Source organism: Staphylococcus sp. GDY8P131P, assembly GCF_017891975.1.
In the GTDB taxonomy this organism is placed as follows: Bacteria; Bacillota; Bacilli; order Staphylococcales; family Staphylococcaceae; genus Staphylococcus; species Staphylococcus nepalensis.
Genome location: NZ_JAESKF010000017.1, coordinates 57672 through 115342, shown reverse-complemented (window position 1 = coordinate 115342; position 57671 = coordinate 57672). Strand labels below are relative to the sequence as shown.

The 57671-nt window shown below is 33.7% G+C and carries 46 protein-coding genes and 2 pseudogenes (2 of these 48 cut by a window edge); 2 read left to right on the top strand and 46 right to left on the bottom strand.

Annotated features, from left to right (window positions below; all coding sequences use genetic code 11):
* The 19 genes from miaA to KA894_RS11885 form a co-directional block, all read right to left on the bottom strand.
* Nucleotides 1–207: the start of a tRNA (adenosine(37)-N6)-dimethylallyltransferase MiaA gene (miaA, locus tag KA894_RS11975; protein WP_210133986.1), read on the bottom strand. 741 nt of this gene lie to the left of the window's left edge; only the first 207 of its 948 coding nucleotides appear in the window; it begins with the start codon at nucleotides 205–207; its stop codon lies beyond the left edge, outside the window.
* Between the two features lie 5 nt (nucleotides 208–212).
* On the bottom strand, nucleotides 213–1145 hold the full coding sequence (locus KA894_RS11970) for an alpha/beta hydrolase (protein ID WP_096809997.1): 933 nt from the start codon (nucleotides 1143–1145) through the stop codon (nucleotides 213–215).
* 674 nt (nucleotides 1146–1819) lie between these two features.
* On the bottom strand, nucleotides 1820–3493 hold the full coding sequence (locus KA894_RS11965) for a glycerol-3-phosphate dehydrogenase/oxidase (protein ID WP_096809998.1): 1674 nt from the start codon (nucleotides 3491–3493) through the stop codon (nucleotides 1820–1822).
* A 146-nt stretch (nucleotides 3494–3639) separates the two neighbouring features.
* Nucleotides 3640–5142, bottom strand: a complete 1503-nt coding sequence (gene glpK / locus KA894_RS11960) for a glycerol kinase GlpK (protein ID WP_096810000.1) — start codon at nucleotides 5140–5142, stop codon at nucleotides 3640–3642.
* A 178-nt stretch (nucleotides 5143–5320) separates the two neighbouring features.
* A complete protein-coding gene (locus KA894_RS11955; protein ID WP_096810002.1) occupies nucleotides 5321–6139 on the bottom strand; it encodes an MIP/aquaporin family protein in 819 nt (272 codons plus the stop codon).
* A 172-nt stretch (nucleotides 6140–6311) separates the two neighbouring features.
* Nucleotides 6312–7346 (bottom strand): S66 family peptidase, encoded by a 1035-nt coding sequence (locus tag KA894_RS11950; protein ID WP_119487853.1) that lies wholly within the window; start codon nucleotides 7344–7346, stop codon nucleotides 6312–6314.
* A gap of 177 nt (nucleotides 7347–7523) precedes the next feature.
* Nucleotides 7524–8057, bottom strand: a complete 534-nt coding sequence (locus KA894_RS11945; RefSeq protein WP_096810004.1) for a glycerol-3-phosphate responsive antiterminator — start codon at nucleotides 8055–8057, stop codon at nucleotides 7524–7526.
* A gap of 13 nt (nucleotides 8058–8070) precedes the next feature.
* Nucleotides 8071–10032 (bottom strand): DNA mismatch repair endonuclease MutL, encoded by a 1962-nt coding sequence (mutL, locus tag KA894_RS11940; protein ID WP_119487852.1) that lies wholly within the window; start codon nucleotides 10030–10032, stop codon nucleotides 8071–8073.
* Nucleotides 10033–10047: 15 nt separating this feature from the next.
* Nucleotides 10048–12669, bottom strand: coding sequence for a DNA mismatch repair protein MutS (mutS, locus tag KA894_RS11935; RefSeq protein WP_421673554.1), 2622 nt, complete (start codon nucleotides 12667–12669; stop codon nucleotides 10048–10050).
* Between the two features lie 408 nt (nucleotides 12670–13077).
* On the bottom strand, nucleotides 13078–13566 hold the full coding sequence (gene thiW, locus KA894_RS11930) for an energy coupling factor transporter S component ThiW (protein WP_107644220.1): 489 nt from the start codon (nucleotides 13564–13566) through the stop codon (nucleotides 13078–13080).
* A 34-nt stretch (nucleotides 13567–13600) separates the two neighbouring features.
* Complete coding sequence (locus KA894_RS11925) at nucleotides 13601–13960, bottom strand: YlbF/YmcA family competence regulator (RefSeq protein ID WP_096823876.1); 360 nt, start codon at nucleotides 13958–13960, stop codon at nucleotides 13601–13603.
* Nucleotides 13960–15501 carry a tRNA (N6-isopentenyl adenosine(37)-C2)-methylthiotransferase MiaB gene (miaB, locus tag KA894_RS11920; RefSeq protein ID WP_096810014.1) on the bottom strand — a complete coding sequence of 514 codons (1542 nt, stop codon included), beginning with the start codon at nucleotides 15499–15501 and terminating at the stop codon, nucleotides 13960–13962. The genes KA894_RS11925 and miaB overlap by 1 nt, the downstream gene beginning before the upstream one ends.
* A gap of 225 nt (nucleotides 15502–15726) precedes the next feature.
* Nucleotides 15727–16023, bottom strand: a complete 297-nt coding sequence (locus KA894_RS11915) for a thiamine-binding protein (RefSeq protein WP_096810016.1) — start codon at nucleotides 16021–16023, stop codon at nucleotides 15727–15729.
* A gap of 108 nt (nucleotides 16024–16131) precedes the next feature.
* On the bottom strand, nucleotides 16132–17028 hold the full coding sequence (locus KA894_RS11910) for an NAD(P)/FAD-dependent oxidoreductase (RefSeq protein WP_107644221.1): 897 nt from the start codon (nucleotides 17026–17028) through the stop codon (nucleotides 16132–16134).
* 72 nt (nucleotides 17029–17100) lie between these two features.
* Nucleotides 17101–17484 (bottom strand): RrF2 family transcriptional regulator, encoded by a 384-nt coding sequence (locus KA894_RS11905; protein WP_096810020.1) that lies wholly within the window; start codon nucleotides 17482–17484, stop codon nucleotides 17101–17103.
* Nucleotides 17485–17588: 104 nt separating this feature from the next.
* Nucleotides 17589–18224, bottom strand: a complete 636-nt coding sequence (locus KA894_RS11900) for a poly-gamma-glutamate hydrolase family protein (protein WP_119487850.1) — start codon at nucleotides 18222–18224, stop codon at nucleotides 17589–17591.
* A gap of 206 nt (nucleotides 18225–18430) precedes the next feature.
* A complete protein-coding gene (locus KA894_RS11895; RefSeq protein ID WP_103373195.1) occupies nucleotides 18431–19297 on the bottom strand; it encodes a 2-oxoacid:ferredoxin oxidoreductase subunit beta in 867 nt (288 codons plus the stop codon).
* Nucleotides 19298–21058: a 2-oxoacid:acceptor oxidoreductase subunit alpha gene (locus KA894_RS11890; protein WP_103373196.1), complete on the bottom strand. Its 1761-nt coding sequence runs from the start codon at nucleotides 21056–21058 to the stop codon at nucleotides 19298–19300. It lies immediately after the preceding gene.
* Nucleotides 21059–21173: 115 nt separating this feature from the next.
* Nucleotides 21174–21962: a TIGR00282 family metallophosphoesterase gene (locus tag KA894_RS11885; RefSeq protein WP_096810028.1), complete on the bottom strand. Its 789-nt coding sequence runs from the start codon at nucleotides 21960–21962 to the stop codon at nucleotides 21174–21176.
* Nucleotides 21963–22127: 165 nt separating this feature from the next.
* Between KA894_RS11885 and KA894_RS11880 the strand changes: the two genes are divergently transcribed.
* Entirely contained in the window at nucleotides 22128–22343 is a 216-nt protein-coding gene (locus tag KA894_RS11880) for a hypothetical protein (RefSeq protein WP_096810030.1), read from the top strand.
* 509 nt (nucleotides 22344–22852) lie between these two features.
* Here KA894_RS11880 and rny read toward each other — a convergent pair.
* The 18 genes and pseudogenes from rny to rbfA form a co-directional block, all read right to left on the bottom strand.
* Nucleotides 22853–24412 carry a ribonuclease Y gene (rny, locus tag KA894_RS11875; protein WP_210133984.1) on the bottom strand — a complete coding sequence of 520 codons (1560 nt, stop codon included), beginning with the start codon at nucleotides 24410–24412 and terminating at the stop codon, nucleotides 22853–22855.
* A gap of 339 nt (nucleotides 24413–24751) precedes the next feature.
* Nucleotides 24752–25807, bottom strand: a complete 1056-nt coding sequence (gene recA, locus KA894_RS11870) for a recombinase RecA (protein ID WP_096810034.1) — start codon at nucleotides 25805–25807, stop codon at nucleotides 24752–24754.
* 171 nt (nucleotides 25808–25978) lie between these two features.
* On the bottom strand, nucleotides 25979–27124 hold the full coding sequence (locus KA894_RS11865; protein ID WP_119487848.1) for a CinA family nicotinamide mononucleotide deamidase-related protein: 1146 nt from the start codon (nucleotides 27122–27124) through the stop codon (nucleotides 25979–25981).
* Between the two features lie 230 nt (nucleotides 27125–27354).
* Entirely contained in the window at nucleotides 27355–27933 is a 579-nt protein-coding gene (gene pgsA / locus KA894_RS11860; protein ID WP_096810038.1) for a CDP-diacylglycerol--glycerol-3-phosphate 3-phosphatidyltransferase, read from the bottom strand.
* Nucleotides 27934–27981: 48 nt separating this feature from the next.
* Complete coding sequence (locus KA894_RS11855; protein ID WP_096810040.1) at nucleotides 27982–28374, bottom strand: helix-turn-helix domain-containing protein; 393 nt, start codon at nucleotides 28372–28374, stop codon at nucleotides 27982–27984.
* A gap of 30 nt (nucleotides 28375–28404) precedes the next feature.
* The gene (locus tag KA894_RS11850; RefSeq protein ID WP_096810042.1) at nucleotides 28405–29235 is read right to left on the bottom strand and encodes a DUF3388 domain-containing protein; all 831 of its coding nucleotides are present in this window, start codon (nucleotides 29233–29235) and stop codon (nucleotides 28405–28407) included.
* Nucleotides 29236–29376: 141 nt separating this feature from the next.
* Nucleotides 29377–30081: an elongation factor P 5-aminopentanone reductase gene (ymfI, locus tag KA894_RS11845; protein WP_096810044.1), complete on the bottom strand. Its 705-nt coding sequence runs from the start codon at nucleotides 30079–30081 to the stop codon at nucleotides 29377–29379.
* Between the two features lie 3 nt (nucleotides 30082–30084).
* Nucleotides 30085–31371 carry an EF-P 5-aminopentanol modification-associated protein YfmH gene (gene yfmH / locus KA894_RS11840; protein ID WP_096810046.1) on the bottom strand — a complete coding sequence of 429 codons (1287 nt, stop codon included), beginning with the start codon at nucleotides 31369–31371 and terminating at the stop codon, nucleotides 30085–30087.
* Nucleotides 31371–32660, bottom strand: coding sequence for an EF-P 5-aminopentanol modification-associated protein YfmF (yfmF, locus tag KA894_RS11835; RefSeq protein ID WP_096810048.1), 1290 nt, complete (start codon nucleotides 32658–32660; stop codon nucleotides 31371–31373). The genes yfmH and yfmF overlap by 1 nt, the downstream gene beginning before the upstream one ends.
* 10 nt (nucleotides 32661–32670) lie before the next feature.
* Complete coding sequence (locus KA894_RS11830) at nucleotides 32671–33384, bottom strand: GntR family transcriptional regulator (protein WP_096810050.1); 714 nt, start codon at nucleotides 33382–33384, stop codon at nucleotides 32671–32673.
* A gap of 2 nt (nucleotides 33385–33386) precedes the next feature.
* Nucleotides 33387–34841, bottom strand: a pseudogene (locus KA894_RS14950) (DNA translocase FtsK); the annotation flags it as partial.
* A gap of 104 nt (nucleotides 34842–34945) precedes the next feature.
* Nucleotides 34946–35834: pseudogene (locus tag KA894_RS14945) on the bottom strand (cell envelope integrity TolA family protein); the annotation flags it as partial.
* Nucleotides 35835–36319: 485 nt separating this feature from the next.
* Entirely contained in the window at nucleotides 36320–37993 is a 1674-nt protein-coding gene (gene rnjB / locus KA894_RS11820; protein WP_096810051.1) for a ribonuclease J2, read from the bottom strand.
* A gap of 361 nt (nucleotides 37994–38354) precedes the next feature.
* Entirely contained in the window at nucleotides 38355–40454 is a 2100-nt protein-coding gene (pnp, locus tag KA894_RS11815) for a polyribonucleotide nucleotidyltransferase (RefSeq protein WP_096810052.1), read from the bottom strand.
* A 154-nt stretch (nucleotides 40455–40608) separates the two neighbouring features.
* A complete protein-coding gene (gene rpsO / locus KA894_RS11810) occupies nucleotides 40609–40878 on the bottom strand; it encodes a 30S ribosomal protein S15 (protein ID WP_096810053.1) in 270 nt (89 codons plus the stop codon).
* Between the two features lie 105 nt (nucleotides 40879–40983).
* Nucleotides 40984–41955 carry a bifunctional riboflavin kinase/FAD synthetase gene (locus KA894_RS11805; RefSeq protein ID WP_119487902.1) on the bottom strand — a complete coding sequence of 324 codons (972 nt, stop codon included), beginning with the start codon at nucleotides 41953–41955 and terminating at the stop codon, nucleotides 40984–40986.
* A 13-nt stretch (nucleotides 41956–41968) separates the two neighbouring features.
* On the bottom strand, nucleotides 41969–42886 hold the full coding sequence (gene truB, locus KA894_RS11800; RefSeq protein ID WP_119487903.1) for a tRNA pseudouridine(55) synthase TruB: 918 nt from the start codon (nucleotides 42884–42886) through the stop codon (nucleotides 41969–41971).
* Between the two features lie 126 nt (nucleotides 42887–43012).
* Nucleotides 43013–43357 carry a 30S ribosome-binding factor RbfA gene (rbfA, locus tag KA894_RS11795; RefSeq protein ID WP_096810056.1) on the bottom strand — a complete coding sequence of 115 codons (345 nt, stop codon included), beginning with the start codon at nucleotides 43355–43357 and terminating at the stop codon, nucleotides 43013–43015.
* Between the two features lie 673 nt (nucleotides 43358–44030).
* On the opposite strand from rbfA, the gene KA894_RS11790 reads away from it, so the two are divergent.
* On the top strand, nucleotides 44031–44903 hold the full coding sequence (locus KA894_RS11790; RefSeq protein ID WP_107644043.1) for an HTH domain-containing protein: 873 nt from the start codon (nucleotides 44031–44033) through the stop codon (nucleotides 44901–44903).
* 73 nt (nucleotides 44904–44976) lie between these two features.
* Here KA894_RS11790 and KA894_RS11785 read toward each other — a convergent pair whose 3' ends face one another.
* From KA894_RS11785 to rseP, 9 genes are all read right to left on the bottom strand, one after another.
* Nucleotides 44977–45972: a hypothetical protein gene (locus tag KA894_RS11785; protein WP_103372850.1), complete on the bottom strand. Its 996-nt coding sequence runs from the start codon at nucleotides 45970–45972 to the stop codon at nucleotides 44977–44979.
* Nucleotides 45973–46315: 343 nt separating this feature from the next.
* Nucleotides 46316–48418: a translation initiation factor IF-2 gene (gene infB, locus KA894_RS11780; protein ID WP_096810060.1), complete on the bottom strand. Its 2103-nt coding sequence runs from the start codon at nucleotides 48416–48418 to the stop codon at nucleotides 46316–46318.
* A gap of 4 nt (nucleotides 48419–48422) precedes the next feature.
* Nucleotides 48423–48740, bottom strand: coding sequence for a L7Ae/L30e/S12e/Gadd45 family ribosomal protein (locus KA894_RS11775; RefSeq protein ID WP_096810062.1), 318 nt, complete (start codon nucleotides 48738–48740; stop codon nucleotides 48423–48425).
* On the bottom strand, nucleotides 48737–49021 hold the full coding sequence (gene rnpM, locus KA894_RS11770; RefSeq protein WP_096810063.1) for an RNase P modulator RnpM: 285 nt from the start codon (nucleotides 49019–49021) through the stop codon (nucleotides 48737–48739). The genes KA894_RS11775 and rnpM overlap by 4 nt, the downstream gene beginning before the upstream one ends.
* 15 nt (nucleotides 49022–49036) lie before the next feature.
* Entirely contained in the window at nucleotides 49037–50257 is a 1221-nt protein-coding gene (gene nusA, locus KA894_RS11765; RefSeq protein WP_096810065.1) for a transcription termination factor NusA, read from the bottom strand.
* A 23-nt stretch (nucleotides 50258–50280) separates the two neighbouring features.
* Entirely contained in the window at nucleotides 50281–50748 is a 468-nt protein-coding gene (rimP, locus tag KA894_RS11760; protein WP_096810067.1) for a ribosome maturation factor RimP, read from the bottom strand.
* Between the two features lie 211 nt (nucleotides 50749–50959).
* A complete protein-coding gene (locus tag KA894_RS11755; protein WP_103372851.1) occupies nucleotides 50960–55270 on the bottom strand; it encodes a PolC-type DNA polymerase III in 4311 nt (1436 codons plus the stop codon).
* Nucleotides 55271–55695: 425 nt separating this feature from the next.
* Nucleotides 55696–57396, bottom strand: a complete 1701-nt coding sequence (locus tag KA894_RS11750; protein WP_119487905.1) for a proline--tRNA ligase — start codon at nucleotides 57394–57396, stop codon at nucleotides 55696–55698.
* Between the two features lie 15 nt (nucleotides 57397–57411).
* On the bottom strand, nucleotides 57412–57671 hold the final stretch of the coding sequence (gene rseP, locus KA894_RS11745; protein WP_115342205.1) for an RIP metalloprotease RseP. 1027 nt of this gene lie beyond the right edge of the window; only the last 260 of its 1287 coding nucleotides appear in the window; the start codon falls outside the window, past its right edge; it ends in the stop codon at nucleotides 57412–57414.

Sequence of the window (57671 nt, the reverse complement as noted above, 5' to 3'; positions counted from 1 at the left end):
GAGCATATCTATCATATGATGCGGTATGCCCTCCATCTCACCTTCTGTTATTTTTGCTGTTCCGATATCCATATGTTTATAGACCTGCATTGAATCTCCGCTAATAATCTCACCGTTGAATTTTTTGGCTAGTTCAATACTTAATTCTGTTTTACCTACAGCCGTAGGACCCACCAACGCAACTATAAAAGGCTTGTCGCTATGCACTTGTATCAACTCTCTCTATTCTTTTTTAAAATTTGTTTCTCTATCCAATCATACATATGATGCCAAGTCGTTATGCTATCTCTTTCAAAAAGTACTTCATGCCTTTTATTTTTATATAAGTGAACTGTAATATGTTGAATATTACCCTTCTTATATAGTCTACCTAAATGTCTAATCCCTTTTCCATAATTACCTATGGCATCTTCTTTTCCTGAAATAAGTAAAATAGGCATTTCTGATTGCATTTTTTTTATATTTTTTAAACGGCTTGTCAGCAACATATGTTTGACAGTTTCATAAATTAATTGGTTTGAGACTAAAAATCCAGTATAAGGGTCTTTTTCAAATTTTTTAACTTCTTCAACATCGCTGGATAACCAATCATTATTAGATTTGTTGTTTTTAATATTTTTATTAAAGGATTTGTACATGATTTGATTTAACCATTTTAAACGACGTCGTTTCCCTGTTATTAAAGTGACTATTTTCAAACATATTTGTATTAACTTTCCTAAAAATTTTGGGTATTGCATTGTCCCAGATAAAATCATACCTTGTGCAACATCTGGATATTTCTGTGTAAATATTCTACTAACAATAGACCCCATAGAATGACCTAAAATAATATAAGGCGTATTTGTATCATTTGAATACAATGTTTGAGCAATTTCATAAGTATCGTCAGCTATATGCTCCATATTATCTATATGACCACGTTCAAACACTTCAATATCCTTACCATGACCTCTATGATTATGGCGTAACACATCATAACCTTGCTGATTCAGTGACTCAATAAGTGAATCATACCTGTCCATATGTTCTGCCATACCATGAAGTAGGTGGACGATGCCTACCCTTTCTTTTTTAGCTTTATTCAATTTAACTTCCAATGTTGTCCCATCTGCAACTGTGATTTTAAATTCATTTACACCCATGTTATAGCCTCCAAATCACACTTCGATTCACTCATCATATATTATACAATATACCTTCAAAATGTATTGTTTTCAAATACAATGCTAGTATGTATTTGAAAATGTGTAACCTTAAATTTTCTAGTTTTAATATCGGACTAGAACAGAAACCGTATTTTTTCAAACGATTTCGCAGTCCGACGCAGACAAAAATAACTAAAAAATACAAATTATTATAGTTCAACCATAAATCGTATTAAAGTTAAAATGGTTACATCGACTAAAGCTCATTGCGAAAAGGCCGCTAACTCAATTAGTTCAGAAATAACACTTTACATTTTATGGTAATCATGCACTATCAATCTCATATTTAAAACCCAAGGCGTTTATCTATGTTCTAACTTAACTCATAAAAAGCACCATGCTTTTTGTAGCATAAAACGGTGATGAAATAAACACTTTTTTAACTGCGGCATATCTGAAAGAATAACATGGTCTTGAAACTTAATGTTCAAGACACACTCGCAGCAATAATACAAAGTATCATTATAAAATAAACCCCAAAAAGATTTCGTTAACTAGAAATCCTTTTGGGGCTAAATTTTGGGATTTATATCCCAGACAGTTTTATTTTGAGTGTAGGCATTTATACTCCTTAACTGGCTCTCATATCAGTCGTTTAAATATTATATTTCTTATTCTTTTACTGCGGGTTGATTGTTGCCTGTTTGTGCTTCGTCAATGGCAGTTTGAAGTTCTTTTGTAAATAGTTCTTTTTGAACGTCTGTGTAGCCAAGTAACTCAGCCATTACATTAATAACTTGATCTTTATAATTTAATACATCGTCAATTTTGAAATATAGTTTGCCTGTACGGCGAATAAAGAAATCTGTTGGACGGTGAACCATTTCATTTTGAATAGAATAAATCAATTCAGTATAAATATCTAATGGCAAACCAGAATCTTGATATTGTGCTGTTTGTGCAATTTTGAATAATTCTTCTGCATTTGAACCATATTTAGTAGCAAAATGACGTGCAGTTGCGTCATCAATTTGATAAGCTTTTGCATCTTCTACTTTTTTATCTATGAAGTCGCTAAAGTTAGCACTGCCACCAACATCTCCACCTGAAATAGGTAAATGTTTGGTAGCACATTTATCAAATTTCATACCATATTCTGTTTTTAAGCGTTTAGATAATAAATCTACAATTTCTAACGCCATATGACGATAGCCTGTTAATTTACCACCGGCGATAGTTAATAGTCCTGATTTACCTTCCCAAACTTCGTCTTTACGAGAAATTTCTGAAGGGTCTTTTCCTTGTTCTAAAATCAATGGTCTTACGCCAGCCCATGAAGATTCAATATCTTCATCAGCTACATTTACATCTGGGAACATATAATTAATTGCCTCAATTAAATAATCTCTATCTTCTTGTGTAGCTAATGGCGATGTTTTATCATTATCATAGAAAGTATCTGTTGTGCCTACATAAGCTTTGCCTTCACGAGGAATAGCAAAAATCATACGTCCATCTTTTTCAGTGTCAAAATACACTGCTTGACCTAATGGGAATTTAGATTGATCAATAACAATATGCACACCTTTGGTTAAACGTAATTGTTTATTATTACGTGCATAATCGCCACTACGTACTTCATCTACCCATGGCCCACTTGCGTTGATTACTTTTTTAGCTTTAATTGGGTAAGTTTCTCCGCTAATTTGATCTTCGGCGTGAATACCATTTACCTGTTCGTTTGAATCATACGTGAAGTGTATTGATTTAGTATGGTTAATTACGGTTGCACCTTTTTCAGCTGCACGCTTCATTACTTCAATTGTTAAACGAGCGTCATCAGTACGGTATTCCACGTATGAGCCGCCACCTTTTAAGCCTGATTTTTTAACAAGCGGTTCTTTTGCTAATGTTTCTTTAGCATTTAACATTGTTTTACGTTCTGATTTTTTTACACCTGCTAATCTATCATATAAAGCTAGGCCAATAGAAGTAGTGAATTTGCCCATTGAACCGCCCTTATGCATTGGTAATAGCATGCGTTCTGGTGTTGTTACATGAGGACCATTTTCGTATACAATCGCACGTTCTCGACCAGTTTCAGCTACCACACCAACTTGTAGTTGTTTTAAATAACGTAAACCACCATGAACTAATTTTGTTGAACGTGAACTAGTGCCTTGTGCAAAATCTTGCATTTCAACTAATGCAACCTTCATACCTCTTTGTGTTGCATCTAAAGCGATGCCTGCACCTGTAATTCCGCCACCAATAATCACAACGTCAAATGTATCATTTTTTAACTCTTTCTTAATCTGTTCTCTTTTCAAAGTTGATAAACTCATAAATCTAGCGCCTCCTAGTAATAATAAAAAAAGAGAGACCTATCCCATACATATATTATTGTACGAACAGAGTCTCTCATTTCTCATCTCGGTATTATTAACTTACCCTTATTATAGCATAAAAAACTAAATAAAGTCTAATTCTTTTATGCTTCATCTAATTTAAAGACTTGTGTTGCTTCTACAGCTTTTTTCCAGCCTTTATATAATTTATTTCTTTCTTCTTCTTCCATATCTGGATTAAACTCTTTCTCAAGTTTCCAACGATTAGCAATTTCATCTTTGCTATCCCAGAAGTCGACAGCTAAACCTGCTAAATAAGCTGCACCTAGAGCTGTGGTTTCGTTGATTTCAGGTCGTTCAACGCTCACATTTAACAAATCTGATTGGAATTGCATGATAAAGTTGTTTTTTACAGCACCTCCGTCAACGCGCAGATTGTTGACAGTAATATCAGAATCTTTTTCCATTGCTTCAAGTACATCACGTGTTTGATAGCATAATGATTCTAATGTAGCACGGATAAAATGTTCTTTTTCTGTACCACGAGTTAAACCAAAGATAGCACCTCGCGCGTCAGCATCCCAGTATGGCGTTCCTAATCCAACGAAAGCAGGCACAACATAAACACCTTCAGTTGATTCTACACGTTCTGCGTAGTTCTCTGATTGTGGTGCAGAGTTAATCATTCGCAAGCCATCTCTTAACCATTGGATGGCTGAACCTGAAACAAAAATAGAACCTTCCAGTGCATAGTTAACCTTACCATCTAGGCCATATGCAATGGTTGTTAATAGTCCACTTTTAGATGCTACGGCTTCTTCGCCTGTATTCATCAACATGAAGCCACCTGTGCCATATGTGTTTTTAACATCGCCTCGTTCAAAACACGCTTGACCAAATAATGCTGCTTGTTGGTCGCCTGCGATACCAGCAATTGGGACTTCTTGGCCAAAGAAATGATAGTCAATTGTATTTGCATAAACTTCGCTAGATTCTTTAACTTCAGGTAACATAGAGTTTGGAATTTCTAAAATGTCTAGTAATTCTTGATCCCATTCTAAATCATGGATGTTATAAATTAATGTACGGCTTGCATTCGTGTAATCAGTAATATGTGCATTACCACCTGATAATTTCCAAACTAACCATGAATCGATGGTACCGAATAATAAATCTCCATTATCAGCTTTTTCTCTTGCTCCATCCACGTTATCTAGTATCCATTTAACTTTTGTTCCTGCAAAATAAGGATCTAATAAAAGGCCTGTTTTTTCACGGAATTTGTCTTCTAAACCTTGTTCTTTTAAATCTTGACAGATGCTTTGTGTTTGGCGTGATTGCCACACAATTGCATGGTAAATGGGTCTAGATGTTTTTTTGTCCCACACGACTGTAGTTTCACGTTGGTTTGTAATACCGATGCCTGCAATCTGCTCTGCGCCCACGTTTTCTTCATTTAAAACTTCAGCCATAACTGCTAAAACTGATGTCCATATTTCGTTTGCATCATGTTCTACCCATCCTGATTTAGGAAAATATTGTTTAAATTCGCGTTGTGCGACTCCTTTTATTTTACCTTCTTGGTCAAAAAGAATGGCTCTTGAACTCGTAGTGCCTTGATCGATTGACAAAATATATTTTTCCATAATTATTATCTCCCTCTTCTAATGTTAGTAAAACGAATTACTTATGTAATCCAAATTTACATGCATACTTTCACTGTACCCATTTTTAACTGATTCACACAACAAACATCTAATGGTAAACCAACTAAAATATTATCTGTTAACAGTTTAACGTATATTCTATATAGATTAAATATAATTAATATATAGATTCAATGCCTTTTGCATTTTTTGCTTTATTTAAAGTGACACCTAACACAAGTGTAATAATCAATAATACAATTGCAATTACTGATAACGTATCAAATGCACCTTTATAGAATAATCTATAAATTACAGCACCAATCATACCACCAGTTATTGGTCCTAATACTGGCACGATTGCATATGACCAATTAGAACCACCCTTACCTGAAATCGGTAAAATCGCATGAGCAATACGAGGCCCCAAATCACGGGCAGGATTGATCGCATAACCAGTTGGTCCACCCAAACTTAACCCAATTGCGACGATTAAGCTACCAACGATTAATGGATTTAATCCATCAGCTATTTTATTCATACCAATGAATAATAGACCCATAGTTAAAACGCCAGTACCAATAATTTCACTCATAAAATTGGCGAAATAGTTTTTAATTGCAGGCGCTGTAGAAAACACAGCCAACTTAGTATCTTGGTCTTCTGTTGCTTTCCATTGCGCTAAATACATTAACCAAACTAAAACGCCACCAACAACGCCGCCAAGTATTTGACAAATAATATAACCAGGTACCATTCCCCAACTAATTGCTCCGTCCATCGCAAAAGCCAAGGTGACAGCGGGATTCAAATGGGCGCCAGAAATTTCTCCTACTGCATAAACGCCCATCGTTACGCCTAGACCCCATCCTGTAGCGATAACAATCCAATCTGCACCATTACCATTACTTCTTTTCAAATTGACATTGGCAACAACGCCGCCGCCTAATAACACAAGTATTGCTGTTCCCAAAAATTCAGCAAAATATACACTCATAAAGACTCCTCCTAAAATAAGACAGGGAGATCCCTACAATTATACCCAGTTTCGAACCACCGGCTTAATGACTGTAGAAATCTCCCATCTCTGTTCTAAATATTAACTTGAGTTCATCTTACACCGATGTTGTAAGCGTTGTCAAATCTTTTCGTGAAAAACTTGTCACAATTTAATTTGATTGTACGCCGCTATCATTGATACTAAATTGGCCTGTTAAAGCGTTTATTTCTGCCGTTAAGCCATAAGGTATCATATGTTTAGGCTCATTGTGGCCAAATGATAAATTATAAAAAACTGTCATTTTAGGATTATTACATTTTGAGATAATTTCTAAAATTTCTTTTTTGTAACTTTCATAGTATATATTGTTAAAAGGTTTCCCAAAGAGCATACCATTTATGCGTTCTAAAATTCCTTTCTTCAACAATTGCTCTAAATATGCTGAGAACACTTTTGGTGTCGGTGTATCTTCTGATGTTTCTAAAAATAATATGGCGTTATTAAAATTTTCTAAATCAGGAAAAAACGAGGTGCTCATTAAATCCACAAACGTTTCTAAATTACCTCCCACAAGTTTGCCACTAACCTTTTGATTACCATTTAATACTTCAAGGCCTTTTTGCTTTAAAATGGGTCTTGAAATAGCTTTGTTTTTAATATCCCATTCTAACCCGTAAGGCCTAATATAGTTTGCTGTTTTTATTTCACCTATTTCATTTGAAGTAAACCAACATTTTCTAATATTCTCTACCGTATAAGAATCCATTTCGACATTTTCTGCAAAATCAGTTAATAATGCCTGGCCATAGAAACTGACTACGTTCATTTTATAAAACATTAAATGTATCGTTGTAGTATCTGAATAGCCACTAAATATTTTAGGATTTGCAGCAATAGTTTTTAAATCGACGTAAGGTGAAATTCGTCTAGCATCCTCTCCACCAATACAAGAAATAATGGCTTTGACCTCTTGGTCTTTGAGCGCTTCATTTAGATCTTCAGCGCGACATTCTGGATGCTCACGGACATATGCTAAGCCCTTAAGCGCATGCGGCATCACTTTTACATTTAATCCAAATTCATTTTCTAAGCGTTGGCCCCCTTGATTAGTCCTCCATAAAATTTCAGCTTCGCCAGCTAAACCAGAAGATAAAGAAACAATCGCTACAGTATCGCCTTTCTTTAATTTACTAGGTTTTATTATGATGATCATCTCCTTAATAGGTAGTTATCATTATTTAGACCGAAAATAGATTCTTATAAAAAACTCCCTCGCCATCATTTTGATACGTTTCAATATCTCATGGAGAGGAAGCAGCACGATTAATGAATTTTATAATCTATACACTTTGTTTTTATTTAAGCACATTCATATCTTTATTTACCATAATAAGCGGTCGCTCGTGGTGATATGTTTAGCGCCATTCTCAATTGCAATATCGACTTCTTCTTTACTATTAATCAATCCACCAGCGATCACTGAAGTATTCGTTTCTTCGTTAATAATCCTAATCGCTTTTGTAGCGACACCTGGTAACACTTCAACAAAATCAGGCTCCACACGTTTAATTAATTCTATACTTCTAGACAGCGCATGGCTATCTAATACAAATACTCTAAAAACAGTTATAGTATTTAATGATTTCGCTTTATTAATCACTTTAGTTTTCGTTGAAACAATCCCTTTCGGGTGGTAATTTTGGATAATATATTCACAAGCATACTCATCATGGCTCATGCCTTTTATTAAATCGATATGCATATAAGTTTCTATATGATGTTTATTTAATAAATCCATAATGCTTTTGACATGCCCAATATGTGCATCCAACATCACACATTCTTTATAATCAGTCTTCGTCAATTTTTCTAGATCTTTCATTGACCTTACTGCTGGTAAAATATGTGGTTTCAATACGACGCCCTCCTTAAATAATGCGTTTAAACAAGCGCTCTAATTCATAATTTGAAAAATTAATGATAATGGGTCTTCCATGCGGACAAGTAAACGGGTCTTCTGTTTCTCTTAATTGATTAACTAAATCAGCCATTTCATTATTTTTTAAATAATGATTTGCTTTAATAGATTTTTTGCAACTCATCATAATTGCAGCTTCTTCACGAATTTTCTTAACATCTACTTTTTTATGCTCTAGTACGTATTCGATCATATCTTTTATAATTTCTTCCGCTTCTTGTTTTGGAAACCAAACTGGATAGCTATCAACAATGTAGTCATGCCCACCAAATGGTTCTAAATGTACGCCTACTTTATCCAATTCTCCTTTATATTGGTTGATAATCATCAGCTCATCTTTTGAAAAATGGAAGGTCAATGGAATCAATAGGTTTTGGCTTTCATTTGCAACATCACCAATTTTCTCTCTGAAATATTCATACTTTATGCGTTCTTGAGCGGCGTGTTGATCAATCATAAACATGCCATTTTCATTTTGCGCTATAATATAAGTCCCATGTACTTGGCCAACAATTTCCATATAAGGTACTCTACGAGACGACGTACCCCCCACAGGCTCTTTGATATCCTTATTGATATTGCTTTCTGAAAAATGATTTCCATGCGTCGTTGTTTCTTCATTATTACTTACGCCTTTTGTCTCCATATCATCAAGTATTTCGTTTTGTGCTTTTTTGTATTCATCATAATCATTTGCGGATTCTTGAATACTATCAGGAAAGGTATCCGTTAAATTGGAATAGTTCAATTGATGTTCATCGTTTAAAACGTTATTGTTTTCAGATGATACGTTATGGTGCTCTAGTGTGTTAGGGTTCGGGGTATTGTGTTGTTGACGTTTTTCAAATTCCATTTTCTGTTGTTCAAATTTATCTAACACTTTATGCTTCTTCGTCATTTTATCCATATCATTTTGAGGGATTAAAATTCTATTTTTAAAAGCTTCATGAATTTTTTCAACAATGAGTTCATAAAGTTGATCCTCTTTTGATAATCTAACTTCTAGCTTGGTCGGATGAACGTTTACATCTACAAGTATAGGGTCCATTTCAATGTTGATATAACATATTGGGTACCTACCAATCATCAACAAAGTATGATACCCCTCTAAAATCGCTTTATTTAATAAAAAGTTTTTAATATATCTCCCGTTAATAAAAATAGAAATATAGTGTTTATTACTTCTAGAATGCTCTGGTCTAGCGAAATAAGCATCTATATGATAATCACTTGTATCTCCAGTAACATGGACTAAGTCTTTCGCAACTTTCATACCATAAATTTCTGCCATAACTTCATTGGTTCTACCAGATCCATTTGTTTTTATAATAGTCTTGCCATCTGAAACCAACGAAATACGAATATCTGGATGACTCATCGCCATTCGATTAACAATATCTGTTATTTTACCGAGTTCGGTATATAGACTTTTAATATATTTTAAGCGTGCTGGCGTGTTATAAAATAAAGATTCCACTAAAATATCTGTGCCGCGCTTGGCTTTTGCTGGCTTTTGGTTTAAAACCTCGCCATTTTCTACATAAACTTCTTGTCCTTCTTGGTTATCTGTACAAGTTTTTAAAGTCACTTTAGAAACTGACGAAATACTGGCCAATGCCTCACCACGAAAGCCTAACGTACGAATATGAAACAAATCGTCGTCTACATCTAATTTGCTTGTTGCATGTCGATGAAATACTAAATCTAAATCGTCGATTTCTATACCAGTTCCATTATCAACCACACGAATAGAAGCTACACCAGATTGTTCTACTTCTATATTAATTTCAGTCGCTTGTGCATCTATGGCGTTTTCTAATAATTCTTTCACGACAGAACCAGGTCGTTCAACCACTTCTCCAGCTGCGATTTTATTTGCTAATGATGTCTGTAACTCTTTTATTTTACCCATTGGATGACTTCACCTCTACTTTAACTGATTTTGCAATTCACTTAGTTTTACTAGGGCTTCTATTGGCGTCATAGTTGATAAATTTAATTGTTTAATTTCACTTTCTACTTCACTTTGTTTCACAGGGGTTTCAAACAAATCAAATGCAGCTTGTTCAAATTGAGATTGAGTGTCATCCTGTACTTTTTCTTTATAAGTCATTGCACTTTCTTCTACTGAATCATCTTCTAGAGGTTGTGCATCTATCCCATTTTTAATGAGATTTACTTCTTCATTCGTCGCTTGTTTTTGCGTATTATGCTCTTCAAAAGCATCTAAAATAACCTGTGCACGTGAAATCACTTCGTCAGGTAAATCAGCTAATTTAGCTACTTGTATACCATAACTATCATCTACAGCGCCATCTTTAACTTTATGCAAGAAGATAAGTTCACCTTTATATTCATTTGCAGCCACGTGTACATTTTTTAAACATGATAATGACTGATCTAACGCTGTTAATTCATGATAATGCGTTGAAAACAAAGTCTTAGCATGTGAAGTATGTGCAACATATTCAATCATTGCTTGTGCTAACGCTAAACCGTCATAAGTAGATGTACCTCTTCCGATTTCATCAAAGATAATCAAGCTATTTTCTGTGGCATTTGCAAGTGCTTTTTGTGCTTCAAGCATCTCTACCATAAATGTACTTTTACCGGAAACAAGGTCATCGGCTGCACCAATTCTCGTAAATATTTGGTCAAATACTGGTAGCGTAGCTGATTCACATGGTACATAAGCACCCATCTGTGCCATGATGCTTATGATAGCTACTTGTCTCATGTAAGTAGATTTACCAGACATGTTAGGGCCAGTAATTAAGTAAATAAAGGTGTCTTGATCTAATTTACAATCATTTGGTACATAATCATTGTGGTCCATTACACGTTCTACAACTGGATGTCTAGAATTTGTCAATTCTAACGTTTTATTTTCACTAAATGAAGGTCTAGCATAATTGTATTTTTGTGCTATTTCAGCAAAACTTTGTAAACAGTCAAGTTCAGAAATAACTTTCGCTTGTTTTTGTAAACGTTCGGTGTAGGTCTTGATTTGTTCACGTAATTGGACAAACAGTTGATATTCTAATTCTATTGCTTTATCTTCAGCGCCTAATATCATGTCTTCTTTTTCTTTTAATTCATCAGTAATAAAGCGCTCCGCATTTGATAATGTCTGTTTACGATGATAACCATATGCCGCAGGGTCAAAGCCATGTAAATTGGCTCTTGTGATTTCAATAAAATATCCAAAGACTTTATTAAAACTAATTTTCAGCGATTTAATTCCTGTTCGTTGACGCTCCTTAGTCTGTAGTTCAGCTAACCAAGACTTACCATTTTTAGATGCTTCCAAGTATTCATCAAGTGTCTCGTTAAATCCTTGCTTGAATAATCCACCTTCTTTCACAGAAATTGATGGTTCTTCTTTGAGACTGTTTTCTAATAGTGCTAGTAATTCATCTAAAGGCTCTAATGCATTAAATTGTGCTGTCGTTTTGGTATCTAAGCTGTCTAATAACTGTTTAATATTGGGTATTTCAGAAATGGAATGTTTAAGTTGAATTAAATCTCTCGCATTTACATTGCCATAACTTACACGACCAACCAAACGTTCAATATCATAAACTTGATTTAAATGTTCTCTTAAGGTATCTCTCTCTATAAAATAATCAATAAACTGTGTCACTGTATCTAGTCGTGATTCAATTTGGTTTTTGTGAATTAATGGTCTATCAATCCATTGTTTTAATCTTCTAGCGCCCATTGGCGTTTTAGTTTCATCCATCAACCATAGCAGTGTACCTTTTTTACTTTTAAGCCGTATACTTTCTGTTAATTCTAAATTACGCTTTGCATAAAAATCCATTTTCATAAAATCGACAGCTTCATATTGAACTACGCTTTCAATATGGGATAAATCTCGTTTTTGCGTATGGAAAACATAATCAAGTAATAGTTGCGTAGCGTTAAATAGTGGTAGGTCATTATTTGTATTAATGTTATATTGTGCATCAGATATTTCAGATAAAACCGTAATTGTTTCTGTTGTTAAACTAATTTGTCTTTTTAATACCTCACTAATCGGTGCGTTTACAACTATTTCATTTGGGTTAATTGTTGTAATTTCATTGATTAATGTAGCATTATCATCAAATGATGTAACTTTTAATTCACCAGTGGATACGTCACAATAACTTAGCGCATAAACTCCATTAATTTGGACAAAGCTCAAAATATAATTGTTCTGTTTTTCGTCAACGCCGCCTTGATCCATGACTGTCCCTGGTGTAACAATTCTTACGACTTCACGCTTTACCATACCTTTAGTTTGTCTAGGGTCTTCCATTTGTTCACAAATAGCAACTTTATATCCATTATTGATTAATGTTTCAATATAACCATCTGCAGAATGATACGGCACCCCACACATAGGAATCGGATTTTCTTTTTTAGCATCACGTTTTGTTAAAGTTATTTCAAGTACTCTTGAAGCTTCTTTGGCATCTTCATAAAACATTTCATAAAAATCGCCTAACCTAAAAAATAATAAACAATCTTGATATTGTGACTTTATTTTTAAGTATTGTTGCATCATTGGAGTTTGATTCGTCATTTAATATTTCACAATCCTTCTATTAGTTTCTTACTTTGATTTATACTTATTGCAAACTATCAATTTCTTATGTACGATTCGTGATTACGTTATTTTAAAAGTTTATTACTTTTATATGGCTTATTTCTATATCTTTTACACGCTACGTTTTTGTAGGAACACAATTATGATTAACATTTTACAGCTCATTTAACTCTTAAATTTTAACATAACTTTAGCTTTTACGCCTATGCTTACAAGTTATATAAGTTTCTAAGCTATTATCAATTTGATATAACAAACAAACGAGATTAAGCCTCATAGTCATATAAAAGTATTTAATTACAACATTGCATTATAATTAATACTTTTATATGTCCAAAGTAATGAAACTTAATCTCGTCATATTTATAAGAAACGTTTTAAAATACCTTTTCTTTTCATAGTCATCAATATGATATAACTGATGATGGCACCAATGACACTTGATGCGATAAATGCTACCATGAGTGGCTTAACAGCAAAATTCGTAAAGCCAAGTATCCACGCTAACGGTATACACATGATACTGCCAATAATACCTGTCCCTATTACCTCGCCAATCGCTGCCATAAAGAGATGTTTTCGATAATAATAAAATCCACTTGCTAATAATACGCCAACCATACTACCAGGAAATGCAAAGAAACTACCTGTTCCGAAAAGCATTCGGAGTATCGACGATATAAACGCCTGTGCCAAACCAAACCAAGGTCCAACAAATACTGCACATAAAACATTGATTAAATGTTGTATAGGTGCTGCTTTTATGGGCCCTAATGGAATGACTATAATACTACTTAGAACTATATTAATAGCTATAAATATGGCAGTTAATGTTAATTTTCTAGTCTTCATAGCGTTCATTTCCTTTCTACAAGCAGATTACGTATTAATCTTCGCCTTGTTGATTCTGATTTAAACGGTTTGACATCGTGCTGATCATCATTTGTAATAATTCATTTGCTTCAGATTGTGATTCTCTAAATTCTTCTACGATAGGTATAACATTGATGTCTTGCTCAATGTCTTCAATCTTACCTTCAGATTGGCGTAATGCTTCATGTTTGCCATAGTTCTGTAGGTTAACAGATTGTTTTTGGGTTCTTTTTAAATCTTTCATACGCGTTTCAATATTTTTATTGTGATGGATTTGTTGTTCTATAGCTTGATAATCTTTTACTGTATCTAATGACTTAATGCGTTGGCTTAGTAACTCCGCTTCAGCTAATATTTCATCTTTTTCATACATTATTGTGTCACCACTGCTTTGTCACTAACACTTAAAAATGTGCCATTTAATGAAAATTGTTTAGCTTCATCAATTTTGACATCCACAATTTTTCCAATCATATCTTTGGGTGCTTTAAAATTAACAAGTTTATTTTTATTTGTATAGCCTGCTAGTACAGTGTCATCTTTTTTACTAGCACCTTCACAAAGCACTTGTACAGTTTGACCTTCATATTGGTTCATAGCTTGTTCTGAATATTGAGCTACTTTTTGATTTAATTGTTGTAAGCGTTCTTTTTTCACATCTAAAGGAACGTTATCTTTCATTTTAGCTGCTGGTGTACCATCTCTTTGTGAATAAATATAAGTATATGCATGTTCAAACTCAACTTCGTCATATAGCGTTAATGTTTCTGCAAATTGCTCATCTGTCTCATTTGGATAGCCGACAATAATATCTGTAGTTAACGCAACGTTAGGTATTCTAGTTTTTATTCTATCTACTAAATCTAAATAGCTTTCTCTAGTATATTTACGACCCATTATTTTAAGTACAGCATTATTTCCTGATTGTACTGGTAAATGAACATGTGGCACGATATTTCCACCATTAGCGATAACTTCGATCATGCGGTCAGTAAAGTCCCACGGGTGACTTGTTGTAAATCGAACTCTTGGTATATCAATTTTTGAAATATCTTCCAATAGATCACCCAGTCCATATGTTAAATCATCGATATCTTTACCGTATGAGTTTACGTTTTGACCTAATAATGTAATTTCTTGATATCCTTGGCGGGCCAAATCTCTGACTTCGTCAATAATATCTCCAGGTCTTCTACTACGTTCTTTCCCTCTAGTAAATGGAACGATACAATATGTACAGAATTTGTCACAACCATACATGATATTTACCCAAGCTTTAATATTACCTTTTCTAACTTTTGGTAAATTTTCTATGACATCGCCTTCTTTAGACCAAACTTCGACAACCATTGCTTTTGATAAATAAGCTTCTTCAAGAATTTCAGGTAATCGGTGTATATTATGTGTACCAAAAATCATATCTACATTTTGATATGATTTTAATATTTTATTAACTACAGATTCTTCTTGTGACATACAACCACAAACACCGATAACTGTCTCAGGTTTCTCTTTTTTTAAATGTTTTAAATTTCCTATTTCACTAAAAACTTTGTTTTCTGCATTTTCTCGGATAGCACACGTATTGATTAAAATAACGTCCGCTTCATTTATCTCCTCTGTTGGTTGATAACCTAAAGCCCCCAAAATACCTGCCATAACTTCTGTATCATGCGCATTCATTTGGCAACCATATGTTTTGATTAAAAAGGTTTTACCTTTCCCCATATTACGGTATTTTTCATCTATTTGGAAATCACGATTATAGTGTACTTCTTCTTTACCACGTTTACGTGCTTCTTTTAAACTTGGTGGTTGGTAAACATGTTCAAAATACTTACTATAATCTTTTGTCTTCTTATCGCGTTCGGCTAAAACATCTATAGAAGTACGCTTTCTTTGTTCTTCATTCACGCTAACAAAACCCTTTCTATATCATAAAAACTATGAACAAACGTCTAAACATATGCCTTATTTCCGTATATTGCAGCCGAGTTGTTCAAAGTTCCATAACTTTATCTATAATCATTACTTCATTATATTAAATTTAACTCTAAAGTGCAAAAAGTCTTATAAATAAATAAAAACCGATTCAACAGCTTTTGTGTGTCGAATCGGTTGAATTTGTATTGTATATTCTTAAATTTCGTCATATTTCCCAGTGAGTGTCTCAATCGTAATACCTTCAGGGACATGGTAAAACTTAACTTGACTTATTGTACTTGGCACTTCTAATTCAACCATACGTTCGTTTAATTTTTGAATTAAGATTAAACATTCATTCATCTCGCCTTGTACTGTTGTTTCCAATGGTCCAACTCTATAGGATAGACCAGAATCATCAATGACTTTGATTGCTTCATCTACGTAAGGCACAACGTCTGCACCATTAGCAGTTTTAGGAATAATTTGAACACTCATTAAAGTATCATGCATACCGCTTCAGCCCCTTTTAATCATTTGTTTATATTTCAGTTTATCAAATAAGAGGATAAAGGTATACATATTAACTACCAAACTGTTTTATATTTATCTCTACATTCATTAAAAATCTTCATTTATTTGTGTCATCATCATCATTTTAGCAACCATACCGCCATTTGATGCAGCATCTATTAATTGGCCTGCAAAGTTATCTTTTGTTTCTCCAGCTATATATATACCTTCAACAGATGTTTCTCCAAAAGGTGAAATTTCAATTTTGTCATTTTCATCACGCTTTATACTTAAGTTTTCTAAAAAACTGAAATGTGTATCCCAATCCATCTTAGTAAATGCGCCCTCAACTTTGACGGTTTTCTCATTAGCTAACTTAATAGCGTCTAAGTCGCCATTATCTCCAATAAATTGAGTAATAGGTTCCGTATATAAATCGATGCCTTTTTTATCAAGGATGACTTTGTCTTCTAAAGCAATGTTATTTTCACCATTTGTAAAAACGATCAGTTTTTTTGAAAAATTGCTTAACAGTTTAACCATATGAATCATCATTTCATCCGCATAAATAATGGCCAATGTTCTATTGCGCATTTCATAACCATCGCACCAAGGACAATAAAATATAGATTGCCCATAAAACTCATTAAAGCCTGAGATATTAGGTCCTTTTTCCCTTAATCCCGTAGCAATTAATACTTGTTTTGCTTTAAAGGAACGGCGTTGCGTAACAACTTCAAAGCCTGTTGCACATTGCTGAATATCTAATACACTATCTTCTAAAAATGACACATCTTCATATTTGGCAACATCTCGCTTAGCCTTTTGCTTAAACTCAATTGGTGAAATGCCATCCTGTGTTAAGTAACTGTGCGACTCATTAGTCACTCTATTCCGTGGTTTGTCTTCATCTATCACTAATGTACGTTTCATACCTCTACCAAAGTTTAATGCTGCGCTTAAACCAGCTGGTCCTCCACCGATAACGATTACTTCATAATCCATTTCATTTCCTCCTTTAAGCCTTTTATAGATTCTTAATATCTACAAAATATCTAATAATATAAGAACTTAGTATTACACTAAGTTCTTTAAAGTTTTTCGTTCTAAATTATTTATTAAAGTACTTTCGGCTTCGTCCATTATTGTTTTAATTGGGCAACCATCGCCATGACTAAAACTATCTTCTAACAAACTTTGTTTACCATCTATTGTTACGATAATTTCATAAATTGAAACGTTTTGCCAACCCTCTTTCAGTTGGTAGCCACCCTTAGCACCACTATTGGCTGAAATAATATTTGCTTTTACTAGACGTGTTAATATTTTAGATAAATAAGTAGTAGACACTTTTAATGCTGAAGCTAAATCTTGGACAGGAATTCTTTTTGAATCTCCATTACTTTTTATCATAAATAATAATGCATGTAATGCATAATCTGTTGCTTTTGAACATTTCATGAGTGATCAACTTCCTATTATAGATATTATAAGTCTATAATATCTTATGAAGATGTCTTTTGCAATAATTATTTACGATGTGCATTAAAATTAGCTGTTAAAATTTAGTTGAATCCTTGTTGATAAAAATTCATGGCTAAAATAATTGCTTCAGTAAATTCACTCATGGTTGAAGACCAGTTGTCTCGATTTTCCCTATCATAAAGGTTGTACTTCTTATTTTTAAAGAAACTTTTTCTAAGCTTAGCTGTAAGTTCTAATTGTACGCCAGCTTTGTTTTGGTTACAATTAACAAAATTATCATCATGCATACCAGAAATATGAGCTGGCGCATCTTTAACAATAATGTCGATTTCAGATAGTCGCTTTTTAATGTGTTTTATTAAACTTTTATCTTTCCCTCCAATATATACTTCTGGTGTGTCACCCATACAACCATGCACAGAGATAGTGTATCGATGATTTTTAATCATTTCCAACAGTTTAGGTTCATCAAAATGCCTAGACGTGACATGAAGTTTATTATTTTTATTTTTTCGTACGCCTTTAAATGTGTAAAAACTATAGTTCCCTTTTTCGCTAATAGATTGAGCAATTTCAGTAGTACCACGTTCAATAGCGCCGCCATGGACTGCAGTTATTATGACTGGATGTTTCATTTGTCTTGTACTAATTTCCCAATCTATACCTTCAGTTGTATGAGACAATAATCCACTCATTGAATTAAATTGGTCTATCATGTCGTTCCCTCCAAAATATCTAACGCTACTTAACTCATATGATACTATAAACTTTACTATTATATAAATTAATTTCATTAAAAAAGCTGATCCTATACGATATTGGAAAACTTCTTAATCCATTAACGTAAGTAATCAGCTTACATATACATATTATTATTTATTTATCTGTTTCAACTCTAATCATGGCGCTTATTTTCTCCGATTTAAACAAATTGTTTTGTTAATTCCTTAAACTGGTTCTCATCAAGATGTATGTCTTTTTTAGCTAATGCTGTACCTTCTATCGCTTCTATTTGTGATTCATATGAAGGTGTTTCTGTATCTTGGTATACAATCCCTTTAAGTAATGAATCATATTCAAGCACTTTTTGAGTGACTTTATTTTTATCTGTCATATCGTAATCTTCTAAATCTTCAATACTAGTAAGATTTTCTTTAAACCAATCATAAGTATTTACTTTATTATATGTTACGCATGGTGAAAAGACGTTAACAAACGAAAAGCCGTCATGGTTAATCGCATCTTCTAACATTTTAGTCAATCCTTTAATATCACTAGAAAATCCTTGTGCTACAAACGTTGCACCTGAAGACAAAGCAAGTTCTAATGGCGCAACGTTTTTCTCAATATTACCTTTTGGTGTTGATTTAGTGACAAATCCTTGTGCGGATGAAGGAGATGTTTGGCCTTTAGTTAAACCATAAATTTGATTATCCATGACAATATACGTCATATTCATATTTCTACGTAAGGCGTGAATCGTATGACCCATACCTATGGCATAGCCATCCCCATCGCCACCAGACGCGATAACAGTTAGATCTTTATTGGCCATTTTCACACCTTGAGCTAATGGTAATGAGCGACCGTGAATGCCATGTACGCCGTAAGAATTAACATAGCCAGACAAGCGACCTGAACAACCGATGCCTGTTATAATAGCAACTTCTTCAGGCTCTAAACCCACATTGGCAGCTGCCTTTTGAATGGCTGCTTGAACAGAGAAATCCCCACAACCAGGGCACCAATTGGGCTTCACGTTATTTCTAAAATCTTTAAATGTTGCCACTTATACCAACTCCTTCAAATTTTTAGCAATTTCTAATCCTTTAGTTTCAATTTCTTTTGGTAAGAACGGCGTACCGTCATATTTAGTTTGATTAACTAATTTGTTCCCAACATTCACATTCATTTTTAATATATTAGAAAGTTGTCCTTGATAATTATGCTCAACCACTATCACTTTGGAAGCTTTATCAACTGCTGCTTGTATTGTTTTGCTTGGGAAAGGATGTAATTGTCTAATTTGTAAATGGTTTACATTTAAACCTTGTTGTTCTAATCTTTCCTTACCTTCTTGTATCGCACCTTTAGTTGAAATAAAGCCTAGATAAAGAATATCTGCTGATTCATGCGGCGCGTCGCTTTCTACTGGATCGTTTATTAACAAATGTTCTGTTTTGCGCATCCGTTTTTCCATTTGTTGTTGTCTATTCTCTGCTGCTTCGCTTGTCTTGCCTTCTTCGTTATGTTCGACGCCCGTAACATGATGAATACCACCTTTGACACCAGGTAGTGGTCTTGGCGATATCCCGCTCTCAGTTAATGCATAACGCTTAAAGTATGTTTTGTCATCTTCGTCGCGTTCTATATCGGACTGAATGGTTTCGCCACGATTTATTTCAATTTGGTTATAATCTAAAGCATCTACTGTTTGTTTACCTAATGACAATTGTAAATCGCTTAATACAATAACTGGACATTGATATATTTCAGCAAGGTTGAAAGCTTCTATTGTTAGATAAAATGCATCTTCAGCATCTGTAGGTGCTACAACAATTTTAGGTATATCACCGTGTGTGCCATAAATCATTTGCATAAGATCTGATTGTTCTTGTTTAGTTGGTAATCCTGTAGATGGGCCACCTCTTTGTGTATTGATAATTACAAATGGCGTTTCTGTCATACCAGACAGTCCAATCGCTTCCATCATTAGAGAAAGCCCCGGACCAGCACTTGCAGTAAAAGCACGCACGCCAGCATAGTTAGAGCCAATGGCCATATTTGCAGCAGCAATTTCATCTTCAGTTTGTACGACTGTGCCGCCTACTTTAGGTAAGTTTGCAATCATATATTCCATAATTTCAGAGGCAGGTGTAATTGGATAAGCAGCCATAAATCTTGAACCTGCTGATAATGCCCCTAATCCAATTGCATCATTACCAATCATGTAAAGATGTGGTGAATGATTTGTTTCTTCTAATACGAAATCGCCTTTAACTTCATTTAATTGTTCTGTCATTAAGCGGTGACCTTCATTCAACGCTTCTATATTCATCTCAACGACTTTGTCGCCTTTTTTATTAAACATATTTGTGACTAGTGTTTCAAACGCGCGAATATCTAAATTCATTAATGCACAAGTCGCGCCTACAGCAACCATATTTTTCATCAAAGTAGTACCTAATTCTTTTGCAGTTGCCGTAAAAGGTAAATCAACGAGTTGCGCACGACAGTTTTCTGGCTTTTCTGGTTTAGCCTTACTATCAGCAATAATAACACTATCTTCGCGCATTTCATGATGATTTAATTCAATCGTTTCTTGGTCAAATGCTATTAATATATCTAAATCATCACTAATCGCGTGTACAGGTGATGTAGATACTCTAATTTTATTATTAGTATGTCCGCCTTTGATTCTACTTGAAAAATGACGGTATCCGTATAAATAATATCCTTTACGGTTCATAGCAGTGGCGAAGATTTCTCCAGTGGATTCGATGCCTTCACCTTGTTGACCGCCCACTTTCCATGATACTTGAGCTTTCATATCATCTAGCCTCCTAGTGGTTATAATAATTCATATTTCATCATACCAAAAAAAACCACCCTTTTACTACGAAAAGCGCGGTTTATTTAAAAATTCATACTAATGGACGATTATTTTAAAATGGGTGATCGTCATTAATAAGGATACGTTCTATGTGCGTTGTTTTGCCTTCTTTATTCAAATCTATAATCACACCAGACAAGACACTACGTCCTTCATCAGGCACTACATGCCGTTGAGGTAAACTGGTAATAAAGCGCGTGATGACTTCATCACGATTAATACCGAGAATGCCATCATAATAACCTGTCATGCCAACATCTGTGATATACCCTGTTCCCCCAGGTAAAATTCTTTCATCTGACGTTTGGATATGTGTATGCGTACCAACGACCGCACTGACTCTATGATCTAGATACCACCCCATTGCATTTTTCTCTGAAGTTGTTTCTGCATGAAAATCAACAAATATATAATCAGTTTCTTTTTGCGCTTCAGCTATCAATGCATCCGCCTTTTTAAAAGGGTCATCAATATCTTGCATAAATGCCCGACCCTGTAAATTTATAATCGCTAATTTAATTTCATTAATTTGAATAAAACGCATGCCAACACCTGGCGCTTCGTCCGGAAAATTGGCAGGACGCACCATACGATTAGCATTTTCTATAAAATCATAAATTTGACGTTGTCCATAAGTGTGGTTACCCATAGTTATAAAATCAACGCCTTCTCTTAATAATGACTTATATAATTTTTCAGTCAAACCTTTGCCATGTGCAGCATTTTCTGCGTTTACAATTGTAACGGTAGGACGGTATGTTTGCTTTAGTTTGGGTAAATAATTAGTAATAGCCTCTCTACCTATTTTACCAACAATATCACCAATAAATAATATTCTCATTTACGTGTCATCCTCTCTTAATGCTAGTTTAATTGAATTTATGAGTGATGAAAAGGTGCTTTCAAAAATATTTATAAAAATTCATTTGTTTTAAAAGGTTCGTTAGTGGTAATAATGATAGTAGTTAAGTATCATTTCAAAAAAATTAGGAGTTGTAAGTAAGATATGTCAATCAATATTGATCCACAGCATTTTGCTGATTTAGTTGTTTCAGCTAACCCTGCCAATAGCGAAAAACCAGAAGATATCGCAAAAGAAAGTTTAGAATTATATATCAATGCGTATAGACTCGCCGAACGCTACGCAAATATTTCCACTAATTGTTACGACACCGCTGAAGTAATTAAAGAAGTAAATAACGCAGATCTAGAACTAAAATAATTATATTATTTTAAATGAAAACACTTAGGTCATAAATATGCTAAAAATCAGTAGAAATTCATTTTGAAAATTGAATTTTTACTGATTTTTAGATTAAAGAGGAAGTGCCGTGGGGGACACTATATTTTTAGTTGTCTCGCCTCAGTAAAGATGATAATAAAATAAATGGGCCAAGTTCACACACAAATGCTGTTATGCTACTCACTTAATAAATTAAGAAGTAGCACTTCAGGAAAATTAGCATGGGCGAAAGACTAAAGGGTTGAAAAGTGCCCCAAATGAGAATATATGTTCAAAATCGTAGGATTTTAAATACAGAAATACACCTTCATTCAAAATGAAGGCGTATTTTATTTTGAATACGGGAATTGATCCCCTCAATTTTTTTATGATATCTTTATTTTTTTAATGTTATTGTGTTACGGATAACAATTAAATTAAAAAACTGCCAACAAAGCGATATAACTCTGCTGACAGTCAATGACTAACTTGGTTAAGTTAATCATCCATTATTTTGCGTATTCAATTGCTCTAGTCTCACGAACAACTGTCACTTTTATATGTCCAGGATATTGAAGTTCATCTTCAATTTGGCTCTTAATATCTCTTGCTAAGCGATGTGACTTTAAGTCGTCGATAGTATCAGGCGATACAATAACTCGAATTTCTCTACCTGCTTGGATTGCGAACGCTTTTTCAACACCTTCATAGCTTTCAGAAAGTGTTTCTAGTCTTTCTAATCTTCTAATATAATTCTCTAATGTTTCTTTACGAGCACCTGGTCTTGCAGCCGACAATGCATCTGCCGCAGCGACCAAGATAGAAATAATAGAAGTTGGTTCTACATCTCCATGGTGAGAATGTATAGCATTAATGACTGTATCATTTTCAGCATATTTTTTAGCTAATTCTACACCAATTTCAACATGGCTTCCTTCAACTTCATGATCGATAGCTTTACCAACGTCATGAAGTAAACCAGCACGTTTAGCTAATGTAACATCTTCTCCTAATTCAGCTGCTAACATACCACTTAAGTGAGCAACTTCTATAGAATGTTTCAGTACATTTTGTCCATAGCTTGTACGATATTGTAAGCGACCTAAGATTTTAACTAAATCTGGATGCATGTTGTGTACGTTAATTTCAAATGTGGCTTGTTCACCAGCATCTCTAATAATGTCGTCTACTTCTTTTCGAGCTTTTTCAACCATATCTTCAATTCTTCCAGGATGGATACGTCCATCTGAAACAAGATTTACTAATGCAGTTCTTGCAATTTCGCGTCTAATTGGGTCAAAACCTGAGAGAATGACTGCTTCTGGTGTATCGTCTATGATTAAATCAATACCAGTTAACGTTTCTAGCGTTCTAATGTTTCTTCCTTCTCTACCAATGATTCGACCTTTCATTTCGTCATTTGGTAAATTAACAACAGATACTGTAGATTCTGAAGTATGTTCTCCAGCTAATCTTTGAACAGTAGTTGCTAATAGTTCTTTTGCATTTTTATCGACTGTTTCTTTTGCTTCTTTCTCTTTTTCCTTAACAAGTATTGCAATATCATGTGACAATTCTTCCTCAACTCTTTGAAGTTGCTCATTAGCAGCTTCTTCTTGAGAGAGACCAGAGATGCGTTCTAATTCTTGTTCATGCTTATTTATTAATGACTGAACACTACTCTCTTTTGCATCTACTTGTTGTTGTCGTTCTTCAAGTTTAGACTCTTTTTGCTCTAAAATCTCATCTTTTTTATCTAGTAGATCAGATTTTCGCTCTAAGTTTTCTTCTTTTTGAAGAAGTCGTGCTTCTTGCTTTTGAAGATCACCACGTCTTTCACGAAGCTCATTTTCACTTTGTTCTTTTAAGATTTGATTCTCTTCTTTAGCTTCAAGGAGCTTTTCCTTCTTAACATTCTCTGCTTCTTTATTACCTTGTTCGATAATATCTTCTGCAGTTTGTCTTGCTTGTAATTGCTTTTGATGCAATACTTTTCGGGCAACAACGTACCCTACAACAACTCCGAGAATAATACCTAGCAAAATGAGTAGGAGGTTTAATAAATTCACACAAACACCCCCTTTTTTTCTAGGATTTTGCTCTGTATATCAAATTTAATTCAATATGATTATATGAAGTTATATAAGAATCATACAATGTAATTGTACGGTCTTAAACTAAGAAGTGTCAAGGTGTGCAACTACATTAATTCAATATTTGAATAAGTCCCTAAACACTAAACTTGTTTTAGTTATTGCTGTTACTTATTTCATCTCGTTTTTATATCGTAAATTTTTTTATTTAATTTTTTTCAAAGCTATATATAATCATAAAAAATAAGCGTATATTTAAATATACACGCTTATTTTATCAAGAAAATTTATTATATTTAAAATTTTAAATATAATTTACTCTTCTTTTTCATCAAGCAGAGTACCTTGTGTTTCTTCTTGCTCTTTTTCTTCTACATCTCCATCAAAAATACCTAATGTTTCGCGTAATTTTTGATCAATTTCCTCTTTGATTTTAGGATTTTCTTTTAAATAAAGTTTAACATTTTCTTTACCTTGTCCCATACGTTCACCATTATATGAGTACCAAGCGCCAGATTTATTCACAATTTCATTTTCAACGCCAAGATCGATTAGCTCTCCTTCTTTAGAGATACCTTTACCGTACATCATGTCTACTTCTGCCACTCTAAATGGGGGTGCGACTTTATTTTTAACTACTTTAATTTTTGTTCTATTACCAACAATTTCTTGCCCTTGTTTTAGTTGTTCAGCACGACGTACTTCTAAACGCACTGAACTATAGAATTTCAATGCACGTCCGCCTGGCGTCGTTTCTGGATTACCAAACATAACACCGACTTTTTCACGGATTTGATTGATAAATACGGCTGTTGTATTTGATTTAGAGATGGCACCGGATAATTTACGAAGCGCTTGTGACATTAAACGTGCTTGCAAACCAACATGCGTATCTCCCATTTCACCTTCAATTTCGGCTTTTGGTGTTAAAGCTGCTACGGAGTCAACAACCACAATATCTACTGCGCCACTTCTAACAAATGCTTCTGCAATTTCTAAACCTTGTTCACCGTGATCTGGTTGAGATAAATATAAGTTTTTTATGTCGACACCTAATGCTTCTGCATAAACTGGGTCTAACGCGTGTTCCGCATCAATAAATGCTGCAATACCACCATTTTTTTGTACTTCGGCGATTGCGTGTAAAGCTACAGTAGTTTTACCAGAACTTTCTGGACCGTAAATTTCAATTATTCTACCTTTAGGGTAGCCGCCCACGCCGAGCGCATTATCTAGAGTTACTGAACCACTTGATACACTTGAAACTTTACGTGCTTCGTTATCACCAAGTTTCATTACTGCACCTTTACCAAATGATTTTTCCATATTTTTAATTACTGTATCTAAAGCTTTTTGACGATCATTATCCAAAACGCTGGACCTCCTAAATGAGATTTATCTCTGTAAAATATCTTAACCATACTATACATTGATTTTAATCTTTCTGCAAGTATTTTGCGAATATTTGTTCGCTTATTATAGTACGCATTCTCTTAAATAGAGAACATACGTACTAAAATTCAAAGTTTTCATTTTCACATTTTATTGTTTAAAATAATTCAATAATCTTATTAACACATGATTTTGAGTCCTATTTTTAATTAAATTCCTTTTTTGAGGCATTTTAAACGACTCAATCGCAATATGCTCTTTTTCTAAAATACCTAAATATACTGTGCCATTTTTTTGGATAACTGAAATGCCTGTTTCAACATCATACAATGATTTGACTATCCCCGCTGTAATTGAAAGTTGATGCCCAATATCTTCAGTAGTATTAACAAACTGTTCGTGATGCGGCAACATACCTACTAGTTTGTTAGATTCATCATAATCCTTCATTCTAGAATACAATATCCCATCTGTCACTCCATCGTATATGGCAAACGATTGCGTCATATTATCCATAAATGATGCTTCTAATGTAATATCATCTGAGCCATAATAATATTTACCGATACGTGACAATATTTCTTGTTTGACTGGAGCGATGCGTTTCTCACATGCTTGTTTTGTATCACCGTTCGCTGTTAATCGAATATTCACCTCATGTGTTCCTGCTAATGGCGCAATTGTCGGATTAGTTTGTTTATCAATTAAATCGATTAATATGGTTTCAACTTTAGATTCACCTATACCTGCAAAACGTAATAACTCTGAGAAAATAGTACTTTCTCCGTTTAAGAAGTGAGGTAGTAATTCATTTTTAGCCATCGGTTGCATTTCTTTAGGTGGGCCAGGTAATAAAGCGATGCGTTTATCATTTTGTTCAATAAGCATCCCTGGCGCCATACCCACTTTATTATCTAGCACTTGAGCTCCATCTATCACTAATGCTTGTTGTTTATTGTTAGGCGTCATTTCAATATTTTGTTCTTGGAAATATTGTTCTATATATTCAAGTGATTTTGCATCAGTAATTAACTTTCTATCTAATATTTCAGCCACAGTATGTTTTGTTAAATCATCTTTTGTTGGGCCTAACCCTCCCGTAAGAATAACAGCATCATATTGATTTAAAGCTGCTTGCACAGCCTTTTTTAATCTTTCTGGATTATCCCCAACCACGGTGTGTTCGACGACATTATGACCGATATCGTTTAATTGTTTTGATAAATACTGGCCATTTGTATTTGCAATTTGGCCGAGTAATAGTTCAGACCCAACTGCTATAATTGATATGTTCACAATTTTGCCTCCTCGATAGCAAGTAACCTTTTCTTCAATACGCTTTTTAACCCTTTATATTAATTATAAATCTAAATTAGTTCAAAACCTAAGATTTCGTTTTTATATACATCAATGCTTTCGCTTTTGTTTATATTTTTAGAATAACAAGCATTTTCAGCATCAAAAAACTGGAAATGTGTTGATAAATACACTTTCCAGTTAAAATTCATTTTACAATTTAAATTACTTTATTTGGCTTTAAATACATCTCTACCTTTATAAAAATATTCAATCCCAGAAAGGATAGTGAAGAGCACACCAATGTATAACAGCACTTGTCCTATAGGGAAGCCAATCCAAGTGGCTAGTGGATCACCTAGCAAAATCCAAACAAGCGCTACCATTGTAACAGCTGTTTTTATTTTACCTAATTGCCCAGCTGCACTTACAAATCCTTGTTCAATTTGTAACAATCGTAAACCTGTTACTGCAAATTCGCGGGCAATAATGATAATAGCTACCCATGAATTTGTTAAGCCTATTTCTACAAGCGCAATAAGTGCGCTTGAGACTAATAACTTATCTGCTAAGGGGTCTAAAAATTTTCCCATATTTGTAACAAGCTGCCACTTTCTTGCTAAATAACCGTCTGCAAAGTCACTTAATGACGCAATGATAAAGATAATACCACTAATTAACAATTCAATTCTTATTTCATATCCGCCAACAAATGTCACGTTACCAAAACCAAAATCTAATAACGCAAATAATAGAAATACTGGAATTAATATAACTCTAAAAACAGTTATCCAATTCGGTATATTCATATGTAGTGTCCTCATTTCTATATATAACTTAATACTGCGCTGCTGTTTTTACAAAAATAATACTGCTAATATCCATAGTATCGCAGTAATAATAATAACAAGACTTATAATAACTGCTAATTGTAAGGGTTCTTTATTTTTACTACGATACGTCGGCTGATTACCAGAAGAAAAAGCTTCCATCGTTTGTTTTAAATTATTGTCATGATTGGGAATTTCATCTCTGTGTGCATGAATAAGCTGTTCTGAATCAATATTCACAGCTTTTGCATATTTTCGTATGAATCCTTCAGCATAATCTGCATTTTTAAGTGAATCAAAATCATTATTTTCAATTAATGTTAATGTTTGACGCTTTATTTCTGTTCGATTTTCTAATTCAGTTAACGTCATACCTAGTCTTTCACGACGCCCTTTTAAAGTTTGACCAACTAAACTCACGATGTTAGTCCTCCTCAGTATTATCCATCACTATTCAAAAAATCCAAAACCACCGCCAAAAACATCATCTCCGAAATCAAGGTTGTTTTTACTTTTTACAGTTTGTTTTTTCATTTCTTCATAATGGATTTCTTGATTTTTGTTTTCTCTTAATTCAATAATATAATCAAAATCGCTCATTTCATAATCACTAGTTTCTACAAATAAATCCGGGTGTTCTACTACTTTAATTGCCGGTAAACTCATCACTTCTTTAACTAACTCTTGATGTTTTTGGTTAGATTCTCTTCCTGTGACTGCACCATCAATGATATATACATGATCAGAGTCATATTCCCCTTTTATCAACGAGCTACGTACTGTTTGTTTAATTAAAGTGGAACTAATAAACAGCCAACGTTTGTGCGCACAAACACTACCTGCAACAATGGATTCTGTTTTACCAACTCTAGGCATACCTCTTATACCTATTAATTTATGCCCCTTTTCCTTAAATAGTTCTGCCATAAAATCTACTAATAAACCTAAATCTTCTCTTTCAAAACGAAACGTTTTTTTATCATCAGCATCTTGTTCTATGTATCTACCATGTCGTACTGCTAAACGGTCTCTCAATTCAGGCTTACGTAATTTAGTAATAGAGATATCATCAATTTCAGTAACAATATTTTCAAACCTGCTAACCTTTTCCAGATTATCAGATTTAATTAATAAACCTCTACGGCCTTCATCTATGCCATTAATCGTAACAATACTGATACCCATCATACCTAGCAAACTAGAAACATCACCTAATAAACCAGCTCTGTTCATTGTTATTTCATATTCTAGATACCATTCTTTTTTTGTAGCAACTGTCATGGAATACGCACCCCTTAGTTTATAAATAACAGCGATTGGTTTAAATTAATATCAATCAAGTTTATTACATTTAATGTATGATATTAATATTATATCATTGAATGTTTCATAGGTGGTTTATTTTTTCTATTATATTTAAATTTATAAATACCAAGCACCATTCACTTTTTGTACAGTGCCAGTAACGCTTTTAGCTAATGGATTACAAAGGTAACTACATGTATGTGCTACCTCTTCAGGTTGGATAAATCTTTGTTGAGGTAAATCTTGAGTTAACGTTTCAAGTTCGTCTTCTCCCCAAACTTTAAGCATATTACCACTTACAAAACCAGGCGCAACCGCATTCACAGTTATTGAAGTCATCGATAACTCTTGGCTTAACGCTTTTACAAAACCGATTTGAGCCGCTTTCATCGCTGAATATATTGTTTCCATGCTTGCACCTGTCTCTCCCCATATGGAGGAAATAACTATAATTCTACCATTGTGACTTTGTCTTAATTGATCTATAAAGTATCTACAAATCCTAATAAATTGTCGAACGTGTATTTGATAATGTTCGTCAATCATTGTATCTGTCATCTCTTGTAATTGGCCGTAAAGCGCAGTCCCACTTGCATATATAAGACAATCTAAGTTTTTAATAAAATTGAAATAGCTGTCAAAGTTAACTACTTGACGTAAATCACATTGTACAAATTGTACTGGGCTATATTCAAATTGGAATTTCAGTTGTTCAATATTTGCAGCGTTATAATGCACAATAACCTCATAACCATCCTCTAATAAACGATTAACAATCGCAGACCCTATCGATCCGGACCCACCTATGACTAATGCTTTCATTATTTATTTCATCTCCAAACGACTATCTACAACTTGAGATAAATTTAAGCATAATTTAGAAGTTTCATTTACGCTTTCTAATGTAATACTTTCGACGATATCTAATAAGTCAAATAAACTAACGCCTTCAAAATAAAGTTTAGTATATTGATTAGCAATATATTCAGGAGAATTCAAACCGGATATAAACTCACCAATAAACTGCTTTTTCAATAAATTAAATGCTTCTTCATCTGTTAATTTGCCTTGTTTCTCTTCTAATTCATGCAATAATAATGCTTTTAATTTATCAGGATATTGGGTTGCGCTGGTGATTAACGAAAAACTGTATGTGGGTTCTAGTAAGAATTGATAACCGAATGTTTCGTCAATCAATTCGTCATTAAGTAAAGATTGATAAAAATCAGTTTCTTCACCAAAGAGCATTTCAAAGAATAAGCTCATTTCTAAATCTTTTTTAACAAACAGTTCGTCAGGCACATCCAATAACGGCTTGTTTTTAAAACCAAGCATGATTCTAGGTGATTGCAATTTCATCGTTTCAGATACTGCTGTTTCATTCACATTATCTTGTTCTATTAAAGGATCCCTTACTATTTGAGGCTGATTTATTTTATCTCTCTGCGCTTCGTGATCTACAACAACATTATAAATATGTTCCACATCAACATCACCTACCACAAATAAAACCATATTAGAAGGATGATAAAATGTTTCATAACATAAATACAAATCTTCTTTAGTTATCTCGTAAATGCTTTCTACACTGCCAGCAATATCAGTTCTAATCGGATGTGAATCATACATTGCTTTTAAAGTATTAAACATTAGTTTATAACCAGGTTGTTCTTGATACATTTTAATTTCTTCAGCAATAATACCTTTTTCTTTGTCTACTGTGTCTTTTGTAAAGTATGGGGTTTCAACCATTGTTAGTAAACGTTTAATATTACTTTCAATATGATCTGTCGCGCTAAATAAGTAACTTGTGCGGTCAAAACTAGTAAAAGCATTCACTTGGGCATTGTCTTCGGCAAAAGCTGTAAACAAGTCTTCTTCTTCATTTTCAAATAATTTATGTTCTAAGAAGTGCGCCACACCATCTGGGACTGTAACATAATCATCGCTTTCATGTGGCTTAAATTTGCGATCTAACGACCCAAATTGGGTGGTATAAGTAACAAATGTTTTCTGGAAATCTTTTTTAGGTATAATAAACATTTTCAAGCCATTATTTAACTCAGCTTCGTAGACTGTTTCATCGATTTGTTCATAATATGTACTTTGCATTAATCATTACCTCCTTTCGTTAACACATAGATTGTATTTAACTCTATATGTTTTGTTAAATCTATAATTTCTGCTTTAGTAACATTTTGAATACGTTTAATATAATCTGATTCTGACAAATCATTTTCTAGTAAAATATTATTATTCAATATTTCAATCATACGTTTAGGTCTGTCGTACGATTCTTGACGTTGTGACACAATGACCTTTTTAGCAAGTTCAAGTTTCTCTTCGTTAAATTGCCCTCGTTGAAATTTTTCAAATTCAGCAATAATTGTGTCTTTAGCCACCTCGTATTTATCAATAGAAACGCCACTAAGTACAAACATAAACCCGTTTTTTGCGTCAATTTGTGAATGTATAGAATAAGCTAAACTTTGCTTTTCACGTACTTCATTAAATAATACGGAAGATGGGTCGCCGCCAAACATTGTATTAAACACAACACTAGCAAAATACTGTCTGTCGCCAAATTGTACTGGTAGTTTAAACCCCATATTTAATTTAGCTTGGTCTACTTCATCTGTCTCAACAATTTCTTGCGGCACTTTATCCCTTTGTGGCACAGGCGTCGCATGTGATAATTTGAATTGGAAAGGTTTGATATCGAAATAAGATTTAATTTGTGATTTTACTTTTTGTTCTTCTACGTTACCAACAACATAAACAGCACAATAATCATTAAGTAACATAGATTGGTATGTATCGTATAAAGTTTCAGGTGTTATATCTGCTATGTATTCTACTTGCCCTGATGCAAGATGGCGATAAGGTTGCTCGTTAAACATAAGCTTTAAAAGATTTAAAAAAGATATTTGAGACTTATTATCTATCATTGCTTCTAATTTTTTAGTTAGCAACGCTTTTTCTTGAGCAACAAAATTATTATCAAAACTTTGGTTAGAAATTAACGGATTCCAAACAATTTCTTTTAACAAATTTAATCCCTTTTCAAATAATGGCGTTTGATCTGAAAGATAACGCTCGTTGACTAACTCTAATGTAATAGTGATTACATGTTTATCTTTGAATTTTGAGACAAAGCTATTAACATATGCGCCATATAATTCTGAGAGGTGACGATTAAAAGCCTTATCTGTTGGCCATTGTTGGGTAGCACGCACTAATAACTTACTTAGTATAGAGCGTGCTGTCATTGTTTTGCTATCTAATGGCGCCATAAATTTCAATGTAATCGTCGTTGTTTTGAATTTAGTAGTTGGTAGTACTTTAATATGCAAATCGTTTTGCTTTTGATTTATGTTCAAATTCTCATACCCCGCTTTCATAATTTTATTATTATATACTATTTCTAACCGTTTTAAACTTTACTAAACTACTTTTGAAATAATTAAAAGAATAAAGTATTGGTTGATCATCCATATCGTAGTGAATTAATTTCAAGAGCATAAGTCCCTCATGTGGTGAGGCGTCTAAAACATCTGAAATATGTGGTTCATAACTAATAGCTTCAATTTCTGTTTCCGCATATGCTACTTTTTTAGAAGCGTAAAATTCAATTGCATTTAATAAAGATTCATCACTATTTTGATATTGCGCACATGTTAAATCTGTCGCAGGCAGTTTATCTAAACAATAAACAACTGGCATTCGGTCAGCCATTCTAACGCGTTCAATGATTGTGACTTGTGCTTTGTCAGGTACATTTAACCTTTTTGCATCTAAAGATGTAGCTGGCTTTTCGTCTAAATTAAGATATTCTGTACTAGCACGATATCCTTGATTTTCAATCATCTTGCTAATACTTACTAACTCATCTAATGGGTAGAAGAATGGGTGTAGCGGTTTAACACTAGCCCCTTCTTCTAAATTATTTGATAATACTTGTTCGGTAATAAGTTCGTCGACTGCGTCATATACATCGTCTGTTTTCACATTTAACTTTCTTGCTATATATAGGTTGCTCGGCAAATGATCACCTGGTTTTAATGCGCCAGAATTTATTTCTTGAATCATCCATTCTTTTACTTTATAAACAGAAGTTAATTCCATATTTACACCTCATCACTATCTAAATCCACAAGTATTTGTCTAGGTTTACTCCCTTTTTGTGGTCCAATAATTTGATTATGTTCTAAATCATCCATCAATCTTGAAGCACGATTGTAACCTATTCTAAATTGTCTTTGTAGTAACGATGTACTTGCTTTTTGTTGTTCGATTACAAATAAATATGCTTCATCGTACAGTGCATCTTCACTCTTCATTTCAGACTTTTCAACTGGCGCATCTGGCTCCATTTCTTTCACATAATTTGCTTTTTGCTGCTCTACGACATAATTCACGATATCTTGAACTTCTTGGTCACTTAAAAATGCGCCTTGGACACGTGTTCTTGTCGAACCGCCATTAGCCACATATAACATATCACCTTTACCAAGTAATTTATCTGCACCGCCACTATCAATAATTGTTCTGGAATCCGTTTGAGAACTTACAGCAAATGCGATTCTCGATGGTATGTTATTTTTGATCAGACCGGTAATCACATCTACCGACGGGCGTTGTGTTGCAATAATCAAATGAATTCCTGCAGCACGTGCCATTTGAGTAATACGTTGTATTGCATTTTCCACTTCTTTACCTGCAACCATCATCAAATCAGCTAATTCATCTACTATGACTACAATATAAGGTAGTTCAGATTGTTTTTCATCTAATTCTTCATTTTGTTTTCTAATCGCTTCGTTATAACCTTCAATATTTCTTGTAGAAGAATGCTGAAATAAATCATACCGTCTTTCCATTTCTGCTACTATTTTTTCTAAAGCTTGTGAAGCTTTATGAGGGTTAGTCACAACCGGTATGAGTAAGTGAGGAATGCCATTATATATGTTTAATTCCACCATTTTTGGATCAATTAACATCAGTTTAACCTCGTGTGGTTTAGCATTCAACAGAATGCTTGTGATGATACCATTAATACAAACGGATTTCCCGCTTCCTGTAGAACCTGCTACAAGTAAATGGGGCATTTTATTTAGCTCAACTGTAATAGGATCTCCTGAAATATCTCTACCTAACCCCACCTCTAATTTATTAGAAGCAGGGAATTTTTCATCTAAAACTTCTTTAAGTGAGACAAGCGATATCTTATCATTTGGAACTTCAATCCCTACCGCAGAACGACCTGGAATTGGAGCTTCTATACGTATATCTTTGGCAGCTAAAGCCAAAGCAATATCGCTGTGCAAATTGACAATTTTACTCACTTTAACCCCCTGTGCAGGTTGTATTTCGTATTGCGTAACTGCAGGACCTATTTTGATTTGTGTGACTTTAGCATCTACACCAAAGTTTTTCAAAGTATTCTCTAGCAGTTGACCTTTCTTTTGTACTTCTGCTTTAGATGTTGTTTTTTGTTTAGCTGGTTGTTTTAACAAAGTTAATGGTGGAATCTTATAGGCTTCATTTTCAACTTCCCCTGCTTCAGATATAGAGTTTGAAGCGTCTTCGTCAAGCTGTGATTCTTCTTGATCTGATTCAATTGATGATGGCTTGGTTACGCTTTGACTTTGATGATCAATAGGCTTTTGAGCCACGTGATTATCTTGGTCGTACACACGCTTTATGCTCTTATTTTTTTGTGCTTGGTCTTGTTGTGTAGACTCATTTTCATTATCACTATGCCCATATATCGGAATGACTTGTTGTTCAGACGTAGCATTACTGATTTCAGGTAAATCACTCACATCTTTCACAGTATTTTGTGCTTGCATCTGTTTTTCTTGCTCAGCTTGTTTTTCTGCTTTTTTCTCAGCTTTAATACGTGCTTTAGCATCTTTTTTAATTTTATTTTCTTTACGGCGCTCTTTAAGCTGTTCAGAAGCATCTTGACTTTTAACTTTCATTTTTTCAAATGCCACTTTAGATACGTCCCTATGTCTATTTTTTGTTAATAAAATAAAACTAGAAACCATTAATAATAAAGTAACTATCATAACTCCAACAATAGAAATCAATGGTACAAGCAACGTTAATAAATAATGTCCTAGTAAGCCCCCGCCAAAATTAGGAAATATAGTTTGTTTATAAGCATTATAAACATAAGACAAAACTGGCTCTCTAAGTGATTGCGCTTTATGGCTAAAATAATACACTACTTGCGTAACAAGTAATAAGGCTATTTGCAAAACAAATGCACCTGTTGTCCGACGCGTTTTGGGCAACGCCTTGTAGTAAGTGATAAATACTGTAGCAATTAATATTAATATATATGTCAGATATCTACTTGTACCAAACAAATAATTAAAGAAACTATCTATCATTGTACCTATAATACCTAATTGGAAAATACCAAGAATGATAGCGATAAAAACTACAATTGCTATAATATATCTTAAAGGACTTTCGCCCTGTTTCTTTTTATTGTTTGTTGATTTTTTTCTAGTATTCGATGTTTTTTTCTTTGCTGTTGATCTCTTTTTGGTTTGTGCCAACATTCACACCTTCTTTTCAAATCTAATTTATATTTGTTTATAATTAAATCATTTTATGTATTGTAATCATAGAAACCAGACAGCAAACTCATTTTCAATAAAATTGATTTGTCCCTCTGGTAGTAATATCCAAGGAAAGCGCACACAAAATCGGGAACTTTTGCATAAAAACTATTAAACTTCATAGACAGATTAATAAACTAAAATACATGTATCCTGGGATTTTAAAGTATTTAACGCCCCTACATTTTCGCTTTAGCTATTTTTATTGGAACGAAATCACGCAGTCATTTTTAGAAACATATGATTACTGTTCTCTCATTTCATTACATACTTATAATAACATAAAAGAGGTAAGACATTATTCGCTCTAAGTCTATTTAAAGGTTGTATGTACATTATATCTAGATATAACATACATATAATCTACTTTTAAATATTTTTCCTTAAGCGTTTGTCTAAACCTCTTTGTTTTAGAATAGAAATTATTAAATTTCAGATATTACTGGGATAATCATTGGACGGCGTTTTGTATTTTCAAAAAGCAACTTGCTGATTTGGTCACGCATACTTTGTTTGATTTCTGACCATTCAATTCGTTTTTCTTGTAGGCCCAATTCAACAATTTCACGCACTTTCTCTTCTGCTTCACTTAATAAAGCTTCACTTTCTCTAACGTAGACAAAGCCTCGCGACTGAATTTCAGGCCCAGCAGCTATTCGACGATTTTTTGGATCTAAAGTTACAACTGCAATAAAGATGCCATCTTCTGCAAGTAAATGACGATCGCGTAATACAATATTACCTACATCACCTACGCCAATACCATCAATAAGCACATTCCCAGAGTTTACTTTTTCATTTAAAATCATTTCTTCCCCATCATAATTAACGACATCGCCTTTTTCAACTAGGAATATTTTTTCAGGTTGCACACCTGCTTCATTAGCCAACTTAGCATGCGCAATTTGCATTTTAAATTCTCCATTTACTGGGATGAAGTACTCTGGCTTCATGATATTTATCATCATTTTTAATTCTTCCATACACCCGTGACTAGAGGTATGGATTTTCTTGCTATTTGGAATGATTTCTGCGCCTGCTCTGACAAGTTCATTTAATGTATTACCTACAATAACTTCCATGTTAGCAGATGCAGTAATTGCTAAGAAGACGGAATCTCCCTCTTCTATATTCATGATTTTGTGTTTCTTTTGCGCCATTTGACTTAAAGCTTCAACTGGTTCTCCTTGCATACCGGTAGCGATAATAATAACTTCATTTTTAGGATAATTATCAACTTCATTAATTGGTATAAGTAAATCTTTAGATATATCGAAATAACCTAATTTTCTAGCAATATTAAATGAACTTTCTAATGAACGTCCTAAGAATGATACTTTTCTATTAAGTCTTTGTGCAATGTTTAAAACTTGTTGAATACGAATAAAGTTAGAAGCATAACATGAAACAATTAATCTACCTCTGACTTTTGTAAATGCATCATACATATGTGATTCAATCACGTTTTCTGGTGTATTATAGCCTGGTTTCTCAGCTTCTGTTGAGTCACTAATCAAAGCAAATACGCCATCTTCACCTATCTCCGTCATTTTTTTCAAATCAGGTGCATAATGTCCTTGTAAACTTTGGTCAAATTTAAATTCCCCTGTGTATACAATTGCACCATATGATGTGTGTATACAAATGCCTAGGCTATCTGGGATGCTGTGTGTTGTATTAAAGAACGTGACATTCACGCCTTTAAAACGCATGATAGATTCATTATTAACTGTATAATATCTCACTTTTTTATTAATGTTACGGGCTTTCATATTTTCTTTAATTAATGCGATTGTTAACTTAGAACCATAAACTGGTGCGTCAACTTGTTCAAGCACATAAGTTACAGCCCCTATAGCATGCTCGTGCCCGTGCGTAAGAAAAATGCCTTTTAATCTATCCTTGTTTTCTATTACGTATTGAATATCAGGAATGACAATATCGACGCCCAGCATTTCATCTTCTGGGAACATCAATCCTGCATCTAACATAAACATTTCGTCGTCTACTTCAACGATATACATATTTTTCGCAATCTCTCCAACTCCTCCGAGCGGGATAATGCGAATATTTTTATTTTTTTTCTTAATTAAACTCAAAATGTTACCTCCTATTTAAATTACCCGTCCATATGTAAACTCATAGTTTATTATAAGTTAAAATAGGCCTTATGTACACTATTAAAGTAGCTACCCTATTTATCATAAATGATACAGGTTATTCGCTTTTATGATTGGGAAAGTAACTCACAATAACGCTAGATAGATTGGATTCAGTTTTTATGTAAATGATTTAGTATTTAAAACGGAATTGCATTGATAAAAAACACAACTGTAACTCATAAATAGTGGGAAATAAAAAAAGAAACCAGTTTTTCTGATTGGAACATTTTTACAATAGAATCTCGAAAATTCTATTGTAAGAAGTTCTCATCATTTTACTAGTCTCTACGCATACATGCTATTTAGATAACAATGCTTTATGTGAGGCATTTACTCTACCTTGTTTATCAATTTCTGTAACTTTAATTTTAAATGTGTCTCCTACTTTCAACACATCTTCTACTTTATTGATACGTTCATTCGCAATTTGAGAAATGTGTACAAGCGCATCTTTACCTGGGAATAGTTCAACGAAAGCACCATACTTTTCAATACGTTTTACTTTGCCGTCGTATACTTCTCCCACTTCTGCTTCACGCGTAATTTCTTCAATGATACTGCGCGCTTTTTCAATTGCTTCTTTATCAACTGCACCAATAAATATTGTACCGTCTTGTTCAATATCTAATTTAACACCAGTTTCGTCAATAATTTCATTGATTTTTTTACCGCCAGGTCCAATAACATCTCTAATTTTTTCCGGTTTGATTGTCATTGTTACAACTTTTGGTGCGAAAGCACTTAATTCGCTACGTGGTGTATCAATCGTTTGAAGCATGTGATCTAATATATCTAGGCGACCTGCTCTAGCTTGCTCTAGCGCTTCTTTGATAATTTCTTTAGTTAACCCGTCAATTTTAATATCCATTTGAATAGCAGTAATACCTTCAGATGTACCTGCTACTTTAAAGTCCATATCGCCAAGCGCATCTTCCATACCTTGGATATCAGTCAATATAGTATAACTATCGTCTCGTGTAACTAATCCCATAGCGATACCAGCAACTGGTGCTTTAATTGGCACACCTGCATCCATTAACGCTAATGTTGAACCACAGATAGAAGCTTGAGAAGATGAACCATTTGATTCTAATACTTCACTTACAATTCTTACTGTATATGGAAAATCTTTAACATCTGGAATAATATGGCTTAACGCACGTTCTCCTAGTGCACCATGTCCAATTTCACGACGACCTGGTGAACGAACTGGACCTGTCTCGCCAACTGAGTAATTAGGGAAATTGTAGTGATGCATAAAGCGTTTTTGCTCTTCTTCACCAAGTCCATCTAGGATTTGGTATTCACTCATTGAACCTAAAGTTAATACTGAAAGGGCTTGAGTTTGTCCTCTTGTAAACAACCCAGAACCATGTGTTCTTGGCAAAATACCAACTTCTGATTCTAAAGGCCGAATTTCGTCCGTTTTACGACCATCAGGTCTAATTTTCTCTTCTGCTATTAGACGTCTAACTTCTTCTTTAACTAAGTCATCTAAAATACTATAAACTTCTTTGATTAAATCTTCATTTTCGTCATCATTTTCATCAACGAATACTGCTGCAACTTTTTCCTTAAGTGCATCTAAATTGATATCACGTTGTTGTTTATCAAAAGTTAACACTGCATCTTTTAATCCATATGATGTTGTTAAATTCTTAACTTTTTCAACAAGTGTTTCGTCTTTTTCAACTGGAACAAACGCTTTTTTCTCTGGTTGAATATGATCAATAATTTCTTCTTGGAAGCTAACTAAACGCTGAATTTCTTGATGTCCAAAAAAGATAGCTTCAAGCATTTCATCTTCTGTGATTTCACTCGCACCAGCTTCTACCATATTTACAGCATCTTTATGACCTGCAACCTCTAAGTCAAGACGAGACACTTCTTTTTGTGCAACTGTAGGGTTAATCACGTATTCGCCATCAACGTAACCTACATTCACACCTGCAATGGGCCCTTGGAAAGGAATATCAGAAACACTCAATGCCATTGATGAACCTATCATCGCTGCCATCTCAGGAGAACAATCTGGATCAGCGCTTAATACTGTATTCATAATTTGGACGTCATATCTATAACCTTTTGGGAAAAGCGGTCTGATTGGTCTATCAATCAAACGTGCTGTTAATGTAGCTTCGTCACTTGGACGTCCTTCACGTTTTTTAAAGCCACCTGGTATTTTACCTGCAGCATACATTTTTTCTTCATAGTTAACCATTAATGGGAAAAAGTCACCATCACGAGGTTCTTTTGAGGCGACAGCAGTTGATAACACGACTGTTTCACCATATCTAACAAGTACCGCACCGTTTGCTTGTTTTGCAAGCTGTCCCGTTTCAATCGTTAAAGATCTATTTGCCCATTCAGTTTTAAAAACTTTTTTCTCTTGAGACATTATGAATCTCCTCTCATTTATCTATTAGTCCTATCATATCATTTATCAATCATTATTTATATTAGTATATAACTTATTATATAGTTTCAAATATCAAATTATAAAAAAGGGAAAGACCCCAAAGGTTCTTTCCCCATTCATATACGTCTAAAGATTAACGACGAATACCTAATGATTTAATTAATTCACGGTAACGTTGAATATCTTTGCTACGTAAGTAGTTTAATAAGTGTCTACGACGACCTACCATTTTTAATAGTCCACGACGTGAATGGTGGTCTTTCGTATGTTCACGTAAGTGAGTGTTTAATGCAGTAATTTCTGCAGTTAACACAGCGATTTGTACTTCTGGAGAACCAGTGTCCGCTTCGTGTGTACGATATGCTTTAATTAATTCATTTTTACGTTCTTGTGAAATTGCCATAGTCAATTTCCTCCTTTTTATTTTTATGCGCCTTTATCTGAGCAGACCGTCGGAGTCTCGAACTGCCAAGGTAAAGGTGCCTTCAATGTGCGAAACACATTAGACTTAAATATTATATGATATTTCGTCGCCAAAATCAACAGAAAGTAAGTATTTCGCCTTTTCTTTATCTTTATTCATTTGTTCTACTAAAGGGTCAATACCATCAAATTTAACTTCTGGTCTTAAATAATGATGCCAATAAACAATGACGCGCTCACCATAAATATTTTCATGAAAATCAAACAAGTTAACTTCTATGACCACTTGAGCCTTAGAAGGGTCATGGAATGTTGGTTTCACACCAACATTTGCGACGCCACGATAAATTATTTCTTCAGCGCCTATTTTCATACTTACGGCATAGACGCCGTTTTTAGGTAACACGTAATCTCCACTGGGTTGTACATTTGCAGTTGGGAAACCAATTGTACGTCCGCGTTTCTCACCTTGTACAACTGTTCCTTTGATAAGATAGCGATAACCTAACTCATCATTTGCTTTTTGTAATTCTCCGCTTTTCAGCGCTTTTCTAATTTCAGTAGTAGATATTTTTTCTGATTTAATTTCTTGTTTACTCACGATAGTTGTATTAAATTCGGACATTTCACTTAATATGAGCATGTTACCTTTACCAAATTTACCAAAGGTGAAATCAAATCCTGCTATCACTTCTTTAACATGATTATTAATAATATAGTCTTGAATAAACTCTTCTGCGCTGACGTTTGCAAATTTAGAAGAAAAATTAATGACGATACAATAATCAATACCATAAGATTCTAAAATTTCTATTTTATCTTGAATAGGTGTTAAATAATCCGTTCGTTTAAGTTTAGGATTTAACACCACTGACGGATGGGGATCAAAAGTCATTACTGCTTTTTTTAAATCCGATTCTTGTGCTTTTTTTTCTAAAGTATCAAATACCTCTGCATGGCCTTTGTGCATGCCATCAAAGAAGCCAAAAGCCATTGCAACATCTTCTGAAATATATTGATCTTTTTGAATTGGATGAGTTACTTCAATTACTTTCATGCGTATTTCTCCTTTAGTTAAATACCTTCTTGGGTTTAATTTCATATGGTTTATCTGGATGTGGTGTATAAATGGCTAACGCCTTATTATCTTTCATGTCAAACATCACAACCACCGTATCAATTGGTTGCTCAAATTCATTTACATTAAATTTTTGACCGTTTAGAATCTGAAATTTTTGTTTTTCATTTGAAATGTCAATTCTTTTCAGACCTTTCAATCCATATTCTATAGGAAAAAGGCATGCTTGTAATGTTTCATGCTCATGTAGTGACTTGATGTCGTCGACCGCCAAACTATCCTTAATATCAAAACCACCACTTTGTGTTCTAGTTAATTGAGACATGTGCGCCGGTAAGCCGAGTGCTTTCCCTATATCTGTTGCCAACGTTCTAATATAAGTTCCCTTTCCACATTCCACGTGGATATCAAATTGACAACCATGGTTTGTAAAACGTAAGTCAGATACCCGTTGAATATTATAAATTTTAACTTCTCTAGATGGTCTTTCTACTGTTTCATTATTTCTTGCATATTCATAAAGTTTTTTTCCCTTTACTTTTACTGAAGAATACATGGGCGGAATTTGAGTAATAATTCCTTTAAATTGATCTAAAGTATAATCCACTTGTTCAGATGACACCGCATTTTCCTTGATTATCTCTTTTTCTAAAATGTCACCAGTTTGGTCTTCTGTAGTGGTGCTGTACCCTAAATAGACAGTTGCAGCATAGTTTTTGCCCATTTCCATAATGTAGTCACTCACCTTAGTAGCTGACCCTATACAAATTGGCAACACGCCTGATACTTCTGGATCTAACGTACCAGTATGTCCTACTTTTTTTGTCTTCAAAATTTTTCTCAATTTAAATACAATATCGTGACTTGTTAAACCACGATCTTTGTAAACTGGCAATATACCATTATACATGCTTACGCCACCTTTAAACGTTCTTTTATATCATTCCTTATTTATATTAACACGTATTAACAAATAAATGGCCATAAAAAAGCTGAAACAACAACCTTAAAGGTTTCCTGTTTCAGCTTGCTTATATTAATCATTTTTGTGTAAATCTTGTATCATTCTTTCAATTTTATTTCCGTAATCGATTGATTCATCATACTCAAATTTGATTTCTGGAACAATTCTTAATCTCATTCTTGAACCAATTTCAGATTTTATAAAACCTTTTGCTTTTTCTAAACCTTTAAACGTATCTTCAATTTGTTTGTCATTTCCAAGTACAGTTAAATAAATTGTTGCAATAGATAAATCATTTGTTAATTGCACATCAGTAATGGTTAGAAAACCAATTCTTGGGTCTTTCACTTTATTGTTAACGATATCCATAACTTCTTGTTTCATTTGTTCGCCAACGCGTTCAGCTCTCATATTCATAAATTTCACCTCACATATATCATACTACATGTATACTTCCCTTACTAACAGATTATATGACAGTTTATTTCATACCGTCAAACAAATTTCATTCAATTTTTTATTCATGAAAAATGACATAATGCCATAATTCCCTGTTCTATCCAAATATTTTATTTAATACATTTGTATAAGTGGCTAAAACAAAAACATATTTTTACTATTTTGTTAATCATAATCATTAAAGTATTCTAAAAACAGAATATTGCGATCTGAATCCATTGTATGACACATTAACTTAGGCTAGTTTTATAAAATGACAAAGCGTTTATACCTCTCCCTGTAATTTAAGAATATGATATCAATTTATGCTTTATTTAAACTATATACTGTTAATGGTGTCAGTAATTTTAACATATTTCTTTATTACCTAACTGTTATTATATTTTATAACAACAGTTAGGCACAATTTATATTGCCAAACTGTATTTTAATGAAACATTATTACATTTTCAAGACAATACATATTTCTAAATCGCTAATCAAGCACGTTATTTAAATTTTAAAATTTCTAAAATAATTATAATTATTTTTTATTCACTTAAAATTTTACACGTTATAGAAATGAAACATGTTATAATTTAAGCTAATTAGATATTTGACTGTCTATTAAATTAGTTAGGAGCGTGTATATTTGGATAAACCAGAGAGATTGCTTTATATTTATACTCGTTTGTTAAATGGAAAGAAATTGAGTAAAGAAGAACTAGCACAAAGCCTTAACGTTAACATTAGGTCAATACAAAGAGATTTCAGTGATATAAATAATTTTTTATACGAAGATCAAGAATGGGAAGGATTAAATGGCAGAATCGTTTACGAAAACAATATAGGTCGGCACCGTCTTAGAATTGACCGTTTTAAGTTTAAAAATCACAGAATCCTCAACTTACTGTTTAGAATGAAAAGTTTCACCCCTAATATTCATGAAGATACATATAATTTGATATTAGGATTAAATGCACATTCTAATTTAGCAGAAAAGCTACTGTCTAACACTTTATTAAATCAATTTCATATTAATCGTGAATTAACTGAATCAACCTTAATTTTGAAAATTCAACTCGCTATTGAAAATAATCAAATGATTTCAATCAACGATATAAATCACCAGACATTTAAAGTTATCCCAATCTATACACGATACTTCAATAAACGTTTTTGGGTTACTTATTTATACAATGGCAACATCCACATCCATGATTTAACTTCCATCAATCACGTTTACCAGCATGATGAATCTTTTGATAATAGCGTTTTTATGAAAACCCCAACTGTCACTATAAACATTCACAATTCAATTTGGTCTGAAATAAAATCACAATTTATAATTATGACAGCAAATATAGACGACAATTATGTTAACGCTGAACTTATTATTTCAAAAAAAGAATGCTTTACCCTTGCACTTGAATTTCCTCAATTAATTACCTTATTAAAACCTTCGCAATATGTTGAAGACTTTAAAATTAAATTAAAATCGTTATTTAAAAACTATGATATCTAAAATAGCAAAAGGATGATTTTCATTTTTAAAAAACGAAAATCACCTTTTTCAAGTTGTACAAACTAATATTTAATCAATGAAGCAGTTCAGCTGGACGCTGAATCGCTTTTAGCTTTTGTATAAAATCAGAATTCCCTTGATCACGTTCTATTTTTTGTTGCTTATTCCAATTATAGTAATCCGTTTTACTCAATGTTTCTTTTTTTCTTAGCCGAGTAATATGTTCTTTATAACTTAACACATTGCAGACAGTAATATGCCTATTCTGTTTAGAAGAAAGTACGAATAAATTTTCTACAAGGTATTGATACAATTCGCTATCTGCGAAATTTTTAAATATGGATATAAACAATTCTTCTTCACTAACAATATAAATTCTTGGTTTTTCATCATTAATAATTTTTAACATAAGTTCAAAATTCATTTCTTGTGAGGGTAAATAATGGTTGAATGTTAAAAAATCTTTAGGTAATCCTGCTGTATGCCCTGTTTGATATGGGAAGAAATTCATTACCATTACTCTGTTAGGATTAATCCTAAATTGCTTTAGGATTGATCCATTGCTATATAAATATTTTTCAAACCAACAATGCCTATCCAAGTAGGGGAGAAATATTTTTTGACCATTCATTTTTAATTTACCTTGAATATCACTTAACACTCTGTTGCGATAACGTAATACTACTTCTACTGGTAAGTTCGGATCATTAATTTTAAAATCGTTTTCTGCTTGTTTTTTCAATATAACAATATCTGCTGATTCAGGATTACCAAAGTAAGGTCTAGCTATTGCAGGACTTATTTCTGCATTTTCTTGAACCACGCGTTGTCTGTTTTTATTAATTTTAACTTTTCCATTTGCGTAATCAACCATTTTTTTAAATCTTGGTATCTCACTGAAATTATCCCCAAAATGTTTTTTTAAATATGCTAAATCTTGTGGGTGCAAGAAAGCAGTTGTGTCATTATTTTTTACCATTTTATTTAAGGTATCTAAATCATAAATAGAGTTATATTGAGCCATGTATTCCTGCCAAAATTCATTGATTTCTTTTAAATATTCACTCATAACTTATAACCTCCTATTTATCTTAATTTTAATTAAGTATATAGACAACTAGTGTCTATGTTAAAGGTATTAAGCAATCTCACTATATTTTTTACACTCATTTACAATCATAAAAAGACGGGATTTAAATTTTAATTTTTGAACATTAAATTAGTGATTTGAGAAAATATTGAGTTAATCTCATTTTCAAAAACTGTATTATTAGCATATTATACCTCTTACCCACAAGATAACATATTCAACATAAAAAGACCGTAAGCTAATATAAATTTTTAGCTCACGGTAATTAATCATTTTATAATGAAACTTGTCTTAATTGATATAGCGTGTTTTTGTTTAATAATTATCTTTTAATTTCAACCATTTCAAAGGCTTCAATAATGTCGCCTTCTTTTAAGTCATTATATTTCTCAATTGTAATACCACATTCATAGCCTTGTGCTACTTCTTTAGCATCATCTTTGTAACGTTTTAATGTGTCAAGTTCGCCTTCAAATTGCACAATACCATCACGAATAACACGTACGCCAGCGTTCCTAGTAATTTTACCATCTGTAACATAACTACCAGCAATGGTACCAACTTTTGATACTTTAAATGTTTGACGTACTTCCGCTTGTCCAATGATTTGCTCTTCGTATTCTGGGTCTAACAAGCCTTTCATTGCAGCTTCAATTTCTTCAATTACACTGTAAATTACACGATGTAATCTCATATCTACGCCTTCAGCTTCTGCTGCACGTTTTGCTCCAGAGTCAGGTCTCACATTAAAGCCGATGATAATACCGTTTGAAGCATTTGCTAATGTCACATCTGATTCGTTAATCGCACCAACTGCTGTGTGTATAATACGAACGTTTACGCCCTCTACTTCAATTTTCATTAAGGACGCTGCAAGTGCTTCTACTGAACCTTGAACATCACCTTTAATAATTACGTTTAAATCTTTCATTTCACCCTGTTTCATTTGCTCGAATAGGTTATCTAATGACACGCTCTTACTTTCTTGACGTTGTTGTAATACATTAGCTTCATGACGTGCTTCACCGATACGTCTTGCTTGTTTTTCGTCTTTAAATACAACAAAACGATCGCCTGCTTGAGGCACATCATGAATGCCTGTTATTTCAACCGGTGTAGAAGGGTTTGCTGATTTAATACGTTGCCCTAAATCGTTAACCATTGCACGGATTCTACCATGAGTGTTACCAACAACTAATGCATCACCGACATGTAATGTACCATTTTGAACTAAAAGTGATGCAGAAGGTCCACGTGATTTATCTAATTCAGCTTCAATCACTGTTCCTACTGCTTTCTTACTTGGGTTAGCTTTTAATTCTTGCATTTCAGAAGTCAATACAATCATTTCTAGTAAATCTTCAATACCTTCACCACTTAATGCAGATAGTGGAACGAAAATTGTATCGCCGCCCCAATCTTCAGGTATTAAACCATACTCTGTTAATTCTTGCATAACACGGTCTGGGTTAGCAGTTGGTTTATCAACCTTATTAACCGCTACTATAGTTGGCACATTAGCTTCTTTAGCATGGTTAATGGCTTCGATTGTTTGTGGCATAACGCCGTCATCCGCCGCTACTACTAAAATTGTGATGTCTGTTACTTGTGCACCACGCGCACGCATCGTTGTAAAAGCTGCGTGTCCTGGTGTATCCAGGAATGTGATTTTCTTGCCATCATTTTCGATTTGATATGCACCAATGTGTTGAGTGATACCACCAGCTTCTGCTGCTGTTACCTTTGTATGACGAATAGAATCTAATAATGTTGTTTTACCGTGGTCAACGTGACCCATAATTGTAACAACTGCAGGTCTTTCTACTGCATCTTCGTCTTCTGTTTCGTCATCAAAGTAAATCGATAAATCTTCTTCATCGATTACAACTTCTTTTTCAATCTCTACGCCATAATCACCAGCGATTAATTCCAAAGTTTCGTCATCTAATGATTGGTTAATATTTGCCATTATGCCTAATAAGAATAATTTTTTAATAATTTCTGATGAATCTACATTTATTTTTTCTGCAAGTTCTCCAACAGTTATACCTTCTTGATAAGTAATTTGTGAAGGTATTTCTTTTGGTTCTTCTTGTTTAGTTTGCTTATTCTTTTTATTATTTTTGTTGTTTTTATTATTCTTTTTATTGTTTTTATTATTTTGCTTTTGGTTATTACTAGTGTTGTCTTTTTTATTAGGTTTATTATTTGTCGTTTTTTGTTGGCTTTGACCTTGTTGTTGTGATTTCTCTGATTGTTTAGCTTGTTCAGGTTTATATACTTTATCTAATGCCTTAATTTGGTCGTCTTCTAACGTTTGCATGTGGCTCGTTACCTCAACGTCCATTTTCTTTAATTCATCTATAATATCTCTACTTTTTAATTTTAAATCTTTGGCGTATTCGTAAATTCTTTTTTTACTCATATAGTCACTCCTTACGATATTCATCAATCATTGACACTAGCTTTTTAGCAAAGCCTTGATCAGTGATTCCAATGTTTACTCGTTCTGCTTTACCTAAAGCTTGTCCTAATTCAGCTCTTGTTCCAAATATACGAAATGATATATGGTAACTTTCACATTTGTTCTGAAACATTTTTATTGTGTTTTCAGAAGCATCAGTTGCAATAATTACGAGCTTTAGTCTGTTTTTCTTTAAGTCATTTAAAATGACTGACTCACCTGTTTTAACTTTTCCAGCACGCATTGCTAAACCTAAAAAATTTACGATTTTCTCTAAGGTCATTTAGGTATCTCTTCACGATAAATAAGACGTATAATTTCTTTATACACTGGGTCTAATGTTTCAGCATCAACTTTAAAGTATTTTTCTAAAACACCTTGTTTTTGTGCTTCTTCTACTAATTTAACATCTTTTGATACATAAGCACCACGCCCTTGTTGTTTTCCAGTAGCATCAGCAAAAATTTTGCCTTCTTTATTAATAACAACTCGTATCATATCTTTTTTAGGATGCATTTCATTTGAAAGTATACATTTACGCATTGGAATCTTTTTCTTTTTCATAAAGCTCACTCCAAATTATTTTTCAGTGTCTTCTTCAGAAATTACATCAGCATCATCTTTTACTTCTGTTTCTGATTCAGCTGTTGTATCGAATGCTTCTGGATCAGCATTGTATGTTTTTAAATCATTATCTTCAGTTTCATCAGTGTTTTCGTTTTCCGCTATTTCTTCTGATTCCTCTGATGGATAAACACCTGCAGCTCTAGCGTCTGTTTCTGATTTAATATCAATTTTCCAACCAGTTAATTTAGCAGCTAAGCGCGCATTTTGGCCACGTTTGCCAATCGCTAATGATAACTGATAATCTGGCACAACTACAACAGTTGATTGATTTGCTTCATCAACAATAACTTGTAAAACTTGAGATGGACTTAACGCATTTTTCACGAATACTTTTGGATCTTCGTTCCATTGAACGATATCAATTTTTTCGCCACCGAGTTCTTCTACAACCGCTTCAACACGAGAACCTTTAGCACCTACACACGCACCCACAGCATCTATATCTGGGTTGTCAGAATGTACGCTGATTTTAGAACGATCGCCAGCCTCACGGGCAACAGATTTAACAATTACTGTGCCATCAAAAATTTCCGGGACTTCTTGTTCAAATAAGCGTTTTAATAATCCTGGATGGCTGCGTGAAACATAAATTTGCGGCCCTTTTGTTGTTTGTTCTACTTTATTTACATATACTCTGATTCTTTCGTTAGGGATGTAACTATCATTAGGGCTTCTTTCAGCTTCAGACAATACTGCCTCTGTACGTCCTAAATTTACATAAACATAACGATGGTCAACTCTATCTATTAACCCATTAACAATATCGTCTTCTTTATCGATAAATTCATCGTATAATATTTCGCGCTCAGCGTCACGTAAACGTTGCATTACAGCTTGTTTAGCAGCTTGTGCACCTACGCGACCAAAATCATTAGGCGTTACATCTTCTTCATAAACATCGCCCACTTCATAAGCTGGATTTTTAACTAAAGCTGTGCTTAAGTCAATTTCTTCTCTATTATCCATCACTTCTTCTACAACTTGTTTACGCGCGATAACATGGAAAGTACCTTCATCCATGTTTAATTCTACACGAACGCTTCTTGCACTATCGTAATTTTTTTTATAAGCAGTAATTAGTGCTGCTTCAATTGCATCAATTAAAACTTCTCTTGGAATCTTTTTTTCTTTTTCTAAATATTCTGTAGCTAATAATAATTCATTACTTGACACGGCTTATCATCCTCCTCATCACATTAAAGCATTACAGCATGACGTGCTTTAGCGATTTTATTTCTTGGAATTTCAACTTGCTTTGTTTTTGACTTTTCTTTAACTTCCATAGTAATCGTTTCACTTGTTACCTCTTTTAAAATACCTAACCACTCTTTCCCGCCTTCAATTGGCGCATATAAAGAAACAAAAACGGGTTTTGAAACGGCATTTTGGAAATCTTTTTCTTTTTTTATAGGTCTTTCGGCACCTGGAGAAGCCACATCTAAGTAATACATTTCCTGAATAGGATCTTCTGCATCCATCATTTCACTGATTTTTTCAGATGCTAAGGCGCAATCATTTAAATCGACGCCACCTTCTTTATCAATAGATACTCTCAAGAAGCGATCCTTACCTTCTTTTGTGTATTCGACTTCTACTAATTCAAAATTTAAGTCGTCAAGGACGGGTTGAATGATTGATTCAACTTGCTCAGTTACTTTACTCATACTGACCTCCTTTTTTGGCAAATAGAAAAGAGCGGGTATAACGCCCACTCTTCCTGCCTGAGTCTAATTTTTTAAGCAACATTATTATACCATATGTTTATTTTCTATACAAACAACTATATCTTTTCACATATGGGATGATAGCTAAACATCACACGGCTTTCCTTTAAACTTGCATTTAATACTTAAATACCATTTATTACTTGCACTTTTACATATCAAATATAGATAATTGCGCTTTATCTGGTAAGTTTGGTAATGAACCTAGTTCATCTAAATATTCAATAACTTTTTGTGATAAACCAGCTTTTTTATTCAAATCTTCCTTAGATAAAAATGGACCTTCTTCACGTGCTTCAACAATTCTTTTCGCAACGTTTTCACCTAATCCAGGCACAGATATAAATGGTGGGATCAAACTATCATCTTCAATTATAAAATCAAACGCTTTACTTTTTTCTAAGCTGATTGGCTGCATACGGTAACCACGTTGAGCCATTTCATTCATGATTTCTAGTACAGTTAAAGTATCTTTTTCTTTTTTAGCTAAATCCATATAACGTGAATACATATCATTTACAGTGTTTCTGATGCCGTCTTTATCTTTAATCATTGATAATAAATCAAAATCAGATGCACGAACTGTAAAATAGCTAGCATAATAATAAAGTGGATAGTGCACTTTGAAATAAGCGATACGTACTGCCATTAGTACGTAAGCTGCAGCATGGGCTTTAGGGAACATGTATTTAATTTTTCTACATGAATCTAAATACCAATCTGGCACTTCATTGTCTACCATTGCTTCTACCATATCATCGGTAAGGCCTCTACCTTTACGAACAAACTCCATAGTCTTAAATGCTAATGAAGGCTCCAAGCCATTATACATTAAATAAACCATAATATCGTCACGACAACAAATTACACTCGATAAGTCACAAGTACCTGAACGAATTAAATCTTGCGCATTACCTAGCCACACATCTGTACCATGTGACAAACCAGAAATCCTAACTAATTCTGAAAAAGTCGTCGGTTTCGTATCTTCCAACATTTGTCGCACAAACCCTGTACCAAACTCAGGCACGCCAAAAGTACCTGTTTTACATAAAATTTGTTCTGAGGTCACGCCTAATGGTTCTGGAGAACTAAAGATACCCATTGTTTCTTTATCATCAACAGGGATTGTTTTAGGATCGATACCAGATAAATCTTGTAACATACGAATCATCGTTGGGTCATCGTGACCTAAAATATCAAGTTTTAGGACATTATCATGTATTGAGTGGAAGTCAAAATGTGTTGTCATCCATGCAGATGATTGATCATCTGCTGGAAATTGAACGGGTGTAAAGTCGTAAATATCCATATAGTCTGGAACAACGATAATGCCCCCTGGATGCTGTCCAGTCGTACGTTTGACACCAGTACACCCTTTAACTAATCTATCTACTTCGGCTCCTCTTTTATGAATACCTTGGTCGTTTAAAAAGCCTTTTACAAAACCAAATGCTGTTTTTTCTGCCACTGTGCCTATCGTACCAGCACGGAACACTTTATCTTCACCAAACAATACTTTTGTATAGTTATGCGCTTCAGGTTGATATTCACCACTAAAGTTTAAGTCAATATCAGGTACTTTATCACCTTTGAAACCTAAGAATGTTTCGAATGGGATGTCTTGTCCTTCTTTAATTAAATCACAACCACATGTTCCACACTTTTTATCTGGTAAATCAAAACCAGAACCGACCGAACCGTCATTGAAAAATTCACTTTGTTTACACTGTGGGCAAATATAGTGAGGCGGTAGTGGGTTAACTTCAGTAATTTCAGTCATCGTCGCTACAAAGCTTGAACCGACTGAACCACGGGAACCTACTAAATAACCATCGTCTAATGATTTTTTCACAAGTCTTTGTGATATTAAATAAATCACAGAGAAGCCATTCCCGATAATACTTTCTAATTCTTTTTCTAATCGGTCGATGACAATTTGAGGCAAGTCTTCACCGTATAAAGCTCTGGCGTTTGAATAACTCATCTCTCGAATTTCATCGTTGGCACCTTCCATACGTGGTGTATACAATTCATCTTTGATCGGCACAACACGTTCGATGCGGTCAGCTAATTCATTTGTATTTTTAATGACTAATTCATATGCTTTTTCTTCACCTAAGAAATGTAATTCATCTAACATTTCATCTGTGGTTCTAAAATGCGCCTCAGGTAATGTACTACGATTTAAAGGGTTACCAGGCTGGGATGCGATTAAAATTTTACGTGCAATAGCATCATGCTCATTTAAATAATGTGCATTACCCGTAGCAATCACCGGAATATTATTTGCGTCACCAGCTTGGATTAAACGGTCATATATTTCATGCAATGTTTTATTATCTCTAACCAGTTCTCTATCTATTAAGTCTTGGTACAATGCTGGTGGCTGAACTTCAATAAAATCATAATATTTAGCTATTCTCTCAACTTGTGACTGATCTTTTTGCATAACTGCGGTGAAAACTTCTCCTTCATCACATGCTGAGCCAACAAGAATACCTTCACGATACTCATCTAAAAGTGAACGTGGAATTCTTGGCGTTCTATAATAATATTTAACGAGCGATGCACTCACTATTTTAAATAAATTCTTGAGTCCCTGTTGGTTTTGAACGATAAGTGTTACATGGTTAGGGCGAGCTCGTTTATATGCATCTTCATTAGATAAAGAGGTGTTGATATCTTGATGATTAGAAACTTCTGCTTCTTCTAATTGTTTTAGCATTTTAATAAAAATGTAAGCTGTAGCTTCTGTATCATAAATCGCTCTATGGTGTTGTGTTAATTCTACACCATATTTTTTAGCTAAGAAGTTTAGGCCATGTTTACCATACTCTGTATTGATCGTTCTTGATAATTCCAACGTATCAATCACACCGTTAGTTGAGGCGCCTAGATCAGCTTTTTCATAACCTGTGTCGATAAAGCCCATATCAAATGAAGCATTATGGGCTACAAAGATGGCATCTCCAACCCATTCTTTAAATTCTGTGAGTACTGTTTCAATTTCAGGAGCATCTACTAACATATCGTCAGAAATATGCGTTAAATTTTTAATTGTTTCAGATAATCGTTCATGTGGATTACTGAAACGTTCAAATTTATCAATGATTTCTCCCTCTTTCACTTTAACGGCTGCAAGTTCAATAATTTTATCGTATTGGTTAGATAAACCTGTTGTCTCAACGTCAAACACAACATATGTTGCAGTTTTTAAGTCTATATCCTGTGGCTTATAAGCGATAGGTACACCATCATCTACCAACATACCTTCCATGCCATAAATCATTTTAATACCATTTTTTTCTGCAGCAGCATGCGCATCTGGAAATGCTTGTACAACATTATGATCAGTAACTGCTATAGCTTTATGACCCCATTTTGCAGCTTGATCTACATATGCACTTATATTAGGTATGCCGTCCATCTGGCTCATCGAAGAATGTAAATGGAATTCAACGCGTTTTTCTTCAGCTTTATCTTGTTTAACTGCTTTCTTGATTTCTTCAATATCAGACATCATCATTACTAAGTCACGCACAAAAGAATCTTCTTCTATTCGACCTTGAGCGCGAACCCATTTACCTACACTTAAAGCTTTAAAATGCGCTAAATCGTCTTTGTTTTTTCTAGTAAACATTTTTAGCACTAAAGAATCTGTATAGTCTGTAACTTTCAACTCTACAATATGGCGTCCACTTTTTAGTTCTTTTAAGTTGATATCAAAGATAACACCTTCTACTGCAACTTTAAATTCTTCTTCTATGATGGATTCAATAGGTTTTACATTTTCTATTTGAATTGGTTTTCCAATTTGACATTTAGCGACAGTGCTTTCGTTATTATCTTGTTGTTTTGCTTTTTCAGCTTTCATTTTTTCTAATTTCTCTGTAGCTTCACGTGCGCTTTGCTCATCTTCTTGTTGAATATGAGCTTCGAGTGATGCTAAATCGTCACCGTTAGATGCATTATCTGTTTCAAATAATATTCTACTAATAGCAAATCCACATTGTTGAAAGGCTTTAATCAAACTGCCATTACAAGCTTTGTCAAAGTGATCACGTTCTATATCATTTTGACACATAACTTTGATGACATCTCCTGACATAATCAAACGTTTTTGTTTAAGTTGCCCTTTTACTTTTGGTGATAATTTAGTTTGATCAATACAGTGGCTAAAGTATTTCATTGCATATTCATCTTGATTCGCCTTATTCGTTATCGTGAAATTGCAATCTACTTTAGCTATTGTTTTAAATTCTTCAGTGATTGCATGTTTGAATAATAGATAATCTTCTATAGATAAAAAGTATGGAAATGTTATCTGAAATACCCAAGTTCGGTCGGTCGTTTTAACATCTACACGTGTTAATTCACTTTGTTCTAAAATTTCTGGGTCCAAATGGTCTGCAATTTTTATTTGGTCAGCTAGGATTTTAAATTTTTCCTGATTTGTCATTGACAAGACGATAACCACCTTACTAATAATTACACTACGTTTCCTGTTTTTAATATTCACTTTAAATATCAGCAAATATCGGCGTATGTATTTTTTACATTCTCTATAATATAACGGAAAAGATTGGATTTCTAATACTTAAACTTAAACTATATACCATTATAATAAATAATAACAAATGGGAGCGAGATTGAAATCAAAATTTCTAAATTGATTTCGTATTCCCGCCCCCCTGATTCGTTAGCCGTGTTCACAAATTTTTTGGCCAAAATTAACTTTAAATCAGTCAGTAATCACGTCATATTTTCATATATTTTTAATACATGAACGCCACGCCAGATATACTGGATGAATCATTGTTAGTTGTTTATTTATATGTCTATTTAGTGTAGTAACTTTTCCAATAAACATCATATATCTTTGTATTATAAATTCTTATATAATTCATTGACATAATGACTTAAATTATCTATTTGGACATCTTCACTTTCACCTGAATCCCGACGCTTAACTTCAACGACACCTTCAGCTGCGTTTTTACCGACAACTACTCGAATTGGTAAACCAATTAAATCTGCATCATTAAACTTAACACCTGCACGTTCTTTTCGGTCATCATAAAGCACATCATAATTCTCTTTTAATTGTGCGTACAATTGATCGCCTAATTCACGTTGCTCCTCTTTTTTAGGGTTGATTGTAATCAAATGTAAATCAAAAGGTGTCACAGATTTTGGCCAGATTATTCCATTGTCATCGTTATTTTGCTCTACAATAGCACTTAGCGTTCTAGAAATACCTACGCCATAACACCCCATTAATAATGGTTTGGCCTTGCCTTGGTTATCTAAAAATGTAGCGTTCATTGCTTCGGAATATTTAGTGCCAAGTTTAAATACTTGCCCAACTTCTATGCCTTCTGCAAATTTAGCAACACCAGATCCGTCTGCTAGCTGTTCACCTTCTAAAATAAACCTAAAATCACCATAAGCATCTATTTCAAAATCGCGATCAACATTAGCGTTTAATAAATGGTAACCATCCTCATTTGCACCTACAACCATGTTATTTAAATCTTTTATAAAATGATCTGCATAGATTTTGATATCCTTGTCAAAAACTGGTCCAAGTGAACCTGGTGAAGCACCTAATAGATTTTTTATTTCATCTTCAGTAGCTAATTGAATATGATCTGTTTCAAAATATGCTTTTAATTTAACGTCATTAATTTCATGATGACCACGAACGAGTATCATAATAAATTCACCATCAACATTAAATACCATAGACTTGATAATCTCATCCAATGGTTTGTTTAAAAATGTGGCTAATTCTTGCGCAGTATGAACTTGAGGCGTTTCTATTTTTGTTAATTCAGCAATTTCAACATGTTTCTCATTTGGATGATAAATGACTTCTGCTTTTTCAATATTAGCAGCATAGTCACTATTTTCGCTGTATACGATTGTATCTTCACCAATTTCACTTAATGCCATAAACTCATGCGTATGGCTGCCACCAATTGCTCCAGAATCAGCAACCACCGGACGAGCGTTGATACCAACACGTTTAAATATACGCGCGTAAGCATTGTACATATCTTGATATGTTTCATCTAACGATGTCTCATCTGCATGAAATGAATAAGCGTCTTTCATGATAAATTCACGACCACGAAGTAAACCAAAACGTGGACGTTTTTCATCTCTATATTTAGATTGTATTTGGAATAATGTAAGTGGTAATTGTTTATATGATTTAAGTTCATCTCTTACAACAGAAGTCACAAGCTCTTCATGTGTTGGTCCAAGCGCGAATTCACGGCCATGACGATCTTGCAAACGCATTAATTCTGGGCCATATGCATCCCAACGACCTGATTCTTCCCATAGCTCTGCTTTTTGTAATGCTGGCATTAAAATTTCAACAGCATCGATGCGTTCCATTTCTTCTCTTACAATCGTTTCAATATGATTTAAAACCTTTGTAGCAAGTGGTAAATAACTATAAATTCCACTTGTGCTTTGTTTAATCAAACCTGCTTTTAACAGAAGTCGATGACTTAAAGCTTCAGCAGCAGCTGGTACTTCTTTCATCGTTGGTATAAATACTTTAGATTGTTTCATTTAAATGCTCTCCTTTTATAAGAAATAACGTTGAATATCATTCCATGTAACTAATACCATAACAATTAATACAAATACTGCACCTATAGCAATAATCGTAGTTTCAGCTTTTTTGTTAAGTGGTTTTCTGAAAATAGCTTCATAAATAACAAATAAGATACGACCGCCATCCAGTGCTGGAATTGGTAATAAGTTCATTAAACCTAAATTCACACTTAGTAATGCAGTCCAAGAAATTAAATTAATAATACCAGTCTTAACTACAGAGTCGACAG

Bases quoted from the DNA above. Each gene is read 5' to 3' on its own strand.
- KA894_RS11970 (WP_096809997.1), bottom strand. From the start codon at position 1,145: ATGGGTGTAAATGAATTTAAAATCACAGTTGCAGATGGGACAACATTG.
- KA894_RS11965 (WP_096809998.1), bottom strand. From the start codon at position 3,493: ATGAGTTTATCAACTTTGAAAAGAGAACAGATTAAGAAAGAGTTAAAA.
- glpK (WP_096810000.1), bottom strand. From the start codon at position 5,142: ATGGAAAAATATATTTTGTCAATCGATCAAGGCACTACGAGTTCAAGA.
- KA894_RS11955 (WP_096810002.1), bottom strand. From the start codon at position 6,139: ATGAGTGTATATTTTGCTGAATTTTTGGGAACAGCAATACTTGTGTTA.
- mutL (WP_119487852.1), bottom strand. From the start codon at position 10,032: ATGGGTAAAATAAAAGAGTTACAGACATCATTAGCAAATAAAATCGCA.
- mutS (WP_421673554.1), bottom strand. From the start codon at position 12,669: ATGCAACAATACTTAAAAATAAAGTCACAATATCAAGATTGTTTATTA.
- thiW (WP_107644220.1), bottom strand. From the start codon at position 13,566: ATGAAGACTAGAAAATTAACATTAACTGCCATATTTATAGCTATTAAT.
- KA894_RS11925 (WP_096823876.1), bottom strand. From the start codon at position 13,960: ATGTATGAAAAAGATGAAATATTAGCTGAAGCGGAGTTACTAAGCCAA.
- KA894_RS11915 (WP_096810016.1), bottom strand. From the start codon at position 16,023: ATGCATGATACTTTAATGAGTGTTCAAATTATTCCTAAAACTGCTAAT.
- KA894_RS11910 (WP_107644221.1), bottom strand. From the start codon at position 17,028: ATGGATTATGAAGTAATCGTTATCGGTGGAGGACCAGCTGGTTTAAGC.
- KA894_RS11905 (WP_096810020.1), bottom strand. From the start codon at position 17,484: ATGAAATGTTCAAAAGCAACAGATTATGCATTACATGCATTATTATTT.
- KA894_RS11900 (WP_119487850.1), bottom strand. From the start codon at position 18,224: ATGATAGACCAATTTAATTCAATGAGTGGATTATTGTCTCATACAACT.
- KA894_RS11890 (WP_103373196.1), bottom strand. From the start codon at position 21,058: ATGAAAGCTCAAGTATCATGGAAAGTGGGCGGTCAACAAGGTGAAGGC.
- KA894_RS11885 (WP_096810028.1), bottom strand. From the start codon at position 21,962: ATGAGAATATTATTTATTGGTGATATTGTTGGTAAAATAGGTAGAGAG.
- KA894_RS11880 (WP_096810030.1), top strand. From the start codon at position 22,128: ATGTCAATCAATATTGATCCACAGCATTTTGCTGATTTAGTTGTTTCA.
- pgsA (WP_096810038.1), bottom strand. From the start codon at position 27,933: ATGAATATACCGAATTGGATAACTGTTTTTAGAGTTATATTAATTCCA.
- KA894_RS11850 (WP_096810042.1), bottom strand. From the start codon at position 29,235: ATGACAGTTGCTACAAAAAAAGAATGGTATCTAGAATATGAAATAACA.
- ymfI (WP_096810044.1), bottom strand. From the start codon at position 30,081: ATGAAAGCATTAGTCATAGGTGGGTCCGGATCGATAGGGTCTGCGATT.
- yfmH (WP_096810046.1), bottom strand. From the start codon at position 31,371: ATGCAAAGTACATATTATGAACAAATCGATGAAACAGTCTACGAAGCT.
- yfmF (WP_096810048.1), bottom strand. From the start codon at position 32,660: ATGAAAGCGGGGTATGAGAATTTGAACATAAATCAAAAGCAAAACGAT.
- KA894_RS11830 (WP_096810050.1), bottom strand. From the start codon at position 33,384: ATGGAATTAACTTCTGTTTATAAAGTAAAAGAATGGATGATTCAAGAA.
- pnp (WP_096810052.1), bottom strand. From the start codon at position 40,454: ATGTCTCAAGAGAAAAAAGTTTTTAAAACTGAATGGGCAAATAGATCT.
- rpsO (WP_096810053.1), bottom strand. From the start codon at position 40,878: ATGGCAATTTCACAAGAACGTAAAAATGAATTAATTAAAGCATATCGT.
- KA894_RS11805 (WP_119487902.1), bottom strand. From the start codon at position 41,955: ATGAAAGTAATTGAAGTAACTCATCCAATTCAAAAAGATCAATATATT.
- truB (WP_119487903.1), bottom strand. From the start codon at position 42,886: ATGTATAATGGTATATTGCCAGTTTACAAAGATCGTGGTTTAACAAGT.
- rbfA (WP_096810056.1), bottom strand. From the start codon at position 43,357: ATGAATATGAGAGCTGAACGCGTTGGCGAACAAATGAAACAAGAAGTT.
- KA894_RS11785 (WP_103372850.1), bottom strand. From the start codon at position 45,972: ATGAGTGAATATTTAAAAGAAATCAATGAATTTTGGCAGGAATACATG.
- infB (WP_096810060.1), bottom strand. From the start codon at position 48,418: ATGAGTAAAAAAAGAATTTACGAATACGCCAAAGATTTAAAATTAAAA.
- KA894_RS11775 (WP_096810062.1), bottom strand. From the start codon at position 48,740: ATGACCTTAGAGAAAATCGTAAATTTTTTAGGTTTAGCAATGCGTGCT.
- rnpM (WP_096810063.1), bottom strand. From the start codon at position 49,021: ATGAAAAAGAAAAAGATTCCAATGCGTAAATGTATACTTTCAAATGAA.
- rimP (WP_096810067.1), bottom strand. From the start codon at position 50,748: ATGAGTAAAGTAACTGAGCAAGTTGAATCAATCATTCAACCCGTCCTT.
- KA894_RS11755 (WP_103372851.1), bottom strand. From the start codon at position 55,270: ATGACAAATCAGGAAAAATTTAAAATCCTAGCTGACCAAATAAAAATT.
- KA894_RS11750 (WP_119487905.1), bottom strand. From the start codon at position 57,396: ATGAAACAATCTAAAGTATTTATACCAACGATGAAAGAAGTACCAGCT.